Genomic DNA, 57,671 nt, shown 5'->3' with positions numbered 1-57,671 from the left:
GATGGAGACGTCCTGTTCTACTGGGTATCGGAAGAAAAAGGCGCCACCGATATTACCAACATGGCGAAAAAGTGGATGGACAGCCCAGTTTTCAAATCGTTGAACGTATCGAAAAACAACCAAGTATTCCAGGTTAGCGAGACGATCTGGAACACAGCAGGCGGCATCAAAGCGGCCAACCTGCTGCTCGACGACATCATGAAGCGCCTTGATGTCCAGTAAATAGCGAGCCAATCCAATAAACAACGCAACGCACAAGACCTCATCCGGGCAAGGGATGAGGTCTTTTTTTGTTTGCAGCCGTGCAAGTGCAACCAAGGCAAAGGCTCCTCTTCCGCCAATGGCAAGGTGCAGCCGCGTTTTCTACTGGGGAGAGACAGCCGTTGCTGTGCGCTCGTATTTTCGCAAATCTTTGTTCCATTCGTAGACGGTGCTCGTCAGCCGCTTCGCGGAGCCTTCCCCGCTAAATTTTTTTATCATCCGGCAGGAAAATATTTCTCGTAAGCCCTGGAAAGGGAACAGAACGGGAGGGCGACCACTGTGAAATTTGGAAAAAGTGTCTTTTAGGCTATAGCCTCGATGCGATTATGCGCTAAAATATGGAAGGAAAAATATACCTGTGTAGGATGCTCGGCATGGACAAGGAAGGGGAATCCTTTGTGGATAAAAAAGCCAGGCATTTTGGAGCAGCCAAGGCTGGAAAAGTCACCCCTACGACTATTCGGGTGAAGATTTTGCCTATGCGAAAAGCAAAGGGCTGATGTTCGATCCGCTAACGATTCATCATGACGAGTGTGTGCGCCAGGTCGTGGAATGGCATGAAAAGGTGCCGAAGGAAAAGGTAGCGGCCGCCTTTTTGCACAGCTTGTCCACCCGCAAGCTGCACTTGCGCAGCGCGCTCTCCAGTTGGGCGTTGACGCGGCAGTTTACGCTGCATCCGTTTGCAAGCAACGCAGGCAGATATACCGCAGCGGAAAACGGCGTCGCCTACGCGATGCACGGGGATTGCTACGTGTGCGACAGCTTCCATATCGCCTCCCGGGAATCGTATGTGGAAGAGGATTTGAATGTGCTGAATTTCGAGCGACACAAGTGGGGCGGCGAGGACGGCTATTCCAGGCAGGCGGTACAAAACTTTTTCGGTCCGTGGCTGTAGAGATAGAGGAGGAGAGAAACATGGCGAAAAAATGGCACGAAAACGGAGTAATCCTGTATCCGAAGGCAAGCGATGTTTTTACAGACGAGAGGCTCGCTTGTTACTTCAGGCCGCTGCTCAGCTTTGCCTGTAGGCAGGACGGCAGAGAGTACACGTTTCATTTGCTCGGCACGGATGGCCTTTACTGTGAGAGAGAGTACCGCAATGCGGAAAACAATTTTTTCGGCTTTCGCTACGTAGCAGGCAAGTACGAGTTTCTCGGCGACCTGGCGGCGTTTGGCGAAGGCAACGTGGAGGAAGTCTACGCCTTGCTGCAGGCCGATTTTGCGCAAAACAAGGAAACGTACTGGAAGGAAAAAGTAACGGTTGCGGCGTACAAGGAGCGGATGATCGACGAATTGGCCGAAGTGGCCGATTTTGACGTGGACTACTATGCCGAGGCGTTTTACAGTTACGAATTTACGAAATATCATTACGAGCGGACTGGCGAATTTCGCCATATTACCGAGCTGACGGAAGGCTGGGGCCATGACGATTCGCCAGTGCTGATCGCTCGGGAGACGGCGCAGGAGATGAGCGAAGAGTTTTTCATGAACCTGCAATGGAACGTCAAATTCGATTACGGAATCGACAAGAGCATGGTTTGCGCAGCGACGGAGCGCTTCCGCTTCATGTCCGCGATCGGCGGCGGGACGGTGTTTGCTCTGTGGAAGCCGCAGGAGCAGACGGTTTATTTGTTGGAGTATTTTTCGTGATCATTCACACACCCTAAATTTTCCAGTTCTTTTTTCAACCATGACATTTGTCATACCCTCGACTTGACGTTTATGACTACAGGGGCCAGCGCGTATTTCTTACAATATAGATAGAAAAATGCGTCTGATGCTACTTGAGTCATCCGCGCAGTTCAATCGAGGAGGTACCAATTGATGCATCAATCGAACATCGCCCAGCTCAAAAAGAATGTGGCCCCCTTTGAAAAAACAGACACCAAGTCGAGCATTCGCCAGATGGTCAACACGATTCTTCCCCTGCTTTTGCTCTGGTATGGCGCCTATCTCAGCCTGTCCGTATCGTACTGGCTGACGTTGCCGCTGGCGATTTTGACAGCCGGCTTTGTCATCCGCACGTTCATCATTTTTCACGACTGCTGCCATCAGTCTTTTTTCAAAAGCCGTCGGGCCAATGACATTCTCGGCACGATCACGGGCGTGCTGACGTGCGTCCCGTACGAACAGTGGAAGCAAAGCCACTCCATTCACCACGCGACGAGCAGCAACCTCGACAAGCGCGGTGTCGGCGACATCTGGATTTTGACGGTGGAGGAATATCTCGCCGCTCCGCTTTGGCGTAAAATCGCCTATCGCATCTACCGCAATCCATTTGTCATGTTCGGGATCGGTCCGATTTTTGTATTTGCGCTGCAATACCGCTTCAATCGCAAAGGAGCCCGCCGCAAAGAGCGATTGAACACGTATTTGACCAATGTGTTGCTGGTTGGCCTGTATGCGCTTCTGATCTGGGCGATCGGTTGGCAAGCATTTTTGCTCGTGCAGCTTCCCGTCTTTTTTGTCTCCGGGTTGCTCGGGATTTGGCTGTTTTACGTGCAGCATCAGTTCGAGGATTCGTATTTTGAAAACGAGGAAGAGTGGAGCTACGTGAAGGCCGCAGTAGAGGGCAGCTCCTACTACAAGCTCCCGAAAGTGTTGCAGTGGATCACGGGAAATATCGGCTTCCACCACGTGCATCATCTGAGCCCGAAGGTGCCAAACTACAATTTGGAAAAAGCGCACAACGAGACGCCGCCGCTGCAAATGGCGACGACGATTACGCTGTCTACAAGCGTGAAATCGTTGCGCTTCCGCCTGTGGGATGAAGAGAGCAAGCGTTTTGTGAGCTTCAAGGAAATCAAGGAACGCAAACAGCAGCAAGTCAAGCTAATGTCGGCATCGGCTGAGGCGATTATCGACGCGCTGCACAGCAAAAAAGCCAGTTTGGAAAGAAAATAAGCCTGCCCGAATCCCCTGCATTCCGATACACTGATAAGTAGCGGCGAAGAAAAAAAGGTGGGCATCCATGCAAAAGTGGTATCACATTCTCCATAAAAACACGGGCCTTAGTCCTTATGTGTGGGTTGTTTTCTACATCCTGCCGTTCTACTTCATCTTTCGCTCGTCGTCCACGTACGAGGTCGTGAGCGGAATCGCGATGATTATCCTGTTTTTCGTCTGCTACGTCCTGGCGTTTCTCTCCAAGGGCTGGCTGATTTACTTCTGGACCAGCTTGCAGATCGTGATTTCGATTGCGATGACCGTCATGTTCGGCTATGTGTACTTCTCGCTGTTTCTGGCGTTTTTCATCGGCAATATCCAGAACAAGATCGGCTTTATCACGCTGTACACGATTCATTTGATTAGCACCGTCGTGACGATCAACATGGGCTTTCTCTCGAAAAACGCGCAGCTTTTCAACCAGTTGCCGTTTGTGCTCGTCAGCCTGATCGCCGTCATTCTGTTGCCGGTGACGACGTACAACTGGAACAAGCGGGAAAAGCTGCAGGGAGAGCTGAACCACGCGAACAAGCGGATATCCGAGCTGGTCAAACTGGAGGAGCGGCAGCGCATCGCCCGCGACCTGCACGATACGCTGGGGCAAAAGCTGTCCTTGATCGGCCTGAAAAGCGACCTGGCGAGCAAGTTGATCTATAAAAACCCTGTGCGCGCGCAAACGGAGCTGGAGGAAATCAGGCAGACGGCGCGAATTGCGTTGAAGGAAGTGCGGGAAATGGTCACGCAGATGCGGGGGACGCGGCTTGCGGAGGAAATGTTCCGCATCAAGCAAATTTTCAAGGCGGCGGAAATCGAGTTATCCGTGGAAGGCGATCCGGATTTGAAGCACACCTCCCTGATGGCGGAAAACGTGCTCAGCATGTGCCTCAAGGAAGCCGTCACAAACGTCGTCAAGCACAGCAACGCCACGGCATGCTCCATCGTCATCGAGCCAGCCCGGACGGATCTGATCGTGCGCGTCATCGACAACGGCAGCGGGATGGCAGAGGAATCTGTTTGCCGGGGGAACGGGCTGCGCGGGATGCGGGAGCGGCTGGAATTTGTCAACGGCAGCATGGACATTCAGTCGTCGGAGTCTGGCACCCAGGTCGTCTTTCGGGTGCCAAACGCCTTCCAACAACCGGAAAAGGAGGCGGGATCATGATTCGCATCGTCATTGCAGAGGATCAGCGCATGCTGCTTGGCGCCCTGGCTTCGCTGCTCGATCTGGAAGAAGATATGCAGGTCGTCGGGAGAGCGAGCAATGGCGAGGATGCCGTCAAGCTGGTGCATTTGCACAAGCCTGACATCTGTATCATGGATATCGAGATGCCTGTAAAAAGCGGTCTGGATGCCGCAGAGGAGCTGAAAGGCAGCGGCTGCAAGGTGATGATCCTGACGACCTTTGCCCGTCCCGGCTACTTCGAGCGCGCGCTGAAGGCCGGGGCCAACGGCTATCTGCTCAAGGACAGCCCGAGCGAGGAGCTGGCCAGCTCGATTCGCAGCATCATGGCGGGCAAGCGGATTTACGCCCCGGAGCTGGTGGATGAGGCGTACGGACAGGAGAATCCGTTGACCGAGCGGGAAAAGGAAGTGCTGCTGCTGATCGCGGACGGCAAAAACACGAAGGAGATCGCCAGCCAGCTTTTCATTACGACGGGGACCGTGCGCAACTACATTTCCGTCATTCTCGACAAGCTCGGCGTGAGCAACCGGATCGAGGCGATCATGCATTTCAAGGAAAAAGGCTGGTTCAAGTAGCCAAGTAGTCAAGTAGTCAAGTAGCGAAAACGGGAGCATAGCAGGAGAGGCCCTTTCTGTAGCAGGCAGGAAGGGTTTTTTCGTGCAACTAAGGCTGGGCAAATGGCTTGGCGCAGCCAAGCTTTCTAATGCGGCATGTTGGTGGAGTGGCCTGTTGACGTAGCGGGATGTGTGCGGGGGGCCGGGCTTTTCTTTTTTAGTCAGAAAAGTACGAATGCTTTATTTTCTTTCCGACCTGTGCTAAAACTAAAGCTAAGCAACTTTGTAAAGCCATTGGAGAAAATAATGTAAGCGGTAGCAATCATTTTGCAGGAATCAGAGCAACGGAAGGAGTGGACGCGCATGGCACGGGACGAGTATGCGATTGGATTGGACTTGGGTGGGACGAAAATATTGGCAGGACTGGTGCACAGCAGTGGAAAAATGCTCGGACAGACGCTGCTGCCTACGGCTTCGCAGGAAGGAGCGGAGGCGGTGATCGACAGAGTGTTGGCGGCGATCGAAGGCGTTTTGGCTACGGCGCAGGTGGAGCGGCGAAGCGTGCGCGGAGTCGGCATCGCCTCGGCCGGAGTCATCGACAGCGCGGCTGCCGAAGTGATTTTTGCGGGCAATCTCGGCTGGCGGAATGTTCCGATTGGCAGGCTGATTGCAGACAGGTTCGGGCTGCCTGTCCGGCTGATGAATGACGCGAATGCCGCTGCGGTGGCGGAGTGGATGTGGGGCGCGGGCAAGGGGACGCAGAACATGATCTACGTGACGGTCAGCACGGGAGTCGGGGCGGGGATCATCAGCGGCGGCCAACTGGTGCAGGGGGCGGAAGGCGGGGCTGGCGAGTTCGGCCACATTTCCATCGACTGGAACGGCCCGTTGTGCGGCTGCGGCAACCGTGGCTGCCTGGAGCTGTACGCTTCCGGGACGGCGATTGAAAAGCTGGCGCGCAAGCAGGTCGAGGCGGGCGAGCTTGTTTTGGCAGGTGCAGGCGGTGCCTTGACGACGGGCGAGGCGTTGACGGCAAAAGCGATCGGAGAAGCGGCGCTTGCCGGAGATCGCGCCTGCATCGAGATCGTAGAGCGGGCGGGCTTTTATTTGGGCGTGGGCACGACCAGCCTGATTCATCTGTTCAACCCGGAAGTAATCGTCTTCGGCGGAGGCGTCATGAACGCTTCGTCCATCCTGCTTGCGGAAGCAGAAAAAAGCGTCAGGGAACGGTGCATCCCGTCCATGGCGAACCAGGTGAAATTCGCGCTGCAACAGGTCGGCGTAGAGGCGGGCGCGGTCGGGGCGGCAGGGTCGTTTTTTTCGTGGGACGGGCAGGAAGCAAATCTTCCCATTTTCTCGCGGAAACTATATTGCAAAGATTAAGATTATTTTGTATCATTCAATTAATAACTCCACTGAAAAAATAAATTAACCAGTTAAACGACACAGGGGGGAAACATCCGCATGGAAAAGGTAAAGGTTGCGGTGATCGGGGCAGGCTCGATTTCGGACATGCACCTGCAATCGTATCAGCAAAATGACCGCGCACAGTTGCAGGCCGTCGTCGACTTCAACGAAGCACGGGCGAAGGAAAAAGCAGAAAAGTACGAGGCGGCGGCGCACTACAGCAATCTGGAGGAAGCGTTGGCTGACCCGCAGATTGACGCGGTGAGCATCTGCACATGGAACAACACGCACGCCGACATTGCCGTATCCGCTCTGCGCGCAGGCAAGCACGTGCTGCTGGAAAAGCCGCTCAGCACCTCGGTAGAGAGCGCCCTGCTGATTGAGGAAGCAGTGAAGCAGAGCGGCAAGCGGCTCCAGGTCGGCTTCGTCAGAAGGTACGACACCAATGCGCAGTTGCTCAAGCAGTTTATCGACGCGGGCGAGCTGGGAGAGATTTATTACGCCAAAGCATCCTGCCTGCGCCGGTTGGGCAATCCGGGCGGCTGGTTTGCGGACAAGGAGCGCTCCGGCGGCGGGCCGCTGATCGACCTCGGCGTACATGTGATCGACCTGTGCTGGTATTTGATGGGCTGCCCGAAGGTTGCGACCGTAAGCGGCAATACATACAACAAGCTCGGCAACCGCGCCCACGTCAAAAACTTGTCTTTTTACAAAGCGGCTGACTACGATCCGAGCAAAAATACGGTCGAGGATATGGCAAACGCGCTGATCCGCTTCGAAAACGGCGCTTCCCTGTTCGTGGATGTCAGCTACACGCTGCACGCCAAAAAAGAGGAGCTGGCCGTGAAGCTGTACGGGGACAAAGGCGGCGCAGAGGTGGAGCCGGAGCTTTCCATCATCACGGAAAAGCACGACACGATCCTCAACGTCACGCCGCAGATCGACAAGCTGTCGTTTGACTTCAAGCAAGGCTTTCAAAATGAAATCGACCACTTCATCTCATACATTTTGGGCGAAAAAGAGACACTCAGCCCAGTGGAACACGGCGTAGAGATGATGAAAATTCTCTGCGGCATTTACGAATCGGCGCAGACCGGACGCGAGGTCGTCTTCTCTTCCTGAGAAAAATGGCGGCCGTGCCCAGCAGCGGACATCCAGATTGCATCCATAAACAGAACCTTGTAAGGGGGAAAAGGGGAATGAAAAAAGCATCGTACTTGCGAGCAGCATCTGTCTTACTTTTTTCAGTGGCATTACTTTTTGGATGTTCCAGCGGAGGCGGGACTCCGGCAGCGTCGACCAACACGGGCGCGAACACGGAAACGGGCGCACCGCAGAAAGACCAGATGGTGATCGCCGTAAACGAAAACTTCATCACGATGGACCCGCAAAATACCGGGGATGCCCTGTCCTCTGGCGTGCAAACCTCGATGTACGAAGGGCTGCTGATTTACGACAAAGACTTGAAGCTCATGCCGGGGCTGGCGACTGAATATTCGGTCAATGAAGACGCGACCGAGTACACGTTCAAGCTGCGGCAAAACGTCAAGTTCCACGACGGCACGCCGTTCAATGCCGAAGCGGTCAAAATCAACTTCGACCGGATGAGCAACCAGGACAACAATCTGCGGGCGTACCGCAACTACAAATACATCAAGAGCACAGAGGTTGTCGACGAGTACACCGTCAAAGTGACGCTGACCCAGCCGTTTTCCGCGATGATTAACAAGTTCACGACAGGCATCATCAGCCCGGCGGCATTGGAAAAGTACGGCAAGGAAATTTCCAAAAACCCTGTCGGCACTGGCCCTTACAAATTCGTGGAATGGGTACAAGGCGACCATCTGACCGTCGAACTGAACCCCGATCACTGGAACAAAGGCGCGGCCAAGGTCGGGAAAATCGTTTACAAGCCCGTGCCGGAAAACGGCTCGCGCGTAGCGATGCTCAAAACTGGCGAGGCCGATGTCATCTATCCGCTGCCAGAGCAGCAGGCCGAGACGCTTGGCGGAGCAGAAGGCGTCAAGGTGGAGCGCACGCCGTCCACGATCACCCGCTACGTCTCGATCAACATGCTGAAAAAGCCGTTTGACGATCTGCGCGTGCGCCAGGCGATCAACTACGCGGTCGACAAGGATGCGTTTATCAAAGTGGTGAAGGCAGGCTACGGCACGCAACTGGAATCGGTCATGTCCCCGACGATCGCGCACTACGCCAAGCAGGGCGTCTATGAGTACAACATTGAAAAGGCGAAGCAACTGCTCAAGGAAGCGGGCTACGAAAACGGCTTTACAACAGAAATCTGGGGCAACACGAACTCCGACACGATGAAAGGCATGCAGTTCATCCAGCAACAACTGCAAAAAATCGGCGTGACTGTAGAAGTGAAGTCGATGGAGGAAGCGACGCTGTCGGACGAAATCTACGGCATCAAATCGCCAGAGGAAGCGAAGATGAACATGTGGTACGTTAGCTGGTCTTCGGCGGACCCGGACAATGCGATGCGCTCGTTGTTCAGCAGCGAGAACTTCCCGCCAGCGGGCGCCAACACCGCTTTTTACAAAAACGACATCGTGGACCAAAGCATCAAGGAAGCGACGCAGTCTTCCGATGAAGCCAAGCAAAAAGCGCTGTACGGAACGGTTCAGGAACACGTCTTCAAGGATGCGCCGTGGATTTTCCTGGCGGTCGACGAGATTTTGTACGGCAAGCGCGCCAACGTAAACGGCGTCTACATCACGCCGAGCGGCGGCATCTATGTGAGGGAAGCGGCATTCCAATAACGGTTTTTCTGGCAGCGTTGGGTCGCTGCTCGCAGCCCAACGCTGCTTTCCTATTACGTTTTGGTCGCAACAATCAAGAAAAGTCTTTGGGAGAAGGAAAGCATGGCGTTGCCATCCGCTGTGCTTTCCCATCCGTTAGGGGGAACCGCTAAATGTTCCGTTATATCGTCAAAAGGCTCATCGAGATCATCCCGATCATTTTCGTCGTGTCCCTGCTCATTTTCTTCTTTATCCACCTCGTCCCGGGGGACCCTGTCCGCTTGGCGGCGGGAAAAGACGCCACGCTCGAAGAGATTACCCGCGTGCGCCAGGAGCTTGGACTGGACAAACCGCTGCTGTTGCAGTACGTCACCTATATGCAAAACCTGCTCACGGGCAATCTCGGCCATTCCTTGAAAACAGGGCTTCCGATCAGCGACATGTTTGCCAACCGCTTTACGATTACGATGAATTTGACATTTATGAGCCTGGGCTGGGCGCTCGTCCTGGGGCTGCTCATCGGCACGGTCTCCGCTGTCTTCCGCAACAAATGGCCGGACTACGTGGGGATGCTGACGGCGATTTCCGGCATTTCCTTGCCGGGCTTTTGGCTGGGGCTCATTCTCATACAAATTTTTTCCGTCACGCTGGGCTGGTTCCCGACGGGCGGAGTCGACGGCTGGAAAAGCTACGTGCTGCCTTCGCTGACGCTGGGCGCGGGGATCATGTCGATGCTGGCCCGCTTTACCCGCTCCTCGCTTCTGGAGACGCTGAAGGAGGACTTTATCCGCACAGGCCGGGCCAAAGGCTTGAAGGAGTCCGTCGTCGTTCGCAAGCACGCGCTGAAAAACTCGATGATTCCCGTCGTGACGATCGCCGGGTTGCAATTCGGATTCCTGTTGGGCGGCTCGGTGGTCGTGGAGACGGTGTTCAGCATTCCGGGCATGGGGCGGCTTTTGGTCGACTCGATTGCCTTCCGCGACTATCCGGTCGTGCAAGCGGTCATCCTGCTGTTTTCACTGGAGTTCATTCTCGTGAACTTGCTGGTGGACATTTTGTACAAGGCGCTCAATCCGAAAATCCGTTATGAAAGCTAGGCGAAGGGGGGCGAGGTAAATGGAGGTAGTAAAGGAAATCGGCCAGACAACGGCCGTTGCCGTGGAACAGAAAAGCTCCAGGGCGCGGGATTTCTGGAAAAAGTGGAGGAAGCAAAAGACGGCGTTCTGGGCCGGATTTTTCATCCTGTTTTTGCTGCTCGTGGCGATTTTCGGCCCGGCGATTGCCCCTTATGATCCGTACGAGCCAAACTACGACGCCACGCTGCAGACGCCGTCGATGGCGCACTGGGCGGGAACGGATGAGTATGGACGGGATATTTTGAGCCGGATAATCGTCGGGGCGCGTCTCTCGCTCGGCGTCAGCTTTACCTCGGTATTTGTGGGGGCTGTGCTCGGAACGATTTTGGGGCTGTGCAGCGGCTACTACGGCGGCTGGATTGATCGGCTTATCATGCGCGGCAGCGACGTGATGTTCGCTTTTCCCGACCTGCTGCTCGCGATCGCCATTGTGGCGATTCTCGGCCCCGGCTTGACGAACGTGGTGGTGGCCGTGGCGGTGTTCAGCATTCCGTCGTTTGCCCGCCTGATTCGCGGCAATACGCTGGCGGCCAAGGAAGCGGTCTTCGTGGAAGCGGCGCGCTCGATGGGGGCAAAAAGCAGCCGGATCATCTTTCGCCACATTTTTCCGGAAACCGTCTCCAGCATGATCGTCTTCTTTTCGCTCAGGATCGGCACTTCTATCTTGGCGGCTTCGAGTCTCAGCTTTCTCGGTCTGGGCGCAAAGCCGGAGAGTCCCGACTGGGGAGCCATGCTCAGCATGGGGCGCGATTATCTCGCCACTTCCCCGCACGTCGTGATGATTCCCGGCCTGGCGATTTTCCTGTCGGTGCTGGCGTTCAATCTGGTAGGGGATGGCCTGCGCGACATTCTGGACCCGAAAACGAAGAACTAAACGAGGGAGTTGGGGCAGATGAGTGAAAACATCATCGAGGTTAAGCATCTGCAAACACAGTTTACGAGAGATGAACGCAAGACGGTCGTCCTCGACAACGTCAGCTTTCATATAAAAAAGGGCGAAGTGCTGGGCCTGGTCGGGGAATCGGGCTGCGGCAAGAGCGTCACCTCGCTTTCGATCATGCGGCTGTTCAAGGATACGACGGGCGAGATCACGCAGGGAGAAATTCGCTACAACGGAACGAATCTGCTGTCCATCTCGGAGAACGACATGCGCCGGATTCGCGGCAAAGAAATTTCGATGATTTTTCAGGAGCCGATGACCTCGCTCAATCCGGTGATGAAAATTGGCGAGCAGTTGATGGAGGCGATTCGCCTGCACCTTGGCTATTCGGACAAGCAAGCGCGCGAGCACGCGGTCAACATGCTGACAAAGGTAGGGATTCCCCGGCCGAAAGAAATTTTGGGCGAGTACCCGCACCAGCTTTCAGGCGGGATGCGGCAAAGAATCATGATCGCCATGGCGATGTCCTGCCATCCCAGCCTGCTGATTGCCGACGAGCCGACGACGGCGCTCGACGTGACGATCCAGGCGCAAATTCTCGACGTCATGAAACAGTTGCAGGCGGACGAGCAGATGTCCATGCTGCTCATTACGCACGATCTGGGCGTCGTCGCGGAGATGTGCAACCGCGTCGTCGTCATGTACGCCGGGCGGGTCGTGGAAGAGGCGTCCGTCTACGACCTGTTTGACGATCCGCAGCACCCGTACACAAAAGGGCTGATTGGCTCCGTCCCGAAAATCGGCCAGAAGCGCGACAGGCTGGATTCTGTCCCCGGCAATGTGCCGACGCCGAACAACATGCCAAAAGGCTGCAAATTCGCTCCGCGCTGCAAGGACGCGATGCCGCTCTGCTGGGAGCAGGAGCCGGCGATTGCGAGCGTGGGCGAGAACCGTTTTTGCCGCTGCTGGCTGTACGACGCGGAAGGGAGGGGGGCCAATGCGTAAACCACTGGTGCAGGTAGACGGGATCAAAAAGACGTTTCCGATCGACAGCGGCCTTTTTTCCAGCAAAAAAAGCGTGAAGGCCGTCAACCGCGTCTCCTTTGTCATCCACGAAGGCGAGACGTTCAGCCTCGTCGGGGAGAGCGGCTGCGGCAAATCGACGACCGGACGGCTGGTCACGCGGCTTTTGACCCCGGATGAGGGCAAAATCTGGATCGCGGGCGAAGAAATTTCGAGAATGAACGAGACGAAGCTGCGCGAGGTGCGCAAGCAGGTGCAGATGGTGTTCCAGGACCCGTACGCTTCGCTCAATCCGCGGATGAAAATTCGCGATGTAGTCGCAGAGCCGCTGGTGATCCATACGAAGCTGTCCCCCAAGGAGCGGGAGCGAACCGTCGCCGAGATGCTGGAGGTCGTCGGCCTGAACAGCTACCACGCGGAAAAGTTCGCCCACGAGTTCAGCGGAGGGCAGCGGCAGCGCATCGGGATCGCCCGCGCCCTGATTTTAAAGCCGAAGCTGATCGTCGCCGACGAGCCGGTCTCGGCGCTCGACGTCTCCATCCAGTCGCAAATCCTCAATCTGCTGAAAGATTTGCAGGAGGAGTTTCATTTGACGTATTTGTTCATTTCGCACGACTTGAGCGTGGTCGAGCACATCAGCGACAAAATCGGCGTGATGTATTTGGGCAGCCTCGTGGAGTCCGGGGCGAAGGAGACGATTTTTGCCAACCCGCAGCATCCGTACACAAAAGCGCTGCTGTCCTCCGTCCCGATTCCCGATCCGCGCGCGAAGCGGGAGCGCATCATTTTGCAGGGGGATGTCCCGAGCCCGGTAAACCCGCCGGCAGGCTGCCTGTTTCATACGCGCTGTCCGTATGCGATGGACATATGCAAGACGACACCGCCAGATTTGCGAAAGGCGGCAGACGACGATCATCTGGTCGCGTGCCATCTGTGAACGGCGTGCGCGGCAGGAGAGGTATCCATGAATAAAAGGGATGGTGTCAAACGCAGGACGGGCGATTTGAAGCTGATCCAGGAACTGAACCGATCCATCATATTGGACACGATCCGTCAATACGGCCCCATTTCCCGAAGTGAAATCGCCAAGCGGAACAAGCTGAGTCCGACAACCGTCACTTCGGCAGTCGGCGAGCTGATCCGCGACGCGCTCGTGTGCGAGGTGGGAGTCGGCGAGTCGAACGGGGGAAGAAAGCCGATTCTCGTGCAGTTTTCGCCGGACAGCCGTTTTTTGATCGGCATTTCGCTTTCCGGCTCCAAACTGACCATCGCCCAGATGAATCTGGAGGCGCGCGTCAGAAAAAAGGAAACGCATCCGTTGAAGCTACAGCAAGGCGAGAGTGTCCTCCGCTTTTTGCTGGACACGATCGAACGATTTTTGGCGCAGGTCGGAAGCCTCGACAACTGCGTAGGCATTTCGATTGTGACGCAAGGGATTGTCGATGCCGCGACAGGCGTCATTCGCTACAATCCGAAGCTGCGCCTGCGGGATGCGCCTGTAAAAGAAATGGTCGAGCAGCGGTTTCAACTGAAGACGTGGGTGGATAACGACACGAATGCGTACCTGCTCGCCGAAAAGACGCTGGGACAATTTCGCCACTATCAAAACATGCTGTACGTGACGATTGGGGACGGACTGGGCGCGAGCCTGCTGATGGACGGGGCGATCTACCGCGGCTACAAGGGCGGCGCCGGAGAGTTCGGCCATACAACGATCGACCGGGCGGGCATGCGGTGCGATTGCGGCAATATCGGTTGTCTGGAAAACTACGTGAGCTGGCCCGCCATCTACTCGAAGCTGCTCTCGGCGCTCGCCAAAGGCAAGGCGAGCAGCATCATGGAGCTAGTGGAGGGCGACATCAGCCGGATCAACGCGAAAATTTTTCGCCTGGCCTTGACCGAAAAAGACGCGCTGGCGATCAGCATTTTGGAAGAGACGGCTTCTTACCTGGCCGCCGGGATGGTGAACCTGATTCATCTGTTCAATCCGGAGGTCATCATTTTGGGGGGCGAGATCGCGTTTGAAAACGAGCTGCTGATCGAAAAGGTGCGTGAGTATGTTAGCGAATACGCCCACGGCATTTTGACAGAGGAGCTGGAGCTGCGGCCAAATTCGCTCGGGGAGGACGTCGAGGTCGTCGGCGCCGCCGCTATTTTGTTGCAGAACACGTTCCAGTTTTCGCTGTCGCTTTAGCTTGGCGGATCAGGAGAAAAGGAGGGCTTGCTTCATGGGGAGAGTAGCAGTAGTCGGGGCAAAAGACGCTGTGGATGAGCAGCTCGGCATCTGGGCGCGCGTGCGCGGCGCGAAGCTGGTAGGGCGGGCAGAAAGCTTGCAGGAGTTGCACAATTTGTTGGCAGAAACAAAGGTGGAAGTGGTGGAGTTCGCAGGCGAGGCGGATGGCGCTGCCCTCGCGGCGGCAGCTCAGGCGGGTGCGCACATTTTCATAGGAAGCTGCCCCCGGTTCGGGGAGCACGAGCTGTTGCAGGCAGCGCGCCTGTGCCAGCAAAAAGGACGCGTCCTGCAACTGCCAGACACGCTGCGCTTTTGCCCGGAGTACGAGTTGGCGCGTGAACACGTTCGAAACGGGGCGATCGGCAAGCCCGGCGTTTTGCGACTGCGGCGCGGAGCTGTGGCGTCGGCTGAAAACGCGGACCGCTGCCTTTTTGCAAGTCTCGGCTGGCGCGAATTTGACTGGCTGCGCTGGACGTTCGGCGAAGTGGAGCGCGTGCAGGCAAACCAGGTCGTACATACCGACGCGGCAACAGGGCAGGTGCTTTCATATGCGCTCGTCATCCTGAAAATGCGCGCGGGAGCGATCGCCCAGGTGGAGCTGTCGTGGGCAGAGTCTGCGGAGCAGTCGTTTTTTGAGCTGACAGGGGATGCAGGCATGCTGCTCCACGACAGCCGGGAAAGCTCGCCGATTCGTTGGAGCAGGGGCGGCGCGGGCGGACGTGCAGATGCGTCAGCAGCAGGCGGATGGGACAGCCGGCTTGCAGGGATCGACCCACCGTGGAAGCAAAGAGACAATCTCATCCGCTATCTCGCGGGCGAGGAAGCCGTCCGGCTGAATGCAGAAGATTGGCTGCGCGCCATGGACATCGTGCAGGCGGCGAGGGAGTCGGCGAAGACAGGGCAGCCTGTCCAGCTTGCCGAAGGAGGTGTTGCCCGATGAAGGTAGGGATTCTCAGCTTTGCCCATATGCACGCCCAGAGCTACGCCGTCCAATTGCAGCGTCATCCGGAGGCCGAACTGGCAGCGCTCTGGGACGACGACCCGATCCGCGGAGAAGCGATGGCGGCAAAGTACGGCGCGACTTTTTTTCGCGACCTGTCCGCGTTTTTGCAGGCACCGCTTGAGGCTGTCGTCGTCTGCTCGGAAAACGCGCGGCACAAGGAGCACGTCATCGCCTGCGCCCGAGCGGGAAAGCATGTGCTATGCGAAAAGCCGATTGCGACAGACGTCCAGGATGCACTGGAAATGATCCGGGTCTGCGCAAAGGAACAGGTGATGCTGCAAGTCGCGTATCCGGTCCGGTTTGCCCCCGTGATGCAACATGTAAAAGAACTGGTGCAATCAGGCGCGCTCGGCACGATTCTCGCCATCAACAGCACGAACCACGGGCAGATGCCGGGCGGCTGGTTCGTGGAAAAAGAACAGTCTGGCGGCGGTGCGGCGACCGACCATATCGTCCACCTGATGGACCTTGTGCGCTGGATGCTCGGCGACGAGGTGAAGAGCGTCTACGCGGAGCTGGATACGCGTTTTTACGAGCTAGCGGTGGAGGACTGCGGCATGGTCAGCCTGGTCTTGGAGTCTGGCGTAGTGGTCGGAATTGATCCGAGCTGGTCCCGGCCGAAGACGTTCCCGACGTGGGGAGATGTGACCATGCGCATCATCGGCACGAAAGGAACGATCGAGGTAGACGGTTTCCGCCAGCATGTGCTGCACTATGACGACACAGCAGGCAAGCTCCAGCAACTGCCGTGGGCCGCAGACATGGACGAACGGCTGATTGCCGATTTCGTGCAGAGTGTGCAGGAAAAGCGGGCCCCGTCCATCACGGGAGAGGACGGACTGCGAACGCTTGAAGTGGTGAAGGCCGCTTATGAATCCAACAAGCGGAAGCAAACGGTCGTCCTCGACAGGGTGCCGCTTGCCTAGCTAAGTTTTTTTGCCAAAAAAATGGCGTACGACTACAAACATTCAAATGAGGTGGAAAGAATGAAAATCGGATTGAGCACGTACAGCTTGCTGACAGCAATTCGCGCTGGGGAAATGGATGTACTGGATGTCGTGCAGTGGATCGCGGACAACGGCGGAGAGCACATGGAAATCGTGCCGTACGGCTTTACGCTGGTGGACAACTACGAGCTGGCGGACGCGGTGCGGGACAAGGCAAAAGCTCTCGGCATCGAGCTGTCCAACTACTCGATGCCAGCCAACTTCATTCACGAGACGGAGGAAGCATTTGCCGCAGAGGTGGCCCGCATCAAAACGCACGTCGATTTGCTGCACCGCATGGGCATCCGCCACATGCGCCACGATGTCTCCACCTTTACCGTACCTGTCGAGCAGACGACGATCGCGTACTTTGAACAGCATCTCGATGCGATGGTCGAAGGAAGCCGCCAGATTGCCGATTACGCCGCGCAGTTCGGGATTACGACGACGATTGAGAACCACGGCTGGCTCGTGCAGGCGAGCGACCGCGTCCAGCGCGTGCTGCAAGCGGTCAATCGTCCGAATTTCAAGACGACGCTCGATATCGGCAACTTCATGTGCGTGGACGAGGAATCGCTCGTCGGCGTGAAGAAAAACTTGCCGTACGCTTCGCTCGTTCACTTCAAAGACTTTTACTTCCGCCCGTACTATCAGGACCCGGGAGCGGGCAAATGGTTCAAGACGGTTAACGGCAATTACTTGCGCGGCGCAATCGTCGGCCAGGGCGACATCAACATTCGCGAGGTCGTCAAGCTGGTGAAGCAGTCGGGCTATGACGGCTACATCACCGTCGAGTTCGAAGGCATGGAGGATTGCCGCGAAGGCTCGCGAATTGGCATGGACAATCTGCGCCGCTTCTGGGAAGAAGCATAAAAAAAGAAAAGGCCTCTCCCGCAAAAAATGGGGAGAGGCTTTCGCATGTTACGCCAACACGCTTTCTTCGGTTTTTGGATTTGGACCGTAGTCGTTGTCCGGTGTGCTGTCCAGGCAGAAGAACACGATCAGGACAATGGCGCCGATAAACGGAACCAGCGCGAGCAGCAGCCACCAGCCGCTTCTTCCAGTGTCGTGCAGACGACGGACGCCTACGCCCAGACCCGGCAGCAGGACAGCCAGCGAGTAGAGCGAAGACAAAGATTGCGGCAGACCAATCAAGTATTCGATGAGCATGAGTACGATAGAAATAATGGCACTGAACAAAGCAAACATCCAATACTCTTTGCGTCTGGCGCGTCCGGTGAAGTTGACGTAATTTTTTAAAACTTTCAGGTACCAATCCATGACCTAATTCTCCATTTCTTTCTAAAATTTAGCATGCAATATTATTTTAGCATCATTTTCCAGAGGATAGAAAGGAAATAATCTTATTTTTTGGATTTGGTGCTATTGAAGCAGCGAGAGATAGGAAAATGGTAATGATTCTCAACTGCCAGCCGCTTTCCTGCAAACGTTCGCATGATTTTTATCGAAAGGAATGGGCACCCTGAAAAAAGGAAATGATGGCAAAGACTCGCTCATAACAGGGGAGGACAAAAGAAGTGGAACCGACGAAAGACCAGCATATTACTTTGCACGGCTTCAACAACCTGACGAAATCGCTCAGCTTCAATATGTACGACATCTGCTACACGAAGACAAAAGCGGAGCGGGAAGCGTACATCGAATACATAGATGAACAGTACAACGCTGCACGGCTGACCAGCATCCTGAAAAACGTTTCGGAGATTATCGGGGCGCACGTATTGAACGTGGCGCAGCAGGACTATGTGCCGCAAGGGGCGAGCGTGACGTTTCTCGTTTCCGAAGGTCCGGTCGTGGAAGTGCCGACGGAGTCGTATGAAGAATCCCCCGGCCCGCTGCCGGAAAATGTCGTGCTGCAGTTGGACAAAAGTCACATTACGGTCCATACGTACCCGGAATACCATCCCGATGAGGAAATCAGCACGTTTCGCGCAGACATTGACGTCTCGACCTGTGGCGAAATCTCGCCGCTCAAGGCGCTCAACTATTTGATCCGCTCCTTCGATACGGATCTGATGACCATTGATTACCGGGTGCGCGGCTTTACCCGCGATATTCACGGCTACAAGCTGTTTATCGACCACGACATCAGCTCGATTCAAAATTATATTCCCGAAGAAATTAAAGATTTGTTCCACATGATTGATGTGAACGTGTACCAGGACAACATTTTTCACACGAAATGCAAGCGCAGGCGGTTCGACCTGAACAATTACTTGTTCGGCTACACAAAAGACAAGCTGACGCCTGCAGAGCAAGCGGAAATTACCGAGCGGCTGCAAACAGAGATGGACGAGATTTACTACGGGAAAAATATTATTCGCCACTAAGCAAGGCTGCTTCCCTTGCAGCAAGTCCGCACCCAAGCGACGAGGCAGCGGTTCGAGGGAGAGCAGCCTTTTTGCATTTGCGGGCGCTCTTTGCGATCTTACCATTTGACGCTGAAAATCATTATCAATCATAATGGGGGCATAAGCGCAAAAGGACGGTGGCAACCAGCTATGCAAAGCAAACAAGGCAGCGAGAAAAGCGGGACAGTGTCATGGCAAGGCTTGTGGATGAAGCTGCGGCACAGTGAACAGATCATGGTCAAGCAGGATGTCCCGCACGCGGGTCAAGGCTGCATAGACAAGCATCGGCTGATCGTTGCGCTGGACGGCAGCGGCTCCATCGAGATCGACACGAGCTGCTATCCTGTCAAGGAAGGGGAGGCGTGGCTGCTTCTCCCAGGTCAGTCGTGTTCTTTCTATATAGAATCTTCTCGCAAGCTCACCTGCCATGCGCTCGCTTTTGACGTGTACCGGGAAGCGGAGAGCGAAGACGGCGAGGCGATCACGCTGCACCGGACGACGTTGCCGTTTGCCGGACGCGTGACATGCTTGTCGCAGCCGACGCTTCGCATGCGCTGCGGTTCCATCGGGGAAGCGTGGGAGCAGACGGACGCGCGCAGCCGCTTCCGCGCACAGACGCAGCTTCAGGAGCTGATGTACGAGCTGCTGCCTGATTCGCAGTGCGCAGCATCAGAGGATTCCCTGGAAACATTGGAGCAGACCCGGCTTTATTTGGACGGCCACTACCAGGAAAGCTGGACGATTGAAAAGCTGGCGGCCATGGCCGGATTAAGCCCGTCTTACGCGCCATGGATTACGTGACGCAACTGCGCATCAACAAGGCCAAGCAACTGATGGGCCAGGGAAACGAGCGGATACGCGAGATCGCCAGACAGGTCGGCTTCAGCGACGAGTATTACTTCAGCCGCAAATTCAAGCAGCAGCAAGGCGTGGCCCCGACTGTCCACATGAAAAGCAGGCGCCACAGGGTCGCGACGTATCACACGGCGATCACCGGACAGCTTTTGGCGCTGCAAACGATCTCCAGCGCGGCCCCGCTCGATCCGAAATGGTCGGCGTACTATCGGCAAAAATACGCTGGCGATATTCCCGTTCATTTGCGCGATCCGTTTGACGAAACGTTCTCGATTTTCCTGGCGCACAAAAAAGGCCCGTATCTGTTGGGCAGCGAAGGCGCAGGCTCGGTTCTGTATGACGATCTGGGGCTGCCGAAGCCAGCGACATCGCCGGACACGAAAGAAAAAACGATGGTGCTGCTGACGCTGGAAGGCATCACGACGATCAACCCGGATCGCATCGTGCTGCTGCATCCGGAGGGCGGCGAGCAGTCGTATAAAGATTCGGCTGTATGGCAAGGGCTGAAAGCCTACAAAAACGATCACATTTACTACTTGCCTGCAAACCCTTACTACAACCAGGCTTACATGCCGCTTGGCAAGGAGCTTCTGCTCGATACGCTGGAGCAGACGTTGAACAAATGAGTGGCGCGGCTTGGGAAACGGCAGCGATTCCGTGGACGAAGCAGCTCGTGATGCAGGCAGGAGGCAGCGGGCAAACGTACCGCATCTGTTTGGCAGTGCCGCCGGGCGAGGCGCCGGAGGAGGCTTCCCGGTCCTGTATGTGCTCGATGCCAACTCGGTCATCGGCACGGTGGTGGAGGCGGTGCGCTTGCAAGGCAGGAGCAGGGACGGCCAGGGCAGTCCGGCGGTCGTGGTCGGGCTCGGCTACGACGAAGAGGTTCCTTTTGCCACTGCGCGCTTAACCGATTACTCCTTGCCGATGACAGTAGAGGAACTGCCTCCTTTTTCGCGCGGGGGAGAATGGCCGCGCCAAGGCGGAGCAGATGATTTCCTGCGCTTTGTGTTGGAAGAAGTACGGCCGATGGTGGAGAGCATGGCGACGGTCAATCGCGAGCGCCAGGCGATTCTCGGCCATTCGCTCGGAGGGCTGTTCGTTCTGCATGCGCTGTACACGCGGCCGGACGCTTTTTCCACCTATTTGGCCGGAAGCCCGTCCATTGACTGGTACAAGCGGCTGATTTTCGCGGAGGAACAAGCTTTTGTCACGCAGTTGCAGCCAGGTGGCAAGCGCAAACACGTGTTGATCGGAGTAGGCGAAGAGGAACAGACGCACCCGACGCGGATTAACGAGCATGCGCGCGGCGTGGCCGAGCGGCTGGGGGCTTTTGCCGACTGCGGGCTGGACGTTCAGTTCGAACAGTTCGCGCGGGAAAATCACATCTCGGTGCTGCCCGTGTTCATCAGCCGCGCAGTTCGCTTGTTTTTGAGAAGCGTGTGAATAAAAAAGATGAGCGTCGTCGTTGCAAAAAGGAGTTGTTCTTTTTGCGCGGCGGCTCATCTTTTTTGCGTCCCGTTCCGGCTCCGGCTCAATCCAGCTCGGTCAGGTCGTGCTCAGGGCGCTTTCGGTTTGCAAATATCCCTTCGCGCTTCGACTGTGCTCCAGTGTCAGATGCCCAAGGTAGTGCGCCCGAATTTCCTCCAATGTCTTTTGGGCAGGCTGGACAAATTCGCGGTCCCAGTCTTCCGGAGGCGATTCGAGCGAGATGCCTTTTTCGTCGAGAATTTGGAACAAGTCTTTGTCCGCCTGGGTAGGAATCCACCAGGTGTAGACGGGATTGGTCTGACCTTTGACTAGCGACTCCAGGATGAACTTCAAATATTCTGCGATGGAGAGCGGGCCGTAGTTCACGTCAAATTCCGGTCCGGGGGCAGGGTACTGTTCCGGGTAGCGCAGCGGGCCGTAGTGGATGGAAATGCCCAAAAAGCCGACGGGCGGGATGTTGTTCCCGTACCCGGTGAGCGAAAACGGCAGGTCGGCGGCGAAATGCAGGCGCACGATGACCGAGTTGATGAACTGCCGCTCGAAGAAGCTTTCCTTTTGCCAGATGCCCAAATCGCGGGCGATCGTATCCCAGTAAATGATCGAGGTGTTGTGCGCCAGCCAGAAGGCGGAGGACATCTCCTCAAAGGTTTTGAAAAATTCGTCGTCGTGCTCGTTGAACGGGTCGATCAAGTCGTACCATTTGAAATAGCCGTGCTTTTTGCGCCAGCTTTGGGCGAGCAGCAAAAAGTCGATCAGGCGCTGGATGCGCAGCTCCGGGCTTTGCTGGTTGTTGGCAAACAAGTGTGTCGCTTCCAGCAGGTCGGCGGTGAAGTTGCCGTTGACGAAGTCCCAGTAATTCACGTCTCCGGCCTGGGAGCGCTGCTCGTCTATCCGCTTCGTTTCCGCTTCCCAGTGGGCAAATGTCGCGACGTCAATCCCGAAGTACAGCTCAAACGGCAGCAGATCGCCAAACAGGCTGAAACGGTAAGGGCTGGATTGCTGAAACCAGGTTTTGATGAAAGCGAGCCGGGAAGAGGGCGGCACGACGACGGCTCTTTCCAAATAGCTCGTTTTGGCGATATCGGCCTGGAACTGTTCCAGCGACGTAGCGCCATCGGCAAAAGGAGACGAGGAGGCCAGAAAGTCGACGCCGTCCTCGTCATTGTCGTACTGGACGAGAATGTGCGTGAAGCTCGTTTGGGCCGAGGGAGAGAGGACGAGCTGGCTCCAGCGGTGCGAGCTGCCGTTGTCGATCGCCCCGATGATGACGACGGGGTTGTCCGCTTCTCCGTTGAAGGCGATGGAGCCGCTGTCCTCGACGATGAGCTTGTGCTGGCAGCGGACATTGATCGAGGTGCCGGCTTCAAAGCTGACGCGGACGCCTGCGGGAATGGTCACGTCTTCAGGGCCGATCAGGTAAGGGCCGCCTTTTGCCGTAAACACGCGATCGCTCTCGATCGTGCCGCTCAGCCGAACGTATTTGTCGACGTGCAACTGACAGGCGTGCTGCGGGTCGGGGTCTGGGCCAATCGTCAGCTTGATGTAGTAGAAGCCGTCTTCGTCGGGGAAAAAGGGCAGGATGATGCTGCCGCCGGGAGCAAAGCGGGCTTCGCTCAGCTTCGTTCCGTGCACGTCATACACTTCGATGGCAGAGGACGGATGCGTCAAATTGCTGATATGTATTTCGACTGCCTCTTCGGAGGTGAGATAGAGCTTGTACATTTCGATATGGGGATCGAGGTCTGGTGACGCCTTGCGGATGGGCTTGTCTGTTTCCAGCATGGATACGGATGCAAAAGTATTCATGGAACGCCGACTCCTATTCGAAAAATTCAATCATATGCAGGCGAAGCTTCATTCTATTAGTGATACGCGCAACGCTGGAAAAAGTTTTGGCGCGACCGAGTCTTTTGGACTACAAAACAGGACAAAAAAAGGACGGGAGAGCCAGTTCTGACTGACGTTCCTGTCCTGTTTGCTTGTGGCTGCCAGATGCCAAATGGCTTACTTTCCGCCCGCCTTTGTGAGCATTTCGATCATTTCCTTGTAGCCGCGCTGTTTGGCGTGCTGGAGGGGAGTGACTCCATCGTGATCGGCCAAATTGACATCGGCTCCGTGCTCGATCAGCAGCCGGACGATTTCCTGGTGCTTTTTGCCCCCGTCTCCCAAAATGACTGCTTCCAGCAAGGCGGTCCAGCCGAGGTTGTTGACGTGGTCGATGTTGACGTCCGAAGTAGTGAGCAGCTCCCGGACGATCTCCACATGCCCGCGGTCAGCGGCGGGGATGAGGGCAGTGCCGCCAAAACGGTTGGTGATGGTCGTATCGGCACCTGCCGCTATAGCGGCCCGCACAAAGTCCAGCTTGCCTTCTGCGCCTGCGTACAGCAGCGGATTGTCGGAGCGGTCGTCTCGGATGTTGATGTTCGCGCCATGTTCCACGAGCAGGTTGAACATCGCAAGCTGGTTCGTGTGCACCGCGATCATTGCAGACGTCCGTCCGCGTTCATCCGTCGCGTTGATGTCGGCTCCGTCCGCGAGCAGCTTTTGCATCGTTTCTGTGTCTCCCTGCTTGACTGCTGCAAGCAACGCCTGATTTCGCTTGTCCATTTCGTCGTTTTCCGCCTGTGTCGCTTGCTGCTCGCTGCTCGCAAGCAGCGTATCCACGTTCGCCGCACACCCTGCCAGCAGGAGGGCGACGGTCAAAAGACTTGCTTGCAGCATGGCGAACCGGCCCCTTTCTGCTCGTTTGGTTGTTCGCATGAAAAGTGGTTTATTCGACTGTCAGCTCGGCCCGGGATTCGCCAGCCCAGCCGCCGACCCGTCGCGCAGGGCGAGCTGCAAGCCTTCGTTTCCGTTGTGGCACAGATCGACCTGAAAGCCGTTCAGTTCAAAATAATCGCGTTCGAGCTGCGCGATCGTCGTCTCGTCTTCAATGATGAGGATGCGCGTCGTCATGTGGCTTGGCCCCTCCCAGGTAGTTCGATCGTCTCAAAGTAAAAAACAGGCTCGTGCCGACGCCCTCTTTGCTTTTCACCCAGATGTCGCCGCCGTGTCCCTCGATGATTTGGCGGGCGATGGAAAGTCCCAGACCGCTGCCGCCCGTCGAGGAATTGCGCGATTGCTCCGCCCGGTAAAAGCGCTCGAACAGATGGGGGATTGCTTCTTCGGGAATGCCGATCCCGTTGTCCCTGATCTCGATGGTCGCCCACTGCGGGTCACCTCGCCAAACGGGCTGCGCTCGCGAATGACAAACACGCTGCCTTTTGCCCCGTCCGAGTAGAGGAAGTCAAATTTGGCGTAGGCGTAAAAGCGCTCCCCGATGTTGAACGTGTTGCGAATCTGGCTGTTGTTCAGGTCGTAGGGCGGAAGGCTTTTTTCCAGCTCCGGCTGGTTGAAGGTGAGCGATTCGAAAACCTGGTTGCTCTTCCTGCGGACGTACAGGCCGGCGCGGACGGTTCGCAGCTTGAAATCGTAGTCTTGCAGCAACGACTTGTCGAGCAGCTCGTCCGGCTCGCTTTTGGCGAGGTATTTCAGTTCGAGAAAAATCGACTCTTCCTGCTCGTGAGCGGGTTGAGCTAGTAGTACACTTTATAAAAATCGCGAAAGCTGTGGATGTCGCCTGTGGCTGCAATCGTAAACAGGCTGGCGGCGAGAACAAACATGAGCAGACTGATGACGAGCATCCCCGTGTAGGAGAGCAGCAGCTTGATGCGGATAGACATAAAACTCACCTCTCCCGATAACTGGGGTGTGCAAAAGATGACTAGTCCATTATATACAACGAGCACGGCGGGTAAAGCATTATTGCTTGGAACTGGGCGAATATCCGTTATACTAGCATATAAGAGCAAACAGATTTTGCACGTAGGGGAAGGACGGGGGATAGAAGATGAAAGTAGCGATTGCACAGCTTACAGCGAGCATGGACAAAGCGCTGAATCTGCAAAAAGCGCAAGACTATATCGCCAAAGCCAAAAAAGCCGGGGCAGACTTTGTCATTTTGCCGGAGATGTACAGCGCGCCAGCCACGCCGAAGTCGGGAGTGACGCCAGCCGAGGTGGCGGAAAAGCTGGACGGCCCGTTTGTGACGGGACTGGCGGAGGCGGCGCGTCAGCACGGCCTCTACGTGGTGTGCGGCGTGTTCGAAGCGATTGACGGCGACGAGAACCGCGCCTACAATACGACGGTCTTTCTTAATCACGAGGGCGCGCTGATTCACGCCTACCGCAAGACGCATTTGTACGACGCTTTTTCCTATATCGAATCAGACTTTATTGCGCCTGGCGACAATCCGTATCGCGTGGTGGAGACAGAGTTTGGCAAAATCGGGCTGATGGTCTGCTACGAGGTGCGCTTTCCCGAGATCGCGCGGCAGTTTGCCCTGCAAGGAGCGGATATTTTGTTCGTACCCGCAGGCTGGGTAGCGGGCGCGATGAAGGAGGACCATTGGGAGACGCTGGTTCGGGCGCGGGCGATTGAAAACACGATGTTCGTGTGCGCGGCTGACCAGGTTGGCAACATTTTCGCGGGACGCAGCATGATCGTCGATCCGATGGGCGTCGTGATCGCCAGCGCCGGAGAAGAAGAAACTTTGCTGATAACAGAATTGGATCTGGAACGGATTCAGCGCGTGCGCGGCAAGCTGCCGAGCGTCGCCAATCGCCGGGCAGAGCTGTACACCAATTAAATACATGGGATTTCTGTAAAAAGGCAGTCGGTCGCCCCACCAGCTCAAGCGGGCGGCCGGCTGTATTTTTGTTTTGGGAAAAGGAAAGTGGTCAGGCACATTTTGCTTTTTTCTTCATAGGATTATAGTAGATATCCATTCATCTTTCGAGCCCTTATGCAAGCGTTACCATCATGAGAAAGGAAGTGTGTGCGGATGTTCTGGTTCGTATGGGCTGTCGTCGGCGTCGTTGTCTGGTGGGCAATGAACATGATTTTGACAGGAAAAGCGGCAGGAACAAACTGGTGGGCTTCGCTCATCGCTGCGCTTCTGGGAAGCTGGCTTGGAGACTTGGTGTTGGGCGATTGGCTGTGGATGTGGGCTGGCTTCAACGTCATTGCCGGGGTAATCGGAGCGGCTATGCTCACCTGGCTGTGGACACTGCTCAGCAGACAATCCAAGTAGCCACACGAGTACAATTGTCATTGGCACAAGCAAACAGCAGACAGGAATCGCCCTGGTGGCGGTTCCTTTTTTTCGTGCAAAAAAGCGGAGCGTCTGGCGAACAGCGAAAAAGAGCGCGCACACGCATAAAGCGGCGCGGAGCGCATAAACATCAGCGAAGGAGAAAGTGCAGGTTTCGACAGTGTATCCATAAGTCTTACTTGACCAGTAGGGATTGTTGGTAATATAACTATATCTAGACCGACAAGATGGACATTACGAGTTCAAAGGAGAAAGGGAGGGGAAAATATGTCAACACTTCTTACGATTCTCAACATTATTATCATGCTCTTATTCATTGGCGGCTTGTATGCCATGCAGAAGAAACATATTTCTTTTTCCAAGCGAGTATTTGTCGGTCTCGGAATCGGGATTGTTTTCGGACTCATCCTGCAATTCGCCTATGGAGTAAAATCAGACGTCCTGAAAGATTCCATCGAGTGGTACAACATCGTGGGCAAAGGCTACGTGAAGCTGCTGCAAATGATCGTCATGCCGCTGGTGTTCATTTCGATTGTTGCCGCTTTTACCAAAATGAAGCTGGCCAACAACATCGGCAAAATCAGCTCGCTGATTATCGGGCTTCTGGTCGGCACGACAGCGATTGCCGCCGCAATTGGGATCGCCTCGACGTTTGCTTTCAATCTGGACGCAAGCCAGTTCCAGCAGGGAGAAGCGGAGGCGGCGCGCATTGAACAGGTGGAGCAACGGCTGGGCGATATTCAAAACATGACCTTGCCCGCAAAAATTTTGGAGCTGCTCCCGGCCAATCCGTTCCTCGATTTGACGGGGGATCGGGCTACTTCTACGATTGCGGTTGTCATTTTCTCGGCGATTATCGGGATTGCGTATTTGGGCGTGAAAAAGAAAAGTCCCGAGCAGGCGGAATTGTTCGCGAAAATCGTCGACGCGCTGCACGCCATCATCATGCGCGTCGTGACGCTGATTTTGCGCCTGACGCCATACGGGGTGCTGGCGATCATGACGCGCGTAGCTGCGACGAGCGACTACAATGCGATCTGGCAGCTTGGCAAATTCGTCATCGCTTCGTACGTGGCGCTGGTGCTCATGTTTGTCGTGCATCTGTTGATGCTGGCTTTTGCCGGACTGAACCCGATCACGTACGTGCGAAAGGCGTTTCCTGTCCTGACCTTCGCCTTCACCTCCCGCACGAGTGCAGGGGCATTGCCGCTGAATGTGAAAACGCAGACGCAAGACTTGGGTGTGCCTGAAGGGATCGCCAACTTTGCCGGCTCCTTCGGCCTGTCGATCGGTCAAAATGGCTGCGCAGGCACGTATCCCGCGATGCTGGCCGTCATGGTAGCGCCAATGGCCGGAGTCGATCCGCTGACGCCTTCGTTCATCCTGACGTTGATCGTCGTTGTCGCGCTCAGTTCCTTCGGCGTTGCCGGAGTAGGGGGCGGAGCGACTTTTGCCGCGCTGCTCGTCCTGTCGACGATGAACCTGCCGGTGGCAATTGTCGGGCTGCTCATCTCCGTGGAGCCGCTGATCGACATGGGCCGGACAGCGCTCAACGTGAGCGGCAGCATGACGGCCGGGCTGTTGACGAGCCGGGCGACGAAAGAGTTGGATACGAAAGTGTTCAACGGAGTACAGCAGCAGTCTGTGACGGTGTAAAACTGAAAGACGCGAAAAACAACCCCGGTTGTTCTGCCTGTCTGGCAGGAGCAGCCGGGGTTGTTGCCTTTTGCTGGAACGGGACTTAAAGCAAGCAACAAACAGGCTATACCGAAGCCAAAATTTGAGGAAATTGCTCGCGTGAATGCTCTGAATAAAGTTGAAAATTTCCTGCAAAATGGCGATCAAATTGTCTCGATCAACGGTGAGAGTTCTATACCAAAGATCATTTATTGGACAAGGTATCCTCAAACTATCCCAGACGAGACAGTGACAGTGAATATTTATGGGAAGCAAGATCTGAAAATGACCAAACAATTGTTCATAGAAAAATTAATGAAGGCAAATGTCCAGGTCAGATCAAGAATTTCCTAAACTAGATTTGAATACCCTCCCTGCGAAAGTAATTGCCAGGGATGATTTTAAAGGGGACTCAAGCAGTCTGTCTCGCGCTTTAAAGGTGTACCAGCAGCTTACAGGTGAAAACTTGGTAAAAGGACGCAAAATTGCAGCTACGGGAGGAATACAGACAGACGGAAGGATCACAGGGATTGGTTCTTTGTTTTACAAGTACCATGAGTTGGTAGATGAAGGGTTTCGTTATGAGAGCTCATACCAGGATAATTATTGATCCGTTCACAGCGAATTTTCAAAGTAGTTACGCAGGATTCTGATGGTTCACACTCGGAAATAAAAAGTATCAATTGATACCGTGGACAAGTTGTGGTAATCTTTAGTTAGGTATCAATTGATACTGTCTAGGATATCATAGTAGGGAGGTGAAAAAGTGAGTTTGGAGGAAACGTGTAAGACTGTCCTTGCGGAGATGAAGCAATTAATACTTGAAGGAAAGAAACACTTCGTAAGGCGAAATCGACAAGGTAAAAATTATTTGCAACAACTTCTCGATATGAACTTAACCAGTATTGATGCAGCGTGGGAGTGCATCGTAAATGACCTAAATCATACTCATTATCACTCCGGTCCAATGCATGACCATCAAGATGGACCTGGAAGTCCCCTGGTCGTTTGGGTGTTCAAAATGGAAATAAACGGAGTCATTGCTTACATCAAGTTAAAGATTGAGACGAACGGACGTGGCTGTGTCTGCCTCTCATTTCATGAAGACGAACCATAGAACTTAATACTTAACGATTATATTGCAGAGAAAAATATGTGAGTGGTGGATGGGCTCCTTCCCCCATCCCCAACCTTAAAATTTTAAACTCACTTTATATCATAAAATAAACATTAAACTATATTCTACGAATTATTCATTGGAGGAAAATTCATATGTTGAAAAGGATAAGGTATTGTGATGAGTGCCGTTGCGAACGCGAAGCCGTGGTCAAAGAAAGGAACTCCACATACACTTACCGGAATGAGCAGTTTGAGATTATTGAAGAGTACGCTGAATGCACAGAATGTGGAAATGCTGTTACTGATGAAGAACTGGATAATAAAACCCTCAAACAGGTGAGTGACCTTTATCAAATTAAGCACTCTGTTAATCCGGAAATGTTAAAGGAAATAAGAAAGGGATATGATCTTTCACAATATTTGTTTGCGAAGCTTTTGAATATGGGTATTGCGACAATTAAGCGATATGAACTGGGCACATCTTCTCCGGATACAACTCAGATTGGAATCTATAAGCTGCTGAAGAGTAATCCGAAATCAATCATGCAGTTTTTTGAACAGAACAAAAGCAACTTCGAACCGGATGAATTGAAAACGGTGGAAAAAAAGCTCGAGTCATTCATTGATAATGATGATATCGAGGATTCAAGTCAGCGATTATTGGAGAAAACATATGAGCCGCATAATAATACGATTGAGACAGGGGGGATCACATTTAACTATCAAAAACTGTTCCACATGATTTTGTTTTTCTCCAGAGAACATGTTTTGAAAACTAAACTCATGAAGTTATTATGGTACTCTGACTTCCTCAGATATAAGAGAACACAAAAGCCAATAAGTGGCACCCCATATTGGCATTTGCCATATGGTCCTGTCCCTAAAAAGCATGATTTCGTATTGGGAACAATGGCAGGACTGGATCTTATTTCTATCCGGGAAGAGGAAAATCCTGAAGGATACACGATGATACTCATTCAGGCTAAGAAGGATTTTGATCCCAATATTTTTGATCATGCAGATTGGGATGTACTTCGTTACGTGGAAGATTATTTTAAAACATATGGATCCAGAACGATCAGTGACTTCGCTCATGAAGAAGAAGCATGGAAACAAACCAGAGACGAACAAATTATCTCTTACGAATATGCGGAATCACTTCGATTAAATTGATTAAAGAGGGGCTGTCCAGAAAGTCAATGTAAACTGACTGCTGGACGCCCCGTTTATGCGGATGAAAGAAGACCACATGAAAAACGGTCAACTGAAACTGGGTTACAATGTACAACTGGCGACGGAAAACCAGTTTATTTTGTTCTACAGTCTGCACCAATGCCCTACCGATACGCGCTGCTTCCTCCCTCATCTGGAGCGACTAGCGGCGTCTTCTTTGCCGATACGGGCTATGGCTGCGAAGAGAACTACTTGTATGCGATCGGAGAAGAAAAAGAGCCCCGTTTCGACTTCCTGATTCCCTATGGTGGCTATAAGAAAGAAAAAACCCGTCGGTACAAGAAGGACATCCGTCACGCATCCAACTGGACATATGAAGAGTTGGAAGATCGGTTCGTTTGCCCGAATGGCCGCTACGTTTCCTTTATGAAATACAAAACCAGGAAAACGGCATCGGGTCTGGAGCAAAGTTTCAAGATCTATGAATGCGAAGAGTGCAGCGATTGTCCACTCAAACCGGCTTGTACGAAAGCAAAAGGCAACCGTCAGATACACTGGAACACGATTTGGGAATAGCTAAAAGTTAAGGCAAAAATAGCCCTTGAGGATGACGAGAAATCCGCGATCTATGCTCGATGTAAAGTCGAGGTCGAAAGCGTGTTCGGTCACATCAAGGACAAGCGGTCGTTCCGTCGGTTCTCCTTGCGAGGACTGGAGAAGGTGCACACTGAGTTTGGGATTGTGGCTTTGGCCCACAACTTACTGAAGGTGGCGGGTATCCGCCTCGCCACTTTCCAGCAAAAACAAAAAAGTTGGACGGGAAATATTGCGTTTTCCCGTCCAACTTTTTTATTTTGGGGACTTATTAGACAGCCCCGTGAACCTCTAAATTATTCAGATGTCTTTTACAACGAAAACCTAGATAGAAAAATCAATATACGTACTGTGAGTTTTAGTAGAAATTGTACCTACTCCCTCAATTAAAACAACCAAACTTAATGTTCCCTCAATATAAGCAGTTCCACCGGTTTTCTTTGAATTTAAATCTACATAGGACCTATCAGAATTATGTTTCCAAGTATTCATAGGATGAAATCCAATTAGTTCACTAGATGTTACAGCTTTGGATATTTTTCCATTATCATAAGTTACGGTAACATACCCCATAACAGTTTGGGTCAGGGCGCTAGCGACAACTTTTTCAAAAGTTTTTGTTGCAAACGGAGTAACAACACCAGGCTTAGGCTTAACTGGTCCATTTAATTTTACCGTTTGGGTTTGACCATCTTGATCCTTTAAATAGAATAACAAAGCGGCATATTCATCTACATTATTTACTTTTATTCCTTTATGTCCTTCGCCAGTAGAATTATTGATTGTTTCTGCATCAATAGTTCCGTCCAAGGTAAAACCAGCACTTTTTCTAACTTCTTCATAAGTTTTGAATTTATTGGTGTATTTTGTTAAGTACTCTGATTCTACAATATCGGCAACAGTTAGAAATTGAGAATCATCAACTACTTGCGCAGAGGAAATTTCACTAGAAAATAAGTGATTTAACAGAAAAGAGGAACTGTGGACAAGGGAATGAGCCCCCCTTTTTCGCTCGCCTAAGCCACGGATTCAGCAGGAAAAATCTCTTAATGTTTAGTAGTTTATTAACTCTAGTGAACCCAAACTGTTCTTATGAACTAACCAAGAAATTAGTAAGTCCAGTGATGAAAAATAAAACAAATACACCTAAAATAATGAAAAGAAGTACCTTCCATTTGTTTAACAAGTGGATCAGCTCCTTAAGTCAAAGTAGTTGATTCAAATAGTTAATCACCAAAAATACAATTAACATGTTTGTGGCGGACTAAAAACGAGACACCTATTCAGAAATACATACAACTGGCTCCAGCGTTTGTTCATGACCAGGCTCAACTTGATACACTAGTAGATATCATGGCATGACATATGTGTTCTATCAGGGATTTTTGAATATCCCAAGTTTGACAGTTTTTTAACTTAGGATCTTTTTTGTTGAATGAGGAACGAAGTTATTCGTTTAATCAACCTGTTCCTAAGTAAAATAGAGATACACGAGAATCAAATGAAAAAAGTCCTTCGATTCAATTAGCCAGCTATTCACAAGGAATGAAGTGTTTATTGTCTTGATTGCATTCATATACTCGTCTTAGTCCCAACTTTCTCTGCATCTTACTTCAAATTTAGCAATGTAGGGACAGAAAAAGCCGGTTACACCCTTGGCAAGGTGAAAACCGGCTAGTCTTTCGTTATAGCTCATTCGTGAAATACATTTCGTGTTCTGTCGTTGCACCTGCTACTGCGTCACCACCGACGTGTACTTGAAGTACGCGCCCCCGAGCGGGAAGATGATGAAGTCTTTCACCTTGTCGTTTTTTACATAAGGGCTTCCGCGGAAGTTGATCGGCGCGAGCGGCATTTCGTCCATCAGGATGGTTTCCGCCTCGAGCAAAATTTGCTTGCGTTTTTCCAGGTCAGGCTCGTTGTAGCTCTTGTCGATCAGTTCCTTGAATTTGGCATTCTCCCAATCCGGGTGGTTGTTGCCGCCTGTTTTGTCGCGGAACATTTCCAGGAAGTTGATCGGATCGTTGAAGTCTGCGCCCCACTGGAAGCGGATCAGGTCAAAATTGGCCTGGGAGCGCATGTCGCGGTACACTTTCAGCTCTGCGTTGTACAGCTTCACGTCGACGCCGAGCACTTTTTTCCACTGGTCTTGCAAAGCTTCCGCCACTTTTTTGTTCGTGTCGGTAGTGTCGTAAGTGTAGGTGACGGTCGGGAAGGCAGTCAGGCCAAGCTCCTTCATCCCTTCTGCCAGAAGCTGTTTCGCTTTTTCTGCGTCCTCCTTGAAGTAGCCGTCCGCCTTCAGGCCCATCGAGGTCGGCACCCATCCGTAAGCGGCTGGTACGCCGGTTTGCAGGATGTTGTCGATGATTTCCTGGCGGTTGATCGCGTAGGAGAAGGCTTGTCTGATTTTTTTGTTGTTGAAAGGCGGCTGGTTCGTGTTGAACACGACGGATTGCGTGCCGGGGTTGTCCGCTACCATCAGCTTGCCTGCGTCCTTCAGAGACTGGATGGCATCGGGCGGCAGCGTGGAGGCCGGGTAGCCGCCCCAGTCGATATCGCCGTTTTCAAACATGGAGAAAGCCGTGTTGTTGTCTTCGATCATCGAAATTTCCAGACGGTCCAGCTTTACGTTGTCCTTGTCCCAGTAGTTCGGGTTTTTGGTGAAGACGATCTTGCTTTTGTGCTCCCAGGTGTCCATGATGAACGGCCCGTTGCCCACGATCGTTTTCGCTTCGGCAGCCCAGTGCGGGTTGCCCTCCACTGTTTTTTGGTGCAGCGGGAAGAGCGTCGGGAAAAAGGTCAGCTCACGGAAAAACGGCGTAGGCGATTTCAGGTTGAATTCGACGGTGTAGTCGTCGAGTGCTTTTACCCCTACGTCCTCGGCTTTTCCTTTACCCGTATTGTATTCCTCTCCTCCTTTAATGTAGTAAAGCTGATAGGCGTACTCGGACGCTGTCTTCGGATCGAGGTTGCGTTTGATCGCATAGACGAAGTCGTGGGCGGTGACAGGATCGCCGTTGCTCCACTTGGCGTCTTTGCGGATTTTGAACGTGTAGTTCATGTAGTCCGGCGTGTTGGTGAAGCTCTCTGCGGTGGCGTTGGTCAGTTGTCCGTTCAGGTCGTAGCTGGTCAAGCCTTCAAAAGCGGCGTAGATCATGTCAAACGAATCGGCGTCAACTGCGATGCCAGGGTCCATGGAAGGCGGTTCGCTGTTGATGCTCCAGCGCAGCACCATCGGTTCTGCCTTTGTCGCCTCTGTCGGTGTGGCGGATGGTTGGCCCGCCGGTTGGGAAGTGGTTGTCGAGTTCGAACAGCCTGTGATTACCCCGAACAGCAAGGTAAGACAGGTTGCCAGCGCAATGCCCTTTTTCATGTAAATCCCCCTTGGAAATGATAGAAACATATATTCAGAATATTTGTTTGCGTTTTGTTTCGCAAAGGTAATATTTATCTTGCTCGAAAAAAAAATTTTATGTTAGGTGATTAACAAAGTATTCTTGGCAAATGCTTGATACAACTCACTGTTTTGTAACTGGTTAAGTAGCTAACTAATTTAGCGAAGAGGAATGAATGACACCAGTAGACAAAGTGGTCGGCAAATGATAAGAATGAGGTAACCAATTATGGAAGCTATCAAATCAGGTAGGAGTTTACGCCCTTATGTATAAAATCGGTGTTGTGGGCCCGCCCCCCTCAGTTGAGCGGATACTGGCTGTTGCCAATGAGTTTGAGCATGAAATCGAATTCGTTCCCTTCACCTATGACGATGCAAGAGAAGTGAGCCGAATCGTGCAGGAGCATAACCCGGAATTTAACGGGTGGTTTTTCTCTGGCCCGATTCCTTTTACGATCGCCAAAAATGTGTTGAGCCCGGATGCCAATATCGTCTACTGTCCGCCGACCGGGTCTAATCTGTATCGTTGCTTCATCCAGATGTCGATCGATCACAATGAAGTCGTGAAGCGCATCTCTGTCGATATGATTGATTCAGAAGGGACGTATTTGCGCGAAGCGATGTCCGAACTGAATATTCCCGAGGAAGAAATGCACGTGATGACCTACGACGAGCATTACGACCCTGATGTCATTACGCAGTTCCATCTCTCTCTATGGAAAGAAGGAAAAACGCAGGGCGCTTTCACCACCTTGTTTTCCGTCGAGCAGGCGCTGCGCGAGGCCGGCATTCCCGTGTACCGCGTCCTGATGACGAAGATGGAGATTCGCCAGGCGATGAAGATCGTCATCGAAAAAGCGAAAAGCTCGTATTTCAAGCACACGCAAATCGGGGTGGAAATCATCGAGCTGGAACAGTTCGACAAAATTCCCGAGCGGGCGAAAACGCGCTTCCATCTGCAACATCTGGAGCTGAAAATCAGGGAGATTTTGCTTCTGCTCTGCGAGCGCCTGGACGGCTCGCTGATGGCAAACGGAAACGGCCGCTACCAGATTTTCAGCTCGCGCGGCGCGATCCAGCGGGAGATCGAAATGCTTCGCCACACGGTCGAGCAGCTCTCGCTGGAGGCGGACGTGCCTGTCGCAGTCGGCGTAGGCTTCGGCGATACGGCTTTTTCTGCGGAAAACAACGCGAGAAAAGCGATTCAGCACGCCAAGGAGCGGCCGCAGTTCGGCATCGTGGTCGTGCAGGACAACGGCGTCATGATGGAATCGGTGGGAGAAGCGGAGGAGCTGGAGTACGCTTACCGCTCCAATGACCGGGAGCTTCTCGAAAAGCTGAACAAGGCCAACGTCAGCGTCAAGACGTACCACAAGCTGCGGGCGCTGGTGCAGCGGATGGGCTGGAAATCGTTCACCACGACAGACATCGCTTCGTATTTGTCCATGACGGTGCGCAATGCCCAGCGAATCATGGGCAGCCTGTGCGAAGTGGAGCTTGCCGAGTACAAAGGCGAGGAACAGCAGGCGATGCGCGGTCGGCCGAAAAAAATATACACGCTTGTGCGCTGAAAAAGCAGGCAAACACCCGATAAGCTCGGGTGTTTTTTTGTTGGTGCAGAAGCGATCCGCCGATTCGGGACGAGCCGCTCCGGGTAGCCTTGGCACTCGCTTGGCCGGGCCGTTTGAGCCAGAGGAACAAGCCTGCGCAAGCCGGGTGTATGGTAGCGTGAACTGCCAGTCCGCGATTTTTGTCAAAGAAATGGAGAAAATGTCGGCAAAAAAATACCGAGAAAAAAGGGATTTTTTCCAGAAAAAGCAAATAAGATAAAATGTTTCATACATTCATAATCTTTTGATTGGGGGAATTTTTTAGAATGAAAAAGTCTTACATTGCCACCAGCCTCACTCTCAGCATTGCCGTAGGTGTGTCGGGATTTGCATCGGTGCCTGCTCTGGCCAAACCGAAGCAAATCGATTACAGCAAACAGTGGGACACACCGCAGTATATCGGGGAAGCTTGGGAGCCAGAAGGGGCTAAGGGGGATGACGTCGTCTGGTCATACCTCGAGAAGTACAAAGACGAGTTCCGTATCCAGGGAGACGTAGAGGACCACTTCCAAATTGTGAATCAGGTCCGCAACAAAGAGACGGATACGAAGCACTACCGGCTGCAGGAAGTCTACAACGGCATTCCGATTTACGGCTTCCAGCAAACAGTTCACATAGATGCGGACGGCAATGTCACGTCTTATCTGGGCCAGTTCATTCCAGATCTCGATGACAACAAGCAGTTGAAGAAAAAGCCGAAGCTCAGTGAACAAAAAGCGTTGAAACAAGCAATCAAGGACATCGAGGATGAAGTGGGCGAAGAGCCGGATTTCATCCGCGACCCAGAGGCGAAGCTGTACATTTACGTGCATGAGGATGAAGCTTACCTGGCGTATGCCGTTGAGCTGAACTTCCTCGATCCGCAGCCTGGCCGTTGGATGTATTTTATCGACGCGCACAGCGGAGATGTCATCAACAAATACAATATGCTCGACCACGTGACCGGAAGCGGAACAGGCGTGCTGGGCGATACGAAGCAGTTCGAGACGACACTGCAAAGCGGCAAGTACGTGCTGAGCGACAAGACTCGCGGAAAAGGCATCGAGACATACTCAGCCAATAACCGCACTACGCTCCCTGGCACGCTGCTGAGCGACAGCGACAACTATTGGACAGATGGCGCGGCAGTCGACGCGCACGCGTATGCGCAAAGAACGTACGACTACTACCGCGACGTGCACAACCGCAACAGCTACGATGGAAACGGCGCTTTGATCCGCTCCACCGTTCACTACAGCACGAGATACAACAACGCGTTCTGGAACGGCTACCAGATGGTGTACGGAGACGGAGACGGCAGCACATTCCTGCCGCTGTCCGGCGGGCTGGACGTAGTAGCGCATGAGCTGACCCACGCTGTCACCGAGAAGACAGCAGGACTGATTTACCAAAACGAATCGGGAGCGTTGAACGAGTCGATTTCCGATATTTTCGGTGCGATGATTGACGACGACGATTGGCTGATGGGCGAGGACATCTACACGCCAGGTACGAACGGAGACGGACTGCGTTCCCTGGAAGACCCATCGGAGTACGGCGACCCGGATCACTACAGCAAGCGCTACACCGGCTCCCAAGATAACGGCGGCGTCCACATCAACAGCGGAATCAACAACAAGGCAGCGTACCTGCTGGCAGAAGGCGGCACGCACTACGGCGTGAACGTCAACGGCATCGGCCGCGAAGATACGGCGAAAATTTACTACCACGCTCTGACGCACTACCTGACGCCTTACTCCAACTTCTCGGCTATGCGCCGTGCTGCGATACAGTCCGCAACCGACTTGTTCGGTGCCAGCTCCAAACAAGTCAAATCTGTTCAGGCAGCGTATGACGCTGTAGGCGTAAAATAAGCGGTCAACCAGACGGCCCAGGTGACCGACCTGCTACAAGTAAATAAGGAAGCAAAGAAGGCAACCACTCGCATGGGTGGTTGCTTTTTTTGTGCAGATAAGAATGGATAGATAAGATTCTTGCCCGGTATCAGCGCAACCAAGGCTGCGCCAATGGTTTGGCACGGCCCGGTTTTCGAATGTCAAAGCCGGGGAACAAGGGATAAACATGGAAGCTTTTCTATTTTTCAAGAAGTCAAACAATTCTATTGAAAAAAAGTTACCCAGGTTATATAATCCAATTAAACGAAATTGTCTTTTTGTATTCGTATAATTGTCATTGCCGACCGAAAAAAGAAAGGAGTATCTGCGCGGCGACGAGCTTTGCTGTGCGCTTGAATGAATGGATTGCGTTGAAATGAAAATGAAAGGGCTTTCACCTTCTCGCTTTCATGCCATCAACCAGACTGACCACTCATTCAGAACGTTGTTGTTTCGCCATCGAGACAAACGAGAATGATGGTTATCAGCAGAAAGAAACGGCCTAAGGGGGAGTGCTCCATGAGTGCACATACTGTACAGACAAACCGGAATGAGGAGTATGCACAAGGAATCGGTCTCGTCAAATGGGTAGAGCGAGTCGGGAACAAGCTGCCGAATCCATTCATGCTGTTCCTTTATTTGATCGCCGCTTTGATGATTATTACCGCGGTCTTGTCGATTTTTCACGTCACGGCAGTCGATCCGATCAAAAACGAGCAGGTGCAGGTCAAAAATCTGCTCAGCCAGGAAGGCTTGCAATGGCTTTTGCCCAACATCATTAAAAACTTCTCCGGCTTCCTGCCGCTCGGTTCCATTTTGACGCTCATGCTCGGCGTGGGACTTGCGGAGAAGGTCGGCCTGTTGGAAGCCGTTATTCGCAAAATGTCCCTGCGGGTCAGTGCCCGCTACGCCAGCTACCTCGTAGCGTTTATCGCGTTTTTCAGCCACGTTTCCTCTGATGCGGCGTTCGTGATTATGCCGCCGCTGGGCGCGTTGATCTTCCTGGCTGTCGGACGCCATCCGGTGGCAGGGCTGCTCGCCGCGATTGCGGGGGTCGGGTCCGGTTTTTCCGCCAACATTTTGATCGTCACAACAGACGTGCTGCTCTCCGGTATCAGCTCAGAGATTTCCAAGTCAGTGAATCCAGACGTGACAGTGAGTGTGCTCGACAACTGGTTCTTCATGTCCGCTTCTGTCCTGCTGCTTTCGGCGGCGATCGGGTTTATTACCGATAAATTCGTGGAGCCGCGCCTGGGCGTTTACAAAAGCGAAGGCAAATCGGAAAAGAAACTGGAAGATTTGTCCGATACCCAAAAGAAAGGCTTGCGTGCCGCAGGTATCGCAGCGCTTGTGTTCATTGCTGTGATTGCCGTATTGGTCGTGCCTGAAAATGGCCTGTTGCGCGATCCGAAGCAGGGGACAATCGTGCCTTCCCCGTTCATTTCCGGTATTGTCCCTGTCATTTTGCTCTTTTTCTTTACCGTAGCGATTACGTACGGAATCAAGGTTGGGGTTATCAAAAAGCAAAATGACATCCCGGCCTTGCTGACAGACCCGATCAAGGGCATGGCAGGATTCATCATCATGATTTTCCCGCTGTCCCAATTCGTGGCGATGTTCAACTGGAGCAACATGGGCAGCTTCCTGGCGCTGTCGATTACGGATTTGCTGGAGCAAGTGAACATGAGCGGCGCGCCTGTGTTTATCGGCCTGATGTTCTTGTCTGCGTTTCTGTGTATGTTTATCGCGAGCGGCTCGGCGATCTGGTCCTTGCTTGCGCCCGTGTTCGTGCCGATGTTCATGGCGCTTGGCTTCCACCCGGCATTCGCGCAGGTGGCATTCCGGGTCGCTGACTCGTCGGTCATTCCGTTTGCGATCGTTTCGCCGTTTATCCCGCTCTTCTTGAGCTTTTTGCAGGAGTACAAAAAGGATGCGAAGCTGGGGACGTACTACGCCCTGATTATGCCGTATCCGATCGCCATCTTTGTTTTGTGGACATTGCTCTTGGTCGTCTGGTATTTCGTCGGTCTGCCAATCGGTCCTGGAGTTTATCCGGTGATGAACTGAAGATGACTCGAGAATAAACAGGAGGAAAAAAACATGCTGGATCTGGTTTCGTTACGAAGAGATTTTCATATGCATCCCGAGGTGGGCTTTACGGAGTTTCGCACCGCTTCGAAAGTAGTGGAAATTTTGACTTCCCTCGGCTACGACGTGATTTACGGCCAGGACGCCATGGATGGCGATGCCCGCAGAGGGCTGCCGTCCGAGGCGGTGCTGGAAGCGGCTTACGAACGGGCGCTGCGCGACGGCGCCAACCCGGCCATCTTGGAAAAAATGCGCGGCGGCTACACCGCTGTCATCGGGGTGAAAAAAGGGAACAAGCCTGGCCCCACTGTCGCGTTCCGCTTTGACATGGACGCGTTGCCTGTGCTGGAGAGCACCGATGCGGACCACTTTCCGCAGGCGAACGGCTTCCGCTCCCGCTACGAAGGAAACATGCACGCCTGCGCCCATGACGGGCATACGACGATTGGCCTTGGCGTAGCGGAGGCGCTTGCGGCAGGGGAGTTTGCCGGGACGCTCAAGCTGATTTTCCAGCCAGCCGAAGAAGGAGTGCGCGGCGCGTATTCGATCGTGCAAAAAGGGCTTCTCGACGACGTGGACTACCTTTTCTGTCACCACCTGGGCGTCAACGTCCCGCTCGGCGAGGTGCACGGCGGCTCTTACGGCTTTTTGGCCACCACGAAAATGCTCGCTCATTTTTACGGCGTGTCCTCCCATGCCGGTGCTTCGCCGGAGCAAGGGAAAAACGCCCTGCTCGGAGCGGCCACCGCTTTGCTCAACATTCATGCGATTCCCCGTTTTAGCACAGGATCGACTCGCGTGAATGTCGGGGTGCTGGAAGGGGGCACTGCGGCAAACATCATTCCGGCCTACGCCAAGATGGTAGTCGAGACGCGCTCTGTTTCCGAGGAAGTCAACGCCGAGGTCGAGCAACGCGTGCGCAACATCATCGCGCACAGCGCAGCGATGCATGAGCTGGACTACAAAATCGAAGTGATCGGGGGAGCGATCCCGATCAACTACGATGTGGAGATGGCAGAGCTGGCTTTGGAAGAAGCGAAGCACGTGGAAGGCTTCTCCTCGTTTAAAATGGGCGAGCACAACTCGATGGGCAGCGAGGACGCGAGCTTCATGATTAAGCGCGTGCAGGAGCGCGGCGGCAAAGGGACGTACATGTCGATCGGGACCGACCTTCCGGCTCCGCACCATCATCCGAAGTTCGATATTCAGGAAGAAATTTTGCCGCGCAGTGTCAAGCTGCTGGAGCGGATTGCCAGACGGCTTCTTGCCTAAAAAGCAACTCTCTGTTGCCAAAGTCGCCTTTTTGCCAACTCCGACATAGAGAGGATGTTTTTACATGCATACCAAACAAATTGCAGACATGATCGAGCAAAAACGGGATTCCTTCATTAAAGTAAGCGACCGCATCTGGGAATTGGCGGAGACGCGCTTCGAAGAGTACCAGTCCGCTGAGCTTTTGGCGCAAACGCTGGAAGCAGAAGGCTTTCAGGTGGAGCGCGGCGTCGGCGGGATCAAAACCGCCTTCATCGGCAGCTTCGGCAGCGGCAGTCCGGTTGTGGCGATCCTGGGCGAGTTCGATGCCCTCTCCGGAATGAGCCAGAAAAAAGGCCAGGCCAAAGAAGAGCCGGAAGTGCCGGGCGCAAACGGACACGGCTGCGGGCACAACCTGCTGGGGACGGCTTCGCTGGCGGCGGCGGTTGCCGTGAAGCAGTACATGGAAGAAAACAACTTGAGCGGAACGGTTCGCTACTACGGCTGCCCAGGGGAAGAAGGCGGCTCCGGCAAAGCGTTCATGGCGCGCGCCGGACTGTTTGACGACGTCGATTTTGCCCTCTGCTGGCACCCGATGGGCTACAACAGCATCATGGCAGTCGAGTCGCTGGCCAACTACCAGGTTTACTTCAAGTTCAAAGGCAAAAGCGCCCATGCCGCAGCCAGTCCGCACCTCGGCCGCAGCGCGCTGGATGCAGTCGAGCTGATGAACATCGGGGTCAACTACTTGCGCGAGCACATCATTACCGATGCCCGCGTGCACTACGCGATCACCAATTCCGGCGGCCTGTCACCAAACGTGGTGCAGGCGTACGCCGAGGTGCTCTACCTCGTGCGCGCGCCGAAGGTCGACCAGGTGCAGGAAATTTACGAGCGCGTCTGCAAAATCGCCAAAGGCGCGGCACTCATGACGGAAACCGAAGTAGAGATCGTCTTCGACAAGGCGTGCTCTAACCTGGTGCAAAACAAGACGCTGGAAGAGGTCATGTACAAAAACTTCCAGGAGCTTGGCGTGCCTGTGCACGACGAAGCAGAGCTGGAACTGGCAAAAGCGATGCGCGCAACGCTGTCTGCGCAGGAAAAAGCGACAGCGGAAAGACAGTCGCCAGACGCGCCGGACCCGGACATGGTGACATGGCTGAACCCGTACACCGGGTCGACGATTCCGCTGAACGGCTCCACGGACGTAGGGGACGTAAGCTGGATCGCGCCGACAGCGCAATGTACGACAGCTTGCTTCATCAACGGTTCTACGCTGCATTCCTGGCAATGGGTGTCGCTCGGAGCGACCTCGATGGCGCACAAAGGAATGCTGCACGCCGGGAAGGTCATGGCTGCTACTGCGGTAGATATGCTGCAAAATCCAGAGTTGATCGCAAAGGCAAAAGCCGAGCTGAAAGCCCGCCTCGGCGACAAAACGTACGTGTGCCCGATTCCGGAAGGCGTTATGCCTTCGGTGAAAAAATAACAGGCTTGCATGACAAGACCGACGATGTACCGCTTGAATGCGGGGGTCGTCGGTTTTTTTCGTGGAAACATGGCAAGGAGATAGAAGCGAACCGCACGCATGTAATTCACAAAAAATACAAAATGTTAATAAAATATAAATTTCTATATTTTACATATTCCGACAAACAAAGACAAAAGCGATAAATATAATAAAAGCCGATAAGGAAAAAACTACTAATTGGTTGTTGTTTTCTCCTTATCACCCTTGGCCAAGGTATATAGACAAAGTAAGTTTGGGAGGAAAGGAACTTGGGAAAAAATTTCTTGGTATTGCTGCAACGCTCGCTTTGCTGACCGCAGCTAATTCTGCTTATGCGGAGACACAAACCGACACACTTCAATATAAAGATTTGCGGGCTGATATCAAACTGGACGTCGATTGGAATCTTTTAGATGAAGATAAGGCAGAAGCCGAAACAGACTTCATTAATCCAAACAATAGTAACTATGTTGCAGTCAGACTGGAAATGTGGAAAGACGACTCTGGAGTTTCTGGCAGCAAGTACGATCGGGATAAAAGCCTTGCTGAATGCCGCTATACATATGCGGGCGCCGAGTATTTCAAAAGTAGACACTCGATTGACAGCTCTGATCGGAAAAAAGAACTTGTCGTTGATACTTTCTCCGATGACTAGAATCCCGTAACATTCAAACAGAAAATAAACCGGTGGAATAGCCGGTTTATTTTCTGTTTGGCTACGACGGCAACTTGTCCCTAAACCATACGCAATGCTGAAAAACTCAGGAGACGGTTATACATGACGTTAAGCTCGATAAAAAATCAGTTTAAAGCCCATCCCGTCACAACCGCTTTGATTATCTTGGGTCTGACCATATCCATCGTACTCATTTCAATAGGCATATCGAGTGTGAGGAATACGCATTTGCTCATCCAGCAACAGGTTCATTACGCACCTCAGAATGCTACGAAAATAGAATTGGAGCTTTCGGACAAACAAGATGTACGAGCTTTGTTCAAGGTTTTTGACGGGATATCGGATCAAACCGGAGTTATTCTGGACCGAGCAAAAATGTTTCACAATGGTCTCATGGCTCCGGTAACGCCTGAATATTGGACAAAACAGGTTGTTCAGAGATTTCCATTAGAAACAGGAAGATATCTGAATGTAACGGATATCATCCATGGAGAAAAAGTAGCCCTGGTTGGCAAAGCGAGAGGGAAAGATGTACGCACCAAGAACGGAAAACCGTACATTTTGCTGGATAACGAAGAATACGAAGTGATCGGAATCATCGGCGTGAAAGGAAAAACGACAAAAGCGATTGATTACAAAATTGTTATTCCGGCCACGTCGCTTTCCTCAACGCTTTTGAGCAAATTGCAAAGCGCGAAAACGATTCCTTTCTTGATCCACAATAGTTATACAGATACATACGCAGACGAAAAACAGATTAAACAAAATGCCAAGCGTCTATTTCCGGAAGCGACATGTACAGCCTCCCCGTACGGAGAAACAGAGGGGATTGTTGCGCCCAACAGGGGAAGCGAAATCTACATATCCATAATGGTTTACGCGCTGGCAATCATCAACGCGATTAACCTTACAGCCTTTTGGATTCAAGAAAGAAAGTACGAAATCGGTATCAGGAAAGCTTTTGGCTACAGCAATGCGGATATCGTCTCCATGCTTTTTTGGGAGATGTGCGTCATCAACCTGATAGCGGTAGTCATAGGTTTTTCTATTCAATGGATGATAAGAAGCTTGCTTTCCAAATGGCTTGATTATCCGGTTGAGATTACCTCCACCACTATCTTTGCCGCGATTTTGTTCGTTTTTGCAACGGCTTTTGTCACTACTGCCATCCCTTCGAGCAAGGCGCTAAAAATACAGCCAGTTGAGGCTATCAGGGGATAAGGAGAAGAGAAATGGAGCACCTTTCCATCGCGATTTCATCCATGCGGAAAAGAAAGCTGTCTGTTTTTCTGATGATGGCGCAGCTTGTGCTTTCCTTTTGGGTGATGAATCATGCGTTTATTTCCATGGATGTCGTGCATTATCAAGAGAAAAAGCTATTTGCGGTAACGCAGATGGATAAAGATACAACGTTGCGGTTGTCTTTTGCGGATGTGGAAGACACAGAATGGTTTGCCGAACGATTTGGTCAATTGGAGAATTTTATCAAACAAACGCCCGGAGTGCAGAGGTACGGCTCCTTTGATACGACCTCCATCACACCGGAAAATTTGCCGAATCAACGCGCTTTTCTTGAACAAAACAAAAAACAGTATGCCGGAACAAGGTTGGAGAATGCGATTGAAAATAACAAGATCGTTTTTTTAGATAAAGGCATCTATTCATATGCAAAATTCAAGATCATCAACGGAAGGCCACTGGGTGAAGCGGATTTCACCAAAAAGGACGGTGACGTTATCCCGGTTTTGATCGGATATAACTACCGGGATGTCATCAATCTTGGTGATCGGTTTGAGACCATCATCCATGAAAAGAAAATAGTGTACGAAGTTGTTGGAGTTCTTGAGCAGAGGAGTGAATGGTTATCTGGAAATGATTACATTGCTGATCCGGTTGATAACCTGGACAACTTTTTTCTTGCTCCTTTTTTTCCGATTGTCAGGGAAAGCGAGCCGATGGACGTAGCGGTGAGGATGCATAACACCTTCATCCAACTGGATTCCGCAGAAAAGTTCAATCAAGTCGCAGCGGCCATTTCAGAAAAGGGGAGAGAATTAGGCATAAATCCAACGCTGACAACAGTTGGCGACGAGTTGCATGCTTACAGGGAAAACAGGAAGCAAGTCAGCAATTTCTCCCTGTTCATGGGGATGTTCTTTTTAGTGATCTCGATTATTGGAATCGTTTCGGTGACGCTGTCGTCGATTCATGCCCGAAAGCATGAACTGGGAGTCAGGATGGTGGCAGGTGCAACCAAAAGGGATATTTCCGTAATCATTCTCATGGAACTTGTATGGATCGTAACGGTTTCAGCAGTTTCCGGGGTTGTGCTGAATTACGTGATGGAAGCTTTCGAAGATTCATCGGTAGCGAATATAAAGCTGGAGATGTTTGCCTTCCCTTTATACGGTAAAGTCATGCTTGTATCCATCCTGGTTGTTCTTGCTTCCGTGTTCATCCCGTTGCTTCGGATCAAAAAACTCCAACTTCGCGAGTTAGTAGGGGGGAGAGACTGAATGGCATTCATTGAGCTTGATAATGTTTCGAAAGTATTCGGGCAAGCAGAGTATGCAACCGTAGCCTTAAAACAAGTAACTTTTCGCATGGAGAAAGGCGAATTTGTCTCGATCATGGGTCCGTCTGGCTCAGGCAAATCGACCCTGTTGAACATTATGGGTTGCATGGATGTACCGACTGAAGGAGAATACAGGCTAAAAGGCACTTTGATTCAAAAATTGAGCGATAGAGAATTAAGCCAGATCAGAAACAAAACGATCAGCTTTGTCTTTCAAAACTTCGCCTTAATGCACAATTTCAGCGTCTATGAAAATGTGGCACTGCCCTTGTTTAAACGAAAAATGAGCCTCAAGGAAAAGAAGGAAAAAGTAGACTATTATTTGCACAAACTCGGGATTGCCGACTTGAGCAATAAAAATGTTTCCAAGCTGTCGGGAGGCCAAAAACAAAGAGTTGCCATTGCACGTGCCATGACTGCTGAAACAGAGCTGATCCTGGCTGATGAACCAACAGGTGCGTTGGATCAGAAAAACGGGGCGCAGTTAATGGAGCTTCTTTGTCAAATGAATGAAGAAGGCAAAAGTATTGTGGTCATTACCCATGATGAAAAAATCGCCGGATATACAAAACGAATCATCCGCATTGTAGATGGCGTCATTACAGAAGACCGAAAGATGGAGAGGTAACGGTATGCAAATGAAATGGAGGATCGTTTTCATTGCCGTCTTTATCGCTTTGGCGGGGGGAATCAGCTACTACTCCTTTTTTTATCAAGAACATTTTATGCGGACAGCAGAAGGTGTCTTTTTGTCCGATGAATACGAGGAAAAATATAAACAGGTGGTTAGAGAAATTACCGTTAACAAGACCAGATTCGATACGCTGCTTATCGAACATGAGATTAACTTGGATGGTGGAAGCCTCACTTTTGAACTGTTCGATCCAAACAACAGATTGGTTCAGTCTGGAGAGGTGACCAAAGACCAGATTTATGCTGAAAAACTCGAGGTGACACCTATAAAGGGAAAATGGCGGGTGCAATATCATACGAACAAGGATACAAATGGAAAATATATGCTATCATTGGAAAGTGTAGAGTAGGTTTTTCAGAACAAGCGTGTACAAACACGGACACAGGAGGGACAACATGTACTGGGAGAGTCTGCCCGGATGGTTTTGGGCGATCTATTACCTATTTTTCCTCATCACAGCAGGGACAGCCGCCTTCTGCCTCGCACGCAAGAAAAACAGGCGGATGTCCGTTGCCGCGATGCTCCTGGCGCTGTTGCTTCCGGTCGTCAGTCTGTGGAAAAGCATCGCCCGGGCAGAAGGAATGGACGAGTTCGAGCATTTTGTCATGGAGCTGCTGCAAGGCTCTCTCTGGGCTGTTTTCGTACTCGCTGGTTACGTGTTTTTGGTCGCATGGTGGGCCATGTTCTTGCGTAACAAAAAGTCCAGTGTGCAGTGACAGGCACGAGCGAGCTGTCCGAATGCCATATGCGAGGACAGCGGGGACGATCGCGAAAAAGAGAAGGTGCTCGACCGACGGCCTTCAGGTAGCGAACCGAACAAGCCGCGCGCTGGGGACTGCGCGTGATGTAAAAAGAACGCCTGCGCAGCTTCAGCCGATGAGTGCGCAGGCGTTAGACAATGGCCGGGACGGCAGCAGGCTTGGCACGGGAGCGCAGCCTGCTGCTGTCAGCGGCGAGGCGAGGCAGGACAGGATGCGCCCCGCCCGCCCGGCTCTGAAAATATCCAGCGATTTGCCGCCGTCCAGTATGGCGGCTTTTTTGGCGTGACTGCTTTTTGCCGCGCGTCCGGCTTCTACTGCACCTGTGCTTCCGTCCCGCGATTGACGAACGACAAAAGCTTGTTCCCCGCATGAATGGCAGCCTGAATGATGTAGCCAGTCGTGAACGACAGCACGATCGTCCCGTAGTAAATCGGCCCGTCGAGCAAAAAGCTCAAGGTGAGAAACAGGCAGGCAAGCGAGATCTCTGTCCGGCGAAACGTCCATTTCATCCGCTTGGAGATTACGAGCACGAAAGCTTCCTGCGGTGCTGTGCACACCTGCGTGCACACGTACAGTCCGATGCCGCTGCCGATGCACAAGTTGCCAAGCGCCATGGTCAAGAGCGGCGGCAGCGAGCGGATGCCGGCCATCAGGGCGTCAATCGAGCCGATCAGGTCGACAAAGACAGAGATCAGCACCATCACGGCAACGGCGCCCATCGTAATGTAGCTGCGATCCATGAAAAAGACGATGCAGACAAAGGCGAAGTTGATCGCGAACATCCAGAAGCCGATGGATACGCCGAAGTTTTGAAACAAGGCAATAAACAGAGAGTCATAAGGGCTGAGGCCAAACGAGGTAATCGTCGTCATCATGTTGATGCCGAGCGCAAGAATCAGCAGACCTGTGACAAACAGGACGTATTCGAATTTGAAGCGAAACACGAACAGCACGACTCCTTTCATCTACCATTGGCAACAGGATAATGTGTGGAACGCTTTTCAGAGCAAGAAAAAAATGTGCCGGACATGCCTTCCAGTCTTTTTGCTTTCGCACTGCATGTTTTTCAACTGGAGAAAAGGACGCGTTTCCCGTTACTATGGAAGAGAGAATCACGGATTCGAAAAAACAGAGGGGTAATCAGGCTTGGCTAACATTCGAGAAATTGCGAGACTGGCGGGGGTATCCGTCTCCACCGTGTCGCGTGTATTAAATAACCATCCGTATGTCAGCGAACAAAAACGAGCAGAAATCATGCGGATCATCAAGGAGCGAAACTACGTGCAGAACAGCAACGCCGTCCACCTGTCGACCGGAAAAACAATGGTGGTCGGCGTGACGCTTCCGCTCGTCAACAATCAATATTACAGCTCGATCATCGAAGGGATCGCCGCCGAAGCAGCCCGGCACCAGTACAACCTGATGGTGTGCCAGACCAATAACAGTTCCGAGCAGGAGCAGAGCATTTTGCGCCTGCTGAAAAACAAGAAAATGGACGGCCTCATCATGTGCTCCCGGGCCAATGGCTGCGAAACGATTGACGAGTACGCCCAATACGGCCCGATCATCACCTGCGAGGCAAACGAGACAGCTTTCGTATCGAGCGTTCATATCGACCATTATCAGACCTTTCGGATCGGGATGGAGTATTTGCTCGGCAAAGGACACCGGAAAATCGGCTATTGCATAGGCAGAAAAAACAGCTTCAACAGCCAGCACCGCAAACGGGCCTACCATGACATGCTTCGATCGGCAGACGTAACGCCCGCACCTGACTGGGCTTTTGAAAACTGTCTGACCGTGCAGGACGGCAAAGACATCGCTCACCGCATCTGGCAAATGAAGGAGCGGCCTTCTGCATTGATCGTCTCCTGCAATCACATCGCGGCGGGGATCGTCAAGGAAGCGGGCAGACTGGGACTGCGCGTCCCCGAAGACCTGGCGATTGTCGGCTGTGACGATCAGCCGGTCGGCGAGCTGCTGGAGATCACCACAGTATCAAGCCCGAGCAGCTTGATGGGGAAATACGCCTTTGAAATGCTGTACGACAGAATTCTCCACCAGCACAAAGAAAAAGAAGAGAAGGAGCTGCCCCCGCTTCTGGTAGAGAGGGGGACGACGTGACGTCTGGCGGGACAGGCATCCCGCCGAAACAAGATTTACACAAATTTGCAGATCATTCACACGCCATCCACTCCTGCTTTATATCCGTTTGCTAGAGTGTAGATGACAGGGTAAACGGACAGGAGGCGGAGGATGGATGGAAGTACGGATTGAATGTGCCAAAAAAGAGGATTTTGCCGAGATGATTACGCTGGCCGACCTGACGTTGCCGGATCGCATGAACCTGCACGAGCTGAAAAAATATATGGAGCTGTTTCCCGAGCTGATTTTCAAGGCGACAATCCATGACCAGCTCATCGGCTTCAGTTGTGCGGGCATCGACATGTACCAGACGACGGGCTGGCTGTTGTTCAGCAATGTCCGCAAAGAATATCAGGGACAAGGCATCGGCAAACGGCTGATTGAAGCCAGATTGCAAGCCCTGCGCCGATTTGCCACACTGCGCACCGTTTTGGTCACAGTGAGCGAGACGAACCAGTCCTCCCTTCGCGCGCTGGCGGCTTACGGTTTTCGTCTGGCTCACGCCGAACAGGACTATTACGGCCCTGGGAAGCATCGGCACGTTCTGGAGCTGCCTGTCTGGCCCATGGCCTGCTCTCCGACAGATAGTCCGGGCTGGAAAGAGGACGTCAGTGTATAAGTGAGTTTTCAGAATACAAAAAGAGGATCATGCGGGTGATGGACAAGCAGGCAGGAAAAGCCGGGCGCAAATGGAAGGAGATAGAACGAAGTGAAACGACGTTTGTGCATCATCGCCTGCGGCGCGAAAAAAATATGGGATGTCCACCCGGAGGCGGGAGCGACAGAGGCGCAGTACGTTTATCAAAGCGCGTTTCATAAAGCGAGCCAGGCGTATGCCCGGACGTTTTTTTCCGAGTGGGCGATTTTGTCTGCCAAGCACGGCTTTTTGCTGCCGCATGATACGGTGCCGGAAAACTACGATGTGGCTTTTGGCACGAAAAACCCGGAGATCATCGCGCTCGACCGCCTGATGCGACAAGCGCGGGACAAGCAGCTCGACGGGGTGGAGGAAGTGGTCATGCTGGGCGGAAAGAAGTTCAGGAAGATCATTCACGCCGTGTTTGGCGCAGACAAAAGCAGCTTTCCGCTCGCGGATTGCCAAGGCATCGGCTTTATGCTGCAAAAGCTGAACCAGGCTGTGGCGAACAGACAGGAAATCGGAAAGGGATGAGAGGATGGACGGACTCCAGCAGTATTTGTACAAAATCAGGCTTGCTCCGCGGCTGCTCGACCCGGCGAACTGGACGGACAAAGAGCACGAGATCGTCGGAGAGCATTTTCGCTATTTGCAAAAGCTGCTCGCAGACAACAGGCTGATCCTCGCGGGCCGCACGCAAAACATGGACGAGACGACGTTTGGCATTGCGATTTTTCTCGCGGAATCAGAGGAAGCGGCCAGACGCGTCATGGAAAACGATCCGGCTGTCCGGCAAAACGTGATGACAGCCGAGCTGTACCCGTACCGCGTCGCCTTGTACAACAGCGAGTGGGAATAGAAGTGAACATAGACGAAGAGCCTGTGCGCGAAAAACGCATCAGGCTCTTTTTGTACAGGGAAGACTCTAGTTCGAATAAGGGCAACAACGCTGCGCCAACGGCTTGGCGCAGCCCAGTTTTTTTGCTGCGCCGATGTTCGTTACTGCCCGATGATGATCCGCTCTTTCGGGTGGTGGTAGCGCACGATCCGGTCGTCGCGCTTGAGGAACAAGAGCAGGTTGATAATCCCGACACGCCCGATCATCATGGTGATAATCAGGATGAGCTTGCCGGGCGTTCCCAGATGTGCAGTAACTCCGGTAGACAATCCGGTCGTACCAAAAGCGGAGCATACTTCAAACAAAATGTGCTGGAACGGCAAATCCTCCAGCCAGACGAGCAAGATGACAGCCATGAACACGAGGACGATCGCGATGAAAAAGACGACGAACGAGCGCATGATGTCTTCGTCCACCAGCTCCCGGCCGAATACTTTCACGTCTTTGTAGCCGCGCATGTTGGCAAACACAGTCGCGATCAGGACAAAAAACGTCGTCGTCCGAATCCCCCCGCCCACGCTGCTTGGCGATGCGCCAATAAACATCATCGCAGACAGCATGAACAGCGTAGGGGTGGAAAACAGGCTGATGTCCATAGTGGACAAGCCGCCGCTCCGCGAAGAAACGGAGTGGAACAACGAGTAGAACAGCGATTCGTGCCACGTTTTATCGAGCAGAAAATGCTGGCGCTCGAAAACGTAAATGAGTACAGCCCCGGCCACCACCAAGGAAAAGAACGTGAGCGTCGTAATCTTGGTAAACAGCGAAAAGGTAAAGCGCGCCTTGGCCCGGCGATAGGAGAAGTACGTGCGCAGCTCGACGAGTACGGGAAAGCCGATCGCCCCGCAAATAATCAGCAGCATGACGGTCAGTTGAAACACGTAGTCGTGCGTGTAGTCCAGCATGGAATTGCCGTGCAGGTCGAAGCCCGCGTTCGTAAAGGCGCTGACCGAGGCAAAGTAGCCGTGATAAAATGCTTCGTACCAATCGGTGTAATAGCCCGCAATCAAGAAGTGCGCGCCCAGCAGCACGGTTCCGATCAGCTCGATGATGAGCGCCATGACGAGAATGTTGCGCATCAGGTTGACCAGTCCGGACAAGGTGGAGCGATTATGGTCGGTCGCAATCCAGATGCGCTGCTCCAGGCCGATCTGTTTGCCCATCAGCATCCAAATAAATGTCCCGAGCGTCATGATTCCGATTCCGCCCACCTGAAAGAGCAGCGTCAAAAACAAAATGCCCCACTGGTTGAACACTTCGTGAATCGTAATCACGGTCAGCCCGGTGACGCTGATCGCACTCGCTGCGGTAAAGAGGGCGTCGATGAACGAAAGCGACACGCCCTGGTTATGAAATAACGGCAGCCACAAGATAACCCCAGAGACCAGAATCAGCGTAACGTAGGAAAACACAATAATTTGAACGGAAGTCAAGCGACGTTTTTGATTCGAAGATAACAAAATGAATGGCCTCCCGAATAAACTTCATGAAGGTAATCATACCAAAAAAAGTTAGAGAGCAAAAATGCTTTGTATCTTTTACGGGAGGCAAAGGATCTGGAATCGATTCGCGTCCATGCGTGCAGCAAAAAATAATTTGTTGACAATTCCGGCAAATCAGTGATAGAGTTCAGAATGTATTATTTGGAAAACGAAAATTTTACGGAAAGGTGGGTCTGTCATGAAAAGCAGTGTAATGAACAAAATGCACAACTGCATACATGACGTAACCCTCCCTTTGATGCACGCAGTGTAGTTTTTCCCAACTCCATCAAACGGCGCAGGTTACGGTTTTTGTAGCCTGCGCTTTTTTATTTGATTCTTTTGATTCAGATAAAAAGGCATGTTGCCCCAGCGGCGATATGCCTTTTTTCGCCTCCAAAAAGAGGACGCCCGGTTGAGACGAGAGGAGAGAGCGGCAGATGTTTTCGGTTTTAACAAAGCTGGACTGGTTTTTCAAGGAGCATTGGAAGCGTTACACGGCAGCGATTCTGTTGCTGATCCTGGGCGGTATCATGGAAATTATCCCGCCGAAAATCATCGGGGTGGCCATCGACGAAATGCGGGTGGGGACATTGACGGGCGAGCGGCTTTGGCACATTTTGCTGTTTTACGTGGGGCTTGCTGTCGCGACGTATTTCGTCAACTTCGTCTGGATTTACAAGCTGTTCGGGGGAGCTTTTCTGGCGGAGCGGACGCTTCGTTCCAAGCTGATGACGCACTTTTTGCGCATGACGCCGACTTTTTATCAGCGCAATCGCACCGGGGACTTGATGGCCCGGGCAACGAACGACCTGAAGGCTGTTTCGATGACGACAGGCTTCGGCATCCTCACACTGGTCGACTCGGCCAGCTTCACAGGCGTCATCATTTTGACGATGGGCTTTTTTATCAGTTGGAAGCTGACGCTGGCGGCGATTCTTCCGTTGCCATTCATGGCGTATGCGATCAACCAGTACGGCAAAAAAATTCACGAGCGCTTTTCCCGCGCGCAGGATTCGTTTGGCGAGCTGAACGACCGCGTGCTGGAATCCGTCGCAGGCGTCAGGGTGATTCGCGCCTACGTCCAGGAGACGGCGGACCAGAAGCGGTTTGCGGACAAAACAGGTGAGGTGTACCAAAAAAATATCGAAGTAGCCAAGGTCGACTCGCTGATTGAACCGACCGTGAAAATTTTGGTGGGCATCAGCTACATGATCGGGCTGATCTACGGCGGCTATCTGGTGTTCCGGCAGGAGCTGACGCTGGGGGAGCTGGTGTCGTTCAACGTCTACCTGGGGATGCTGATTTGGCCGATGTTCGCCATTGGGGAGCTGATTAACGTCTTGCAGCGGGGAAGCGCCTCGCTCGATCGCGTCAACGAGACACTGGCGTACGAAGCGGACGTGACCAATCGCGAGCGTCCGGCGCAGCTTGCGGTTCCAGAGACGATTCGCTTCGAGCGGGTGAGCTTTCGCTATCCGGGGACTGCCCAGGATCAGTTGCAGGACGTTTCTTTTACTTTGCACCGCTCGCAAACACTTGGCATCGTCGGGCGAACCGGCAGCGGAAAGTCGACCCTGCTTAGGCAGTTGCTGCGGGAGTTTCCGCTCGGGAGAGGTACGATTACCATCAACGGGGTCCCGCTGGATGAGATCGAGCTGGACAACATCAAAAGCTGGATCGGCTACGTGCCGCAAGAGCAGATTTTGTTCTCCAGGACCGTTCGGGAAAACGTTTTGTTCGGCAGAAAGGACGGCAGCGAGGAACAGTTGCAAAACGCGCTTAGGCTGGCGGCGTTCGCGAAAGACGTGCAGTTTTTGCCGGAGGGACTCGATACGCTGGTCGGGGAAAAAGGCGTGGCGCTGTCAGGCGGGCAAAAGCAGCGGGTGTCGATTGCCCGGGCGTTGATGATCGACCCGGAAATCCTGATTCTCGACGATGCGATGTCAGCCGTTGACGGCAAGACAGAAGCGGAAATGATCGCCAACATCCGCCGGGAGCGGGCAGGCAAAACGACGCTGATTGCGACTCACCGCCTGTCTGCTGTCGCCCATGCCGACTGGATTCTCGTCATGGACGAAGGCAAGGTGGTCGAGGAGGGAACGCATGAACAGCTCCTGTTGCGCGGCGGCTGGTACAAGGAACAGTTTGAAAAGCAGCAAATAGAAGCACAGTTGACAGAAGGCGGGTGAATGGATGAGTACGGGAAAAAGGCTGTTTCAGTATGCATGGTTATTTAAAAAGACGATCGTGCTCGCTCTCTTGATGCTGTCCGTTGCTGTAGGCGCGGAGCTGACAGGGCCGTTTTTGGCGAAAAAAATGATCGACACGCACATACTCGGCATTGAATTTCCGTGGTACGAGACCGGGCAACGGGCAGATTCCGTCTTGTACCGGGGGAAGTGGTACACGCGGGAGGATCACTTGGCGGCAGGCGAGAGCAAAGGCCAGGAAGTGCGAATTTTGCAGGTCGGACGCGACTATTACTTCATCGACCAGCCGCTTGCTTTTGACGGGCAGCGAACGGTCGCCGACGGAAAGCTGACGATTGAAAGCGGCTCCCGGCAGGCGGTCTATCCGGCCGTCCCGCTCAGCAATCAGGAGCTGTTCGCATTTTTTGGCCCGGAGACGAGCGGCTTGCTCGTCCTGGCAGCCGCTTATCTCGGTTTGCTGGTGGCAGCCGGACTTTTTCATTACGGTCAAAAGTATTTGCTGCAAAAATCGGCCAATCTGGTGATTCGCAAGCTGCGCATGGACGTGTTCGCCCATATTCAGCGGCTGCCGATTACGTATTTTGACAACCTGCCTGCGGGGAAAGTCGTCGCCCGCGTGACGAACGACACCGAGGCGATTCGCGAGCTGTTTGCTAATGTGCTCGCGTCCTTTTTCACCAGCGGGATTTACTTGATCGGGATTTTCATTGCGCTGTTTGTGCTCGATGTCCGCTTGGCGCTCGTCTGTCTGGCGATTTTGCCGATCATGGCGGTCTGGATCGTCTATTACCGCAAACGCGCCTCTGCCTTCAACCACGTCATTCGCGCGCGCATCAGCGACATTAACGGAATGATTAACGAATCAATCCAGGGAATGCCGATCATCCAGGCGTTTCGCAGGGAAAAAGAGACGATGCGGGAATTTGGCGAACTGAACGAAGAGCTGTTCACCTACCAAAACAAAATGTTGCGGCTCAACGCCACCGCTTCCTTCAATCTGGTGCAGCTCGTGCGCAACGCGGCGTTTGTGTTGTTCATCTGGTATTTCGGCGGCGCCTCTCTTGGGGTGGGCACGCTGTTTTCGCTCGGTGTCCTGTACGCGTTTGTCGATTACCTCAATCGCCTGTTTCAGCCGATTACGCAAATTGTGAATCAACTGGCAAACCTGGAGCAGTCGCTGGTGGCCGCGCACCGCGTGTTCGAGCTGCTCGACGAGGAAGGGATCGAGGTCGATTCGGGCAAAATTCCGCGCTATCAGGGCAGCGTCCGGTTTCACGACGTTTCTTTTGCCTATCAGGACGACCAGTACGTGCTGAAAAACATTTCGTTCGAGGCGTGGCCGGGAGAAACGGTAGCACTGGTCGGGCACACCGGCTCGGGGAAAAGCTCGATCATCAACCTGCTGTTCCGCTTTTACGACGTCAGCAGCGGGACGATCACCATTGACGGGCAGAACGTCATGGATGTGCCCAAGCAGCACATTCGCCAGCATATGGCGATCGTGTTGCAGGACCCGTTTTTGTTCACCGGGACGATCCGTTCCAATGTGAGTCTGGACGATCCGGCGATTTCCGCGGAAAAAGTGGAGAAGGCGCTTTGCGACGTCGGGGCAGATCAGCTTCTGCGCACTTTGCCGCGCGGCTTCGACGAGCCTGTCATCGAGAAGGGCAGCACGCTCTCGCTCGGACAGCGCCAGTTGATTTCGTTTGCGCGGGCGCTGGCGTTGGACCCGGCGATTCTCGTCCTGGACGAAGCGACAGCCAACATTGATACCGAGACGGAAGGAATCATCCAAAATGCGCTGGAAGTGCTGAAAAAAGGCAGAACGACATTCATCATCGCCCACCGGCTGTCGACGATCAAAAATGCCGATCAGATTCTGGTGCTGGATCGGGGCAGAATTGTCGAGCGAGGTAGGCACGAGGAGCTGATGGAGAAGCGCGGCAAGTATTATCAAATGTATCAGTTGCAGCACGGACAAAAGGAAACGCAGACGCTGGTTGGCGATGCTTTGCAACTGGACGGTTCGCCAGCCTGAGCAAAGAAAAAAAGCTGCCTTGCCTAAAATGCGTCCCCCGCTTGTGTCTAGCATGAGGGGGCGCTTCAACGGCAAAGGCAGCTTTTTTGGTTAAGATCGTGCCTGTTGCAAGTCGCTGCTACAAAATGAAGAAGTAGATGACAGCAGCAAGCGCGATGCGGTACAGGGCAAACGGAACGAGTTTGATCCGGTTAATCAGCTTCAGGAAGAAGCGGATTGCCAGCAAGGCAAACAAAAAGGCGCTGATAAAGCCGACGATGAAAAACGGCAAGGAATCGGCGGTGATGTACTGCCAATGCTTCAACAGCGACAAAAAGCTGGCGCCCGCCATGACGGGAACCGCCATGATAAACGTAAAGTCCGATGCCGCTCGGTGGCTGAGTCCCAGCAGCACGCCGCCGGAAATCGTCGAACCGGAGCGGGAAAACCCAGGCCACAAGGCGATGCATTGAAACAGCCCGATCAAAAGTGCCTGCTTGTACGTCATCTGGTCAACGGTTGTGACCTTCGGGCGGCCCGGTCGGAACCAGTCGGCGGCGATCATCAGGAGCGCCCCGGCGACAAGCCCGATCAGCACCGTATGGATGGAGAACAGGTACTCGTCAATGTAGTCTTCAAAAATCAAGCCGAGCACAGCGGCAGGCAAAAGCCCGACGATCACTTGCGAGAGGCGCAGCTTGTGGCCGGGGCCGTTGCCGTCCGGCGACATTTTTTTCAAGCCCAGCAAACTCAAAAAACGGTCTTTGAACACGATCACGGCAGCGAGGATCGAGCCGAGCTGAATGACGACCTTGAACGTGTTGGCTACTTCAGAAGAAAACAGCTCTTTTGAATGCAGCAAAGTATCGTCGACGATAATCATGTGCCCGGTCGAAGAGACGGGCGCAAATTCAGTCAGACCTTCTACAAGACCGAGCACGAAGGCCACGAAAATGTTCCACAAATCCATATGTACTCACCTTTCCGATTGCGTGCTGTATGTTTTTATTTTGGTGCGTTGCGTAATTGCTCGAAAAGCCCGT

Annotated in this window: 54 protein-coding genes and 3 pseudogenes (1 of these 57 only partly in view); 47 read left to right on the top strand and 10 right to left on the bottom strand. The window is 53.0% G+C overall.

Features of this window, described 5'->3' with window-relative positions:
* The 18 genes from BA6348_RS24785 to BA6348_RS24705 all read left to right on the top strand — a co-directional run.
* Window positions 1–222, top strand: partial view of an ABC transporter substrate-binding protein gene (locus tag BA6348_RS24785; RefSeq protein WP_007780089.1) — the 3' portion only. It extends 816 nt beyond the left edge of the window; only the last 222 of its 1,038 coding nucleotides appear in the window; its start codon lies beyond the left edge, outside the window; it ends in the stop codon at window positions 220–222.
* A 413-nt stretch (window positions 223–635) separates the two neighbouring features.
* Complete coding sequence (locus BA6348_RS28145) at window positions 636–761, top strand: hypothetical protein (protein WP_255320436.1); 126 nt, start codon at window positions 636–638, stop codon at window positions 759–761.
* The gene (locus BA6348_RS24780) at window positions 761–1,156 is read left to right on the top strand and encodes a hypothetical protein (RefSeq protein WP_122952945.1); all 396 of its coding nucleotides are present in this window, start codon (window positions 761–763) and stop codon (window positions 1,154–1,156) included. Before BA6348_RS28145 ends, BA6348_RS24780 begins: the two co-directional genes overlap by 1 nt.
* Before the next feature lie 20 nt (window positions 1,157–1,176).
* Window positions 1,177–1,911 (top strand): hypothetical protein, encoded by a 735-nt coding sequence (locus BA6348_RS24775; protein ID WP_025845153.1) that lies wholly within the window; start codon window positions 1,177–1,179, stop codon window positions 1,909–1,911.
* Window positions 1,912–2,085: 174 nt separating this feature from the next.
* Window positions 2,086–3,165, top strand: coding sequence for a Delta(5) desaturase DesA (gene desA, locus BA6348_RS24770; RefSeq protein WP_005830828.1), 1,080 nt, complete (start codon window positions 2,086–2,088; stop codon window positions 3,163–3,165).
* Window positions 3,166–3,232: 67 nt separating this feature from the next.
* Entirely contained in the window at window positions 3,233–4,369 is a 1,137-nt protein-coding gene (locus tag BA6348_RS24765) for a sensor histidine kinase (protein WP_005830826.1), read from the top strand.
* Window positions 4,366–4,965, top strand: a complete 600-nt coding sequence (locus tag BA6348_RS24760; protein ID WP_005830825.1) for a response regulator transcription factor — start codon at window positions 4,366–4,368, stop codon at window positions 4,963–4,965. Before BA6348_RS24765 ends, BA6348_RS24760 begins: the two co-directional genes overlap by 4 nt.
* A 342-nt stretch (window positions 4,966–5,307) precedes the next feature.
* The gene (locus tag BA6348_RS24755; protein ID WP_026558202.1) at window positions 5,308–6,327 is read left to right on the top strand and encodes an ROK family protein; all 1,020 of its coding nucleotides are present in this window, start codon (window positions 5,308–5,310) and stop codon (window positions 6,325–6,327) included.
* Window positions 6,328–6,408: 81 nt separating this feature from the next.
* Entirely contained in the window at window positions 6,409–7,473 is a 1,065-nt protein-coding gene (locus BA6348_RS24750; RefSeq protein ID WP_005830821.1) for a Gfo/Idh/MocA family protein, read from the top strand.
* 77 nt (window positions 7,474–7,550) lie between these two features.
* Entirely contained in the window at window positions 7,551–9,134 is a 1,584-nt protein-coding gene (locus BA6348_RS24745; protein WP_007780070.1) for a glutathione ABC transporter substrate-binding protein, read from the top strand.
* A gap of 152 nt (window positions 9,135–9,286) precedes the next feature.
* Window positions 9,287–10,210 (top strand): nickel ABC transporter permease, encoded by a 924-nt coding sequence (nikB, locus tag BA6348_RS24740; protein WP_007780066.1) that lies wholly within the window; start codon window positions 9,287–9,289, stop codon window positions 10,208–10,210.
* A 19-nt stretch (window positions 10,211–10,229) separates the two neighbouring features.
* Window positions 10,230–11,123, top strand: a complete 894-nt coding sequence (locus BA6348_RS24735) for an ABC transporter permease subunit (protein WP_005830815.1) — start codon at window positions 10,230–10,232, stop codon at window positions 11,121–11,123.
* Window positions 11,124–11,141: 18 nt separating this feature from the next.
* The gene (locus BA6348_RS24730) at window positions 11,142–12,134 is read left to right on the top strand and encodes an ABC transporter ATP-binding protein (protein WP_005830814.1); all 993 of its coding nucleotides are present in this window, start codon (window positions 11,142–11,144) and stop codon (window positions 12,132–12,134) included.
* Window positions 12,127–13,089, top strand: coding sequence for an ABC transporter ATP-binding protein (locus BA6348_RS24725; RefSeq protein WP_025845143.1), 963 nt, complete (start codon window positions 12,127–12,129; stop codon window positions 13,087–13,089). The genes BA6348_RS24730 and BA6348_RS24725 overlap by 8 nt, the downstream gene beginning before the upstream one ends.
* A 27-nt stretch (window positions 13,090–13,116) precedes the next feature.
* A complete protein-coding gene (locus BA6348_RS24720; protein ID WP_005830808.1) occupies window positions 13,117–14,346 on the top strand; it encodes an ROK family transcriptional regulator in 1,230 nt (409 codons plus the stop codon).
* 34 nt (window positions 14,347–14,380) lie between these two features.
* Window positions 14,381–15,325: a Gfo/Idh/MocA family protein gene (locus tag BA6348_RS24715; protein ID WP_122952946.1), complete on the top strand. Its 945-nt coding sequence runs from the start codon at window positions 14,381–14,383 to the stop codon at window positions 15,323–15,325.
* Window positions 15,322–16,314, top strand: coding sequence for a Gfo/Idh/MocA family protein (locus BA6348_RS24710; protein ID WP_122952947.1), 993 nt, complete (start codon window positions 15,322–15,324; stop codon window positions 16,312–16,314). The genes BA6348_RS24715 and BA6348_RS24710 overlap by 4 nt, the downstream gene beginning before the upstream one ends.
* Window positions 16,315–16,374: 60 nt before the next feature.
* Complete coding sequence (locus tag BA6348_RS24705; protein WP_005830802.1) at window positions 16,375–17,247, top strand: sugar phosphate isomerase/epimerase family protein; 873 nt, start codon at window positions 16,375–16,377, stop codon at window positions 17,245–17,247.
* A gap of 48 nt (window positions 17,248–17,295) precedes the next feature.
* Here BA6348_RS24705 and BA6348_RS24700 read toward each other — a convergent pair whose 3' ends face one another.
* Window positions 17,296–17,655: a DUF805 domain-containing protein gene (locus BA6348_RS24700; protein ID WP_005830801.1), complete on the bottom strand. Its 360-nt coding sequence runs from the start codon at window positions 17,653–17,655 to the stop codon at window positions 17,296–17,298.
* Window positions 17,656–17,912: 257 nt separating this feature from the next.
* Between BA6348_RS24700 and speD the strand changes: the two genes are divergently transcribed.
* The 4 genes from speD (at window position 17,913) to BA6348_RS24680 (ending at window position 21,044) form a co-directional block, all read left to right on the top strand.
* Window positions 17,913–18,725 (top strand): adenosylmethionine decarboxylase, encoded by an 813-nt coding sequence (gene speD, locus BA6348_RS24695; RefSeq protein ID WP_005830799.1) that lies wholly within the window; start codon window positions 17,913–17,915, stop codon window positions 18,723–18,725.
* A gap of 171 nt (window positions 18,726–18,896) precedes the next feature.
* On the top strand, window positions 18,897–19,547 hold the full coding sequence (locus BA6348_RS24690) for an AraC family transcriptional regulator (protein WP_122952948.1): 651 nt from the start codon (window positions 18,897–18,899) through the stop codon (window positions 19,545–19,547).
* A complete protein-coding gene (locus BA6348_RS24685; protein WP_122952949.1) occupies window positions 19,535–20,227 on the top strand; it encodes an AraC family transcriptional regulator in 693 nt (230 codons plus the stop codon). Before BA6348_RS24690 ends, BA6348_RS24685 begins: the two co-directional genes overlap by 13 nt.
* A 10-nt stretch (window positions 20,228–20,237) precedes the next feature.
* Window positions 20,238–21,044 (top strand): alpha/beta hydrolase, encoded by an 807-nt coding sequence (locus BA6348_RS24680; RefSeq protein WP_242507409.1) that lies wholly within the window; start codon window positions 20,238–20,240, stop codon window positions 21,042–21,044.
* A gap of 102 nt (window positions 21,045–21,146) precedes the next feature.
* Here BA6348_RS24680 and BA6348_RS24675 read toward each other — a convergent pair whose 3' ends face one another.
* The 4 genes and pseudogenes from BA6348_RS24675 to BA6348_RS27740 all read right to left on the bottom strand — a co-directional run bounded on the left by BA6348_RS24675 (window position 21,147) and on the right by BA6348_RS27740 (window position 24,811).
* On the bottom strand, window positions 21,147–22,895 hold the full coding sequence (locus BA6348_RS24675) for a hypothetical protein (RefSeq protein WP_007780039.1): 1,749 nt from the start codon (window positions 22,893–22,895) through the stop codon (window positions 21,147–21,149).
* A gap of 198 nt (window positions 22,896–23,093) precedes the next feature.
* Window positions 23,094–23,810 (bottom strand): ankyrin repeat domain-containing protein, encoded by a 717-nt coding sequence (locus BA6348_RS24670; RefSeq protein ID WP_005830787.1) that lies wholly within the window; start codon window positions 23,808–23,810, stop codon window positions 23,094–23,096.
* Between the two features lie 99 nt (window positions 23,811–23,909).
* Window positions 23,910–24,044, bottom strand: a pseudogene (locus BA6348_RS24665) (DNA-binding response regulator); the annotation flags it as partial.
* A pseudogene (locus BA6348_RS27740) lies at window positions 24,019–24,811 on the bottom strand (sensor histidine kinase). The pseudogenes BA6348_RS24665 and BA6348_RS27740, both read right to left, overlap by 26 nt.
* Window positions 24,812–24,978: 167 nt before the next feature.
* Here BA6348_RS27740 and BA6348_RS24655 point away from each other — a divergent pair.
* From BA6348_RS24655 to BA6348_RS24620, 7 genes and pseudogenes are all read left to right on the top strand, one after another.
* The gene (locus BA6348_RS24655; RefSeq protein ID WP_026558210.1) at window positions 24,979–25,776 is read left to right on the top strand and encodes a carbon-nitrogen hydrolase family protein; all 798 of its coding nucleotides are present in this window, start codon (window positions 24,979–24,981) and stop codon (window positions 25,774–25,776) included.
* A gap of 195 nt (window positions 25,777–25,971) precedes the next feature.
* Window positions 25,972–26,220 carry a hypothetical protein gene (locus tag BA6348_RS24650; RefSeq protein WP_005830781.1) on the top strand — a complete coding sequence of 83 codons (249 nt, stop codon included), beginning with the start codon at window positions 25,972–25,974 and terminating at the stop codon, window positions 26,218–26,220.
* A 288-nt stretch (window positions 26,221–26,508) separates the two neighbouring features.
* On the top strand, window positions 26,509–27,897 hold the full coding sequence (locus BA6348_RS24645; protein WP_122952950.1) for an L-cystine transporter: 1,389 nt from the start codon (window positions 26,509–26,511) through the stop codon (window positions 27,895–27,897).
* Between the two features lie 60 nt (window positions 27,898–27,957).
* Window positions 27,958–28,272 (top strand): hypothetical protein, encoded by a 315-nt coding sequence (locus BA6348_RS24640; RefSeq protein ID WP_005830777.1) that lies wholly within the window; start codon window positions 27,958–27,960, stop codon window positions 28,270–28,272.
* 412 nt (window positions 28,273–28,684) lie between these two features.
* On the top strand, window positions 28,685–29,035 hold the full coding sequence (locus BA6348_RS24635) for a hypothetical protein (RefSeq protein WP_005830775.1): 351 nt from the start codon (window positions 28,685–28,687) through the stop codon (window positions 29,033–29,035).
* Between the two features lie 155 nt (window positions 29,036–29,190).
* Window positions 29,191–30,210 carry a type II TA system antitoxin MqsA family protein gene (locus BA6348_RS24630; RefSeq protein ID WP_005830773.1) on the top strand — a complete coding sequence of 340 codons (1,020 nt, stop codon included), beginning with the start codon at window positions 29,191–29,193 and terminating at the stop codon, window positions 30,208–30,210.
* Window positions 30,211–30,369: 159 nt separating this feature from the next.
* Window positions 30,370–31,194: pseudogene (locus BA6348_RS24620) on the top strand (transposase).
* On the opposite strand, the gene BA6348_RS24615 reads toward BA6348_RS24620, so the two are convergent.
* Together BA6348_RS24615 and BA6348_RS24610 are read right to left on the bottom strand one after the other, a co-directional pair.
* Window positions 31,129–31,614, bottom strand: a complete 486-nt coding sequence (locus BA6348_RS24615) for a hypothetical protein (protein WP_129552251.1) — start codon at window positions 31,612–31,614, stop codon at window positions 31,129–31,131. The pseudogene BA6348_RS24620 and the gene BA6348_RS24615 overlap by 66 nt on opposite strands.
* 922 nt (window positions 31,615–32,536) lie before the next feature.
* A complete protein-coding gene (locus BA6348_RS24610; RefSeq protein WP_007777104.1) occupies window positions 32,537–34,177 on the bottom strand; it encodes a peptide ABC transporter substrate-binding protein in 1,641 nt (546 codons plus the stop codon).
* 287 nt (window positions 34,178–34,464) lie between these two features.
* Between BA6348_RS24610 and BA6348_RS24605 the strand changes: the two genes are divergently transcribed.
* The 12 genes from BA6348_RS24605 to BA6348_RS24550 all read left to right on the top strand — a co-directional run bounded on the left by BA6348_RS24605 (window position 34,465) and on the right by BA6348_RS24550 (window position 47,523).
* On the top strand, window positions 34,465–35,769 hold the full coding sequence (locus BA6348_RS24605; RefSeq protein WP_005830768.1) for a hypothetical protein: 1,305 nt from the start codon (window positions 34,465–34,467) through the stop codon (window positions 35,767–35,769).
* A gap of 305 nt (window positions 35,770–36,074) precedes the next feature.
* Window positions 36,075–37,661, top strand: coding sequence for a M4 family metallopeptidase (locus BA6348_RS24600; protein ID WP_005836258.1), 1,587 nt, complete (start codon window positions 36,075–36,077; stop codon window positions 37,659–37,661).
* Between the two features lie 540 nt (window positions 37,662–38,201).
* Window positions 38,202–39,749 carry an AbgT family transporter gene (locus tag BA6348_RS24595; protein ID WP_122952951.1) on the top strand — a complete coding sequence of 516 codons (1,548 nt, stop codon included), beginning with the start codon at window positions 38,202–38,204 and terminating at the stop codon, window positions 39,747–39,749.
* A 33-nt stretch (window positions 39,750–39,782) separates the two neighbouring features.
* Window positions 39,783–41,042: an amidohydrolase gene (locus tag BA6348_RS24590; RefSeq protein ID WP_122952952.1), complete on the top strand. Its 1,260-nt coding sequence runs from the start codon at window positions 39,783–39,785 to the stop codon at window positions 41,040–41,042.
* 64 nt (window positions 41,043–41,106) lie between these two features.
* Window positions 41,107–42,510, top strand: coding sequence for a M20 family metallopeptidase (locus BA6348_RS24585; protein ID WP_122952953.1), 1,404 nt, complete (start codon window positions 41,107–41,109; stop codon window positions 42,508–42,510).
* A 274-nt stretch (window positions 42,511–42,784) separates the two neighbouring features.
* Window positions 42,785–43,186, top strand: coding sequence for a hypothetical protein (locus BA6348_RS24580; protein ID WP_052006624.1), 402 nt, complete (start codon window positions 42,785–42,787; stop codon window positions 43,184–43,186).
* Between the two features lie 123 nt (window positions 43,187–43,309).
* Window positions 43,310–44,428 carry an ABC transporter permease gene (locus BA6348_RS24575; RefSeq protein ID WP_005832171.1) on the top strand — a complete coding sequence of 373 codons (1,119 nt, stop codon included), beginning with the start codon at window positions 43,310–43,312 and terminating at the stop codon, window positions 44,426–44,428.
* A gap of 11 nt (window positions 44,429–44,439) precedes the next feature.
* Window positions 44,440–45,723: an ABC transporter permease gene (locus BA6348_RS24570; protein WP_005832169.1), complete on the top strand. Its 1,284-nt coding sequence runs from the start codon at window positions 44,440–44,442 to the stop codon at window positions 45,721–45,723.
* Complete coding sequence (locus tag BA6348_RS24565; protein WP_005832167.1) at window positions 45,724–46,410, top strand: ABC transporter ATP-binding protein; 687 nt, start codon at window positions 45,724–45,726, stop codon at window positions 46,408–46,410.
* 4 nt (window positions 46,411–46,414) lie between these two features.
* Window positions 46,415–46,825, top strand: a complete 411-nt coding sequence (locus BA6348_RS24560; RefSeq protein WP_005832164.1) for a hypothetical protein — start codon at window positions 46,415–46,417, stop codon at window positions 46,823–46,825.
* Window positions 46,826–46,871: 46 nt separating this feature from the next.
* Window positions 46,872–47,192, top strand: a complete 321-nt coding sequence (locus tag BA6348_RS24555; RefSeq protein WP_007777077.1) for a hypothetical protein — start codon at window positions 46,872–46,874, stop codon at window positions 47,190–47,192.
* Window positions 47,193–47,214: 22 nt separating this feature from the next.
* The gene (locus tag BA6348_RS24550; protein WP_005832161.1) at window positions 47,215–47,523 is read left to right on the top strand and encodes a hypothetical protein; all 309 of its coding nucleotides are present in this window, start codon (window positions 47,215–47,217) and stop codon (window positions 47,521–47,523) included.
* Between the two features lie 25 nt (window positions 47,524–47,548).
* Here the strand turns inward: BA6348_RS24550 and BA6348_RS24545 are convergent, their stop codons facing one another.
* Complete coding sequence (locus BA6348_RS24545; protein WP_025845571.1) at window positions 47,549–48,181, bottom strand: YczE/YyaS/YitT family protein; 633 nt, start codon at window positions 48,179–48,181, stop codon at window positions 47,549–47,551.
* A gap of 202 nt (window positions 48,182–48,383) precedes the next feature.
* Here BA6348_RS24545 and BA6348_RS24540 point away from each other — a divergent pair, with 202 nt between their 5' ends.
* From BA6348_RS24540 to BA6348_RS24525, 4 genes are all read left to right on the top strand, one after another.
* Window positions 48,384–49,361, top strand: coding sequence for a LacI family DNA-binding transcriptional regulator (locus BA6348_RS24540; protein WP_005832158.1), 978 nt, complete (start codon window positions 48,384–48,386; stop codon window positions 49,359–49,361).
* 136 nt (window positions 49,362–49,497) lie between these two features.
* The gene (locus BA6348_RS24535) at window positions 49,498–50,001 is read left to right on the top strand and encodes a GNAT family N-acetyltransferase (RefSeq protein WP_122952954.1); all 504 of its coding nucleotides are present in this window, start codon (window positions 49,498–49,500) and stop codon (window positions 49,999–50,001) included.
* A 90-nt stretch (window positions 50,002–50,091) separates the two neighbouring features.
* The gene (locus BA6348_RS24530) at window positions 50,092–50,553 is read left to right on the top strand and encodes a DUF6884 domain-containing protein (protein WP_122952955.1); all 462 of its coding nucleotides are present in this window, start codon (window positions 50,092–50,094) and stop codon (window positions 50,551–50,553) included.
* Window positions 50,554–50,557: 4 nt separating this feature from the next.
* Window positions 50,558–50,878, top strand: a complete 321-nt coding sequence (locus tag BA6348_RS24525) for a YciI family protein (RefSeq protein WP_122952956.1) — start codon at window positions 50,558–50,560, stop codon at window positions 50,876–50,878.
* A 140-nt stretch (window positions 50,879–51,018) separates the two neighbouring features.
* Here BA6348_RS24525 and BA6348_RS24520 read toward each other — a convergent pair whose 3' ends face one another.
* On the bottom strand, window positions 51,019–52,377 hold the full coding sequence (locus BA6348_RS24520) for a TrkH family potassium uptake protein (RefSeq protein ID WP_026558214.1): 1,359 nt from the start codon (window positions 52,375–52,377) through the stop codon (window positions 51,019–51,021).
* A gap of 461 nt (window positions 52,378–52,838) precedes the next feature.
* On the opposite strand from BA6348_RS24520, the gene BA6348_RS24515 reads away from it, so the two are divergent.
* Together BA6348_RS24515 and BA6348_RS24510 are read left to right on the top strand one after the other, a co-directional pair.
* Entirely contained in the window at window positions 52,839–54,590 is a 1,752-nt protein-coding gene (locus BA6348_RS24515; RefSeq protein ID WP_007777055.1) for an ABC transporter ATP-binding protein, read from the top strand.
* 4 nt (window positions 54,591–54,594) lie between these two features.
* Entirely contained in the window at window positions 54,595–56,649 is a 2,055-nt protein-coding gene (locus BA6348_RS24510; RefSeq protein ID WP_005832145.1) for an ABC transporter ATP-binding protein, read from the top strand.
* Between the two features lie 118 nt (window positions 56,650–56,767).
* On the opposite strand, the gene BA6348_RS24505 is transcribed toward BA6348_RS24510, so the two are convergent.
* On the bottom strand, window positions 56,768–57,598 hold the full coding sequence (locus BA6348_RS24505) for an undecaprenyl-diphosphate phosphatase (RefSeq protein WP_005832143.1): 831 nt from the start codon (window positions 57,596–57,598) through the stop codon (window positions 56,768–56,770).
* Window positions 57,599–57,671: the final 73 nt, after the last annotated feature.

The sequence above is a fragment of the Brevibacillus agri genome (genome assembly GCF_004117055.1).
Lineage (GTDB): Bacteria > Bacillota > Bacilli > Brevibacillales > Brevibacillaceae > Brevibacillus > Brevibacillus agri.
Note: the sequence above shows the minus strand (reverse complement) of the source record. Positions and strands in the feature narration are given on the sequence as shown.

Excerpts from the sequence above, each read along its gene's own strand:
- BA6348_RS28145 (WP_255320436.1), top strand. The coding sequence starts at position 636 with ATGGACAAGGAAGGGGAATCCTTTGTGGATAAAAAAGCCAGGCATTTT.
- BA6348_RS24780 (WP_122952945.1), top strand. The coding sequence starts at position 761 with ATGTTCGATCCGCTAACGATTCATCATGACGAGTGTGTGCGCCAGGTC.
- BA6348_RS24775 (WP_025845153.1), top strand. The coding sequence starts at position 1,177 with ATGGCGAAAAAATGGCACGAAAACGGAGTAATCCTGTATCCGAAGGCA.
- desA (WP_005830828.1), top strand. The coding sequence starts at position 2,086 with ATGCATCAATCGAACATCGCCCAGCTCAAAAAGAATGTGGCCCCCTTT.
- BA6348_RS24765 (WP_005830826.1), top strand. The coding sequence starts at position 3,233 with ATGCAAAAGTGGTATCACATTCTCCATAAAAACACGGGCCTTAGTCCT.
- BA6348_RS24760 (WP_005830825.1), top strand. The coding sequence starts at position 4,366 with ATGATTCGCATCGTCATTGCAGAGGATCAGCGCATGCTGCTTGGCGCC.
- BA6348_RS24755 (WP_026558202.1), top strand. The coding sequence starts at position 5,308 with ATGGCACGGGACGAGTATGCGATTGGATTGGACTTGGGTGGGACGAAA.
- BA6348_RS24750 (WP_005830821.1), top strand. The coding sequence starts at position 6,409 with ATGGAAAAGGTAAAGGTTGCGGTGATCGGGGCAGGCTCGATTTCGGAC.
- BA6348_RS24745 (WP_007780070.1), top strand. The coding sequence starts at position 7,551 with ATGAAAAAAGCATCGTACTTGCGAGCAGCATCTGTCTTACTTTTTTCA.
- nikB (WP_007780066.1), top strand. The coding sequence starts at position 9,287 with ATGTTCCGTTATATCGTCAAAAGGCTCATCGAGATCATCCCGATCATT.
- BA6348_RS24735 (WP_005830815.1), top strand. The coding sequence starts at position 10,230 with ATGGAGGTAGTAAAGGAAATCGGCCAGACAACGGCCGTTGCCGTGGAA.
- BA6348_RS24730 (WP_005830814.1), top strand. The coding sequence starts at position 11,142 with ATGAGTGAAAACATCATCGAGGTTAAGCATCTGCAAACACAGTTTACG.
- BA6348_RS24725 (WP_025845143.1), top strand. The coding sequence starts at position 12,127 with ATGCGTAAACCACTGGTGCAGGTAGACGGGATCAAAAAGACGTTTCCG.
- BA6348_RS24720 (WP_005830808.1), top strand. The coding sequence starts at position 13,117 with ATGAATAAAAGGGATGGTGTCAAACGCAGGACGGGCGATTTGAAGCTG.
- BA6348_RS24715 (WP_122952946.1), top strand. The coding sequence starts at position 14,381 with ATGGGGAGAGTAGCAGTAGTCGGGGCAAAAGACGCTGTGGATGAGCAG.
- BA6348_RS24710 (WP_122952947.1), top strand. The coding sequence starts at position 15,322 with ATGAAGGTAGGGATTCTCAGCTTTGCCCATATGCACGCCCAGAGCTAC.
- BA6348_RS24705 (WP_005830802.1), top strand. The coding sequence starts at position 16,375 with ATGAAAATCGGATTGAGCACGTACAGCTTGCTGACAGCAATTCGCGCT.
- BA6348_RS24700 (WP_005830801.1), bottom strand. The coding sequence starts at position 17,655 with ATGGATTGGTACCTGAAAGTTTTAAAAAATTACGTCAACTTCACCGGA.
- BA6348_RS24690 (WP_122952948.1), top strand. The coding sequence starts at position 18,897 with ATGCAAAGCAAACAAGGCAGCGAGAAAAGCGGGACAGTGTCATGGCAA.
- BA6348_RS24685 (WP_122952949.1), top strand. The coding sequence starts at position 19,535 with ATGGATTACGTGACGCAACTGCGCATCAACAAGGCCAAGCAACTGATG.
- BA6348_RS24675 (WP_007780039.1), bottom strand. The coding sequence starts at position 22,895 with ATGAATACTTTTGCATCCGTATCCATGCTGGAAACAGACAAGCCCATC.
- BA6348_RS24670 (WP_005830787.1), bottom strand. The coding sequence starts at position 23,810 with ATGCTGCAAGCAAGTCTTTTGACCGTCGCCCTCCTGCTGGCAGGGTGT.
- BA6348_RS24655 (WP_026558210.1), top strand. The coding sequence starts at position 24,979 with ATGAAAGTAGCGATTGCACAGCTTACAGCGAGCATGGACAAAGCGCTG.
- BA6348_RS24650 (WP_005830781.1), top strand. The coding sequence starts at position 25,972 with ATGTTCTGGTTCGTATGGGCTGTCGTCGGCGTCGTTGTCTGGTGGGCA.
- BA6348_RS24645 (WP_122952950.1), top strand. The coding sequence starts at position 26,509 with ATGTCAACACTTCTTACGATTCTCAACATTATTATCATGCTCTTATTC.
- BA6348_RS24630 (WP_005830773.1), top strand. The coding sequence starts at position 29,191 with ATGTTGAAAAGGATAAGGTATTGTGATGAGTGCCGTTGCGAACGCGAA.
- BA6348_RS24610 (WP_007777104.1), bottom strand. The coding sequence starts at position 34,177 with ATGAAAAAGGGCATTGCGCTGGCAACCTGTCTTACCTTGCTGTTCGGG.
- BA6348_RS24605 (WP_005830768.1), top strand. The coding sequence starts at position 34,465 with ATGTATAAAATCGGTGTTGTGGGCCCGCCCCCCTCAGTTGAGCGGATA.
- BA6348_RS24600 (WP_005836258.1), top strand. The coding sequence starts at position 36,075 with ATGAAAAAGTCTTACATTGCCACCAGCCTCACTCTCAGCATTGCCGTA.
- BA6348_RS24595 (WP_122952951.1), top strand. The coding sequence starts at position 38,202 with ATGAGTGCACATACTGTACAGACAAACCGGAATGAGGAGTATGCACAA.
- BA6348_RS24590 (WP_122952952.1), top strand. The coding sequence starts at position 39,783 with ATGCTGGATCTGGTTTCGTTACGAAGAGATTTTCATATGCATCCCGAG.
- BA6348_RS24585 (WP_122952953.1), top strand. The coding sequence starts at position 41,107 with ATGCATACCAAACAAATTGCAGACATGATCGAGCAAAAACGGGATTCC.
- BA6348_RS24575 (WP_005832171.1), top strand. The coding sequence starts at position 43,310 with ATGACGTTAAGCTCGATAAAAAATCAGTTTAAAGCCCATCCCGTCACA.
- BA6348_RS24570 (WP_005832169.1), top strand. The coding sequence starts at position 44,440 with ATGGAGCACCTTTCCATCGCGATTTCATCCATGCGGAAAAGAAAGCTG.
- BA6348_RS24565 (WP_005832167.1), top strand. The coding sequence starts at position 45,724 with ATGGCATTCATTGAGCTTGATAATGTTTCGAAAGTATTCGGGCAAGCA.
- BA6348_RS24560 (WP_005832164.1), top strand. The coding sequence starts at position 46,415 with ATGCAAATGAAATGGAGGATCGTTTTCATTGCCGTCTTTATCGCTTTG.
- BA6348_RS24555 (WP_007777077.1), top strand. The coding sequence starts at position 46,872 with ATGTACTGGGAGAGTCTGCCCGGATGGTTTTGGGCGATCTATTACCTA.
- BA6348_RS24550 (WP_005832161.1), top strand. The coding sequence starts at position 47,215 with ATGCCATATGCGAGGACAGCGGGGACGATCGCGAAAAAGAGAAGGTGC.
- BA6348_RS24535 (WP_122952954.1), top strand. The coding sequence starts at position 49,498 with ATGGAAGTACGGATTGAATGTGCCAAAAAAGAGGATTTTGCCGAGATG.
- BA6348_RS24525 (WP_122952956.1), top strand. The coding sequence starts at position 50,558 with ATGGACGGACTCCAGCAGTATTTGTACAAAATCAGGCTTGCTCCGCGG.
- BA6348_RS24515 (WP_007777055.1), top strand. The coding sequence starts at position 52,839 with ATGTTTTCGGTTTTAACAAAGCTGGACTGGTTTTTCAAGGAGCATTGG.
- BA6348_RS24510 (WP_005832145.1), top strand. The coding sequence starts at position 54,595 with ATGAGTACGGGAAAAAGGCTGTTTCAGTATGCATGGTTATTTAAAAAG.
- BA6348_RS24505 (WP_005832143.1), bottom strand. The coding sequence starts at position 57,598 with ATGGATTTGTGGAACATTTTCGTGGCCTTCGTGCTCGGTCTTGTAGAA.